The sequence below is a fragment of the Thalassolituus sp. genome (assembly GCF_984348125.1).
In genome coordinates this window covers 1-50,301 of record NZ_CFHJLR010000023.1, presented here as the reverse complement: position 1 = coordinate 50,301, position 50,301 = coordinate 1, and the positions used below count along the sequence as shown (strand labels likewise).

Annotated in this window: 40 protein-coding genes and 1 tRNA gene; 9 read left to right on the top strand and 32 right to left on the bottom strand. The window is 51.0% G+C overall.

Going from position 1 to position 50,301, the window contains the following annotated elements; translation table 11 throughout:
- Nucleotides 1-656: 656 nt before the first annotated feature.
- The 6 genes from AC5E51_RS14145 to AC5E51_RS14120 all read left to right on the top strand — a co-directional run bounded on the left by AC5E51_RS14145 (nucleotide 657) and on the right by AC5E51_RS14120 (nucleotide 7,248).
- A complete protein-coding gene (locus tag AC5E51_RS14145; protein ID WP_491778733.1) occupies nucleotides 657-1,808 on the top strand; it encodes an efflux RND transporter periplasmic adaptor subunit in 1,152 nt (383 codons plus the stop codon).
- Nucleotides 1,809-1,874: 66 nt separating this feature from the next.
- Nucleotides 1,875-2,528 carry an ABC transporter ATP-binding protein gene (locus tag AC5E51_RS14140; protein WP_491778732.1) on the top strand — a complete coding sequence of 218 codons (654 nt, stop codon included), beginning with the start codon at nucleotides 1,875-1,877 and terminating at the stop codon, nucleotides 2,526-2,528.
- A complete protein-coding gene (locus tag AC5E51_RS14135) occupies nucleotides 2,525-3,742 on the top strand; it encodes an ABC transporter permease (RefSeq protein ID WP_491778731.1) in 1,218 nt (405 codons plus the stop codon). The genes AC5E51_RS14140 and AC5E51_RS14135 overlap by 4 nt, the downstream gene beginning before the upstream one ends.
- Nucleotides 3,743-3,774: 32 nt before the next feature.
- Entirely contained in the window at nucleotides 3,775-4,974 is a 1,200-nt protein-coding gene (locus AC5E51_RS14130; protein ID WP_488046817.1) for an ABC transporter permease, read from the top strand.
- Nucleotides 4,975-5,227: 253 nt separating this feature from the next.
- Nucleotides 5,228-6,514, top strand: a complete 1,287-nt coding sequence (locus AC5E51_RS14125) for an ammonium transporter (RefSeq protein ID WP_491778730.1) — start codon at nucleotides 5,228-5,230, stop codon at nucleotides 6,512-6,514.
- Nucleotides 6,515-6,516: 2 nt separating this feature from the next.
- Nucleotides 6,517-7,248: a hypothetical protein gene (locus tag AC5E51_RS14120; protein WP_301387719.1), complete on the top strand. Its 732-nt coding sequence runs from the start codon at nucleotides 6,517-6,519 to the stop codon at nucleotides 7,246-7,248.
- Nucleotides 7,249-7,326: 78 nt separating this feature from the next.
- Here the strand turns inward: AC5E51_RS14120 and AC5E51_RS14115 are convergent, their stop codons facing one another.
- On the bottom strand, nucleotides 7,327-8,355 hold the full coding sequence (locus tag AC5E51_RS14115) for a metallophosphoesterase (protein ID WP_297534102.1): 1,029 nt from the start codon (nucleotides 8,353-8,355) through the stop codon (nucleotides 7,327-7,329).
- A 197-nt stretch (nucleotides 8,356-8,552) separates the two neighbouring features.
- Between AC5E51_RS14115 and AC5E51_RS14110 the strand changes: the two genes are divergently transcribed.
- Nucleotides 8,553-8,990 carry a CBS domain-containing protein gene (locus tag AC5E51_RS14110; RefSeq protein ID WP_297534104.1) on the top strand — a complete coding sequence of 146 codons (438 nt, stop codon included), beginning with the start codon at nucleotides 8,553-8,555 and terminating at the stop codon, nucleotides 8,988-8,990.
- A 17-nt stretch (nucleotides 8,991-9,007) separates the two neighbouring features.
- Here the strand turns inward: AC5E51_RS14110 and AC5E51_RS14105 are convergent, their stop codons facing one another.
- The 17 genes from AC5E51_RS14105 to AC5E51_RS14025 form a co-directional block, all read right to left on the bottom strand.
- Nucleotides 9,008-12,370 carry an Ig-like domain-containing domain gene (locus AC5E51_RS14105; protein ID WP_068441536.1) on the bottom strand — a complete coding sequence of 1,121 codons (3,363 nt, stop codon included), beginning with the start codon at nucleotides 12,368-12,370 and terminating at the stop codon, nucleotides 9,008-9,010.
- Between the two features lie 10 nt (nucleotides 12,371-12,380).
- On the bottom strand, nucleotides 12,381-13,700 hold the full coding sequence (locus tag AC5E51_RS14100) for an outer membrane protein transport protein (protein ID WP_068441534.1): 1,320 nt from the start codon (nucleotides 13,698-13,700) through the stop codon (nucleotides 12,381-12,383).
- Between the two features lie 440 nt (nucleotides 13,701-14,140).
- A complete protein-coding gene (locus AC5E51_RS14095; RefSeq protein WP_273090867.1) occupies nucleotides 14,141-14,515 on the bottom strand; it encodes a hypothetical protein in 375 nt (124 codons plus the stop codon).
- Nucleotides 14,516-14,648: 133 nt separating this feature from the next.
- Nucleotides 14,649-15,707 (bottom strand): YheT family hydrolase, encoded by a 1,059-nt coding sequence (locus AC5E51_RS14090; RefSeq protein WP_491778729.1) that lies wholly within the window; start codon nucleotides 15,705-15,707, stop codon nucleotides 14,649-14,651.
- A 257-nt stretch (nucleotides 15,708-15,964) separates the two neighbouring features.
- Nucleotides 15,965-16,041 (bottom strand) — tRNA-Pro (locus tag AC5E51_RS14085).
- An 82-nt stretch (nucleotides 16,042-16,123) separates the two neighbouring features.
- Entirely contained in the window at nucleotides 16,124-16,492 is a 369-nt protein-coding gene (locus AC5E51_RS14080; protein WP_068440582.1) for a MerR family transcriptional regulator, read from the bottom strand.
- Nucleotides 16,470-16,775, bottom strand: a complete 306-nt coding sequence (gene ihfA / locus AC5E51_RS14075) for an integration host factor subunit alpha (RefSeq protein WP_068440580.1) — start codon at nucleotides 16,773-16,775, stop codon at nucleotides 16,470-16,472. The genes AC5E51_RS14080 and ihfA overlap by 23 nt, the downstream gene beginning before the upstream one ends.
- A gap of 1 nt (nucleotide 16,776) precedes the next feature.
- On the bottom strand, nucleotides 16,777-19,164 hold the full coding sequence (gene pheT, locus AC5E51_RS14070; protein ID WP_491778728.1) for a phenylalanine--tRNA ligase subunit beta: 2,388 nt from the start codon (nucleotides 19,162-19,164) through the stop codon (nucleotides 16,777-16,779).
- Between the two features lie 18 nt (nucleotides 19,165-19,182).
- Nucleotides 19,183-20,187: a phenylalanine--tRNA ligase subunit alpha gene (pheS, locus tag AC5E51_RS14065; protein WP_068441522.1), complete on the bottom strand. Its 1,005-nt coding sequence runs from the start codon at nucleotides 20,185-20,187 to the stop codon at nucleotides 19,183-19,185.
- Nucleotides 20,188-20,395: 208 nt separating this feature from the next.
- The gene (gene rplT / locus AC5E51_RS14060) at nucleotides 20,396-20,749 is read right to left on the bottom strand and encodes a 50S ribosomal protein L20 (protein ID WP_068435564.1); all 354 of its coding nucleotides are present in this window, start codon (nucleotides 20,747-20,749) and stop codon (nucleotides 20,396-20,398) included.
- 21 nt (nucleotides 20,750-20,770) lie between these two features.
- Nucleotides 20,771-20,965, bottom strand: a complete 195-nt coding sequence (rpmI, locus tag AC5E51_RS14055) for a 50S ribosomal protein L35 (protein ID WP_068441519.1) — start codon at nucleotides 20,963-20,965, stop codon at nucleotides 20,771-20,773.
- Between the two features lie 155 nt (nucleotides 20,966-21,120).
- The gene (gene infC / locus AC5E51_RS14050; RefSeq protein ID WP_436286952.1) at nucleotides 21,121-21,615 is read right to left on the bottom strand and encodes a translation initiation factor IF-3; all 495 of its coding nucleotides are present in this window, start codon (nucleotides 21,613-21,615) and stop codon (nucleotides 21,121-21,123) included.
- Between the two features lie 47 nt (nucleotides 21,616-21,662).
- Nucleotides 21,663-23,594 (bottom strand): threonine--tRNA ligase, encoded by a 1,932-nt coding sequence (gene thrS, locus AC5E51_RS14045; RefSeq protein WP_491778727.1) that lies wholly within the window; start codon nucleotides 23,592-23,594, stop codon nucleotides 21,663-21,665.
- A gap of 108 nt (nucleotides 23,595-23,702) precedes the next feature.
- Nucleotides 23,703-24,479, bottom strand: a complete 777-nt coding sequence (locus tag AC5E51_RS14040; protein WP_491778726.1) for a hypothetical protein — start codon at nucleotides 24,477-24,479, stop codon at nucleotides 23,703-23,705.
- A gap of 367 nt (nucleotides 24,480-24,846) precedes the next feature.
- Nucleotides 24,847-25,926 carry a hypothetical protein gene (locus tag AC5E51_RS14035; RefSeq protein ID WP_491226910.1) on the bottom strand — a complete coding sequence of 360 codons (1,080 nt, stop codon included), beginning with the start codon at nucleotides 25,924-25,926 and terminating at the stop codon, nucleotides 24,847-24,849.
- A gap of 5 nt (nucleotides 25,927-25,931) precedes the next feature.
- Nucleotides 25,932-27,098 carry a hypothetical protein gene (locus tag AC5E51_RS14030; protein WP_139325761.1) on the bottom strand — a complete coding sequence of 389 codons (1,167 nt, stop codon included), beginning with the start codon at nucleotides 27,096-27,098 and terminating at the stop codon, nucleotides 25,932-25,934.
- Nucleotides 27,099-27,267: 169 nt separating this feature from the next.
- Nucleotides 27,268-28,275: an AraC family transcriptional regulator gene (locus AC5E51_RS14025; protein WP_301387357.1), complete on the bottom strand. Its 1,008-nt coding sequence runs from the start codon at nucleotides 28,273-28,275 to the stop codon at nucleotides 27,268-27,270.
- Nucleotides 28,276-28,438: 163 nt separating this feature from the next.
- On the opposite strand from AC5E51_RS14025, the gene AC5E51_RS14020 reads away from it, so the two are divergent.
- Together AC5E51_RS14020 and AC5E51_RS14015 are read left to right on the top strand one after the other, a co-directional pair.
- Nucleotides 28,439-29,311 (top strand): sterol desaturase family protein, encoded by an 873-nt coding sequence (locus AC5E51_RS14020; RefSeq protein ID WP_488045975.1) that lies wholly within the window; start codon nucleotides 28,439-28,441, stop codon nucleotides 29,309-29,311.
- Between the two features lie 155 nt (nucleotides 29,312-29,466).
- Entirely contained in the window at nucleotides 29,467-30,732 is a 1,266-nt protein-coding gene (locus AC5E51_RS14015) for a glycerophosphodiester phosphodiesterase family protein (RefSeq protein ID WP_491778725.1), read from the top strand.
- 62 nt (nucleotides 30,733-30,794) lie between these two features.
- Here the strand turns inward: AC5E51_RS14015 and AC5E51_RS14010 are convergent, their stop codons facing one another.
- From AC5E51_RS14010 to AC5E51_RS13945, 14 genes are all read right to left on the bottom strand, one after another.
- Nucleotides 30,795-31,352: a DJ-1 family glyoxalase III gene (locus AC5E51_RS14010; protein WP_076514714.1), complete on the bottom strand. Its 558-nt coding sequence runs from the start codon at nucleotides 31,350-31,352 to the stop codon at nucleotides 30,795-30,797.
- Nucleotide 31,353: 1 nt separating this feature from the next.
- The gene (locus AC5E51_RS14005; protein WP_301388746.1) at nucleotides 31,354-32,187 is read right to left on the bottom strand and encodes an EamA family transporter; all 834 of its coding nucleotides are present in this window, start codon (nucleotides 32,185-32,187) and stop codon (nucleotides 31,354-31,356) included.
- 1 nt (nucleotide 32,188) lies between these two features.
- Nucleotides 32,189-33,718: a PhnE/PtxC family ABC transporter permease gene (locus AC5E51_RS14000; protein WP_491778724.1), complete on the bottom strand. Its 1,530-nt coding sequence runs from the start codon at nucleotides 33,716-33,718 to the stop codon at nucleotides 32,189-32,191.
- Between the two features lies 1 nt (nucleotide 33,719).
- On the bottom strand, nucleotides 33,720-34,388 hold the full coding sequence (locus AC5E51_RS13995) for an ATP-binding cassette domain-containing protein (protein ID WP_491778723.1): 669 nt from the start codon (nucleotides 34,386-34,388) through the stop codon (nucleotides 33,720-33,722).
- 2 nt (nucleotides 34,389-34,390) lie between these two features.
- Nucleotides 34,391-35,248 (bottom strand): putative selenate ABC transporter substrate-binding protein, encoded by an 858-nt coding sequence (locus AC5E51_RS13990; RefSeq protein WP_491778722.1) that lies wholly within the window; start codon nucleotides 35,246-35,248, stop codon nucleotides 34,391-34,393.
- A gap of 3 nt (nucleotides 35,249-35,251) precedes the next feature.
- The gene (mnmH, locus tag AC5E51_RS13985) at nucleotides 35,252-36,364 is read right to left on the bottom strand and encodes a tRNA 2-selenouridine(34) synthase MnmH (RefSeq protein WP_491778721.1); all 1,113 of its coding nucleotides are present in this window, start codon (nucleotides 36,362-36,364) and stop codon (nucleotides 35,252-35,254) included.
- Nucleotides 36,365-36,366: 2 nt separating this feature from the next.
- Nucleotides 36,367-37,416 carry a selenide, water dikinase SelD gene (gene selD, locus AC5E51_RS13980; protein ID WP_491778734.1) on the bottom strand — a complete coding sequence of 350 codons (1,050 nt, stop codon included), beginning with the start codon at nucleotides 37,414-37,416 and terminating at the stop codon, nucleotides 36,367-36,369.
- Nucleotides 37,417-38,159: 743 nt separating this feature from the next.
- The gene (locus AC5E51_RS13975; RefSeq protein WP_301378538.1) at nucleotides 38,160-39,095 is read right to left on the bottom strand and encodes a hypothetical protein; all 936 of its coding nucleotides are present in this window, start codon (nucleotides 39,093-39,095) and stop codon (nucleotides 38,160-38,162) included.
- On the bottom strand, nucleotides 39,092-39,808 hold the full coding sequence (locus AC5E51_RS13970; RefSeq protein WP_491778720.1) for a M48 family metallopeptidase: 717 nt from the start codon (nucleotides 39,806-39,808) through the stop codon (nucleotides 39,092-39,094). The genes AC5E51_RS13975 and AC5E51_RS13970 overlap by 4 nt, the downstream gene beginning before the upstream one ends.
- Nucleotides 39,809-39,844: 36 nt before the next feature.
- A complete protein-coding gene (locus AC5E51_RS13965; RefSeq protein WP_491778719.1) occupies nucleotides 39,845-43,165 on the bottom strand; it encodes a type I restriction endonuclease subunit R in 3,321 nt (1,106 codons plus the stop codon).
- Nucleotides 43,166-43,666: 501 nt separating this feature from the next.
- On the bottom strand, nucleotides 43,667-45,040 hold the full coding sequence (locus tag AC5E51_RS13960) for a KAP family P-loop NTPase fold protein (protein WP_491778718.1): 1,374 nt from the start codon (nucleotides 45,038-45,040) through the stop codon (nucleotides 43,667-43,669).
- Nucleotides 45,040-46,275, bottom strand: a complete 1,236-nt coding sequence (locus AC5E51_RS13955) for a restriction endonuclease subunit S (RefSeq protein WP_491778717.1) — start codon at nucleotides 46,273-46,275, stop codon at nucleotides 45,040-45,042. Before AC5E51_RS13955 ends, AC5E51_RS13960 begins: the two co-directional genes overlap by 1 nt.
- Complete coding sequence (locus tag AC5E51_RS13950) at nucleotides 46,265-47,815, bottom strand: type I restriction-modification system subunit M (RefSeq protein ID WP_491778716.1); 1,551 nt, start codon at nucleotides 47,813-47,815, stop codon at nucleotides 46,265-46,267. Before AC5E51_RS13950 ends, AC5E51_RS13955 begins: the two co-directional genes overlap by 11 nt.
- A gap of 1,008 nt (nucleotides 47,816-48,823) precedes the next feature.
- Nucleotides 48,824-50,026 carry a bifunctional metallophosphatase/5'-nucleotidase gene (locus AC5E51_RS13945; protein ID WP_491778715.1) on the bottom strand — a complete coding sequence of 401 codons (1,203 nt, stop codon included), beginning with the start codon at nucleotides 50,024-50,026 and terminating at the stop codon, nucleotides 48,824-48,826.
- Between the last annotated feature and the right edge of the window lie 275 nt (nucleotides 50,027-50,301).

Here is a 50,301-nt window from a genome sequence, read left to right as displayed (position 1 = left end):
GCATTGGACACCTCGTCAGTTTGACTTTGGTGTCCGTTTTATCGGGGCAAGATCAGCAAAGTACTCAACAAGGAGGAAATTCAATCTATCTTCAAATACTGCACACAGACGAATAACTCTACCTGCAATTTCATCCGAATTAATTCTCTTCGCGAACTCTTTCCGTGACATCAATGAACCCTAACAGCTTGTTAGTGTGCATGCGCGTTTATCCTGAAACACTCTTTCGAGGTTTACAGGATAAGCTATTGATCGCATTGAAGAATCTTCCATACCTCCAATCTCCCTTACAGAAAAACGCGCACGCCTGTTATTTCGATAGTCCTACGCACATAAACTTGTAAACCAAGCAGGCAAGTCGTTGATTCGATTACGGTTTACGTTACCCCGCTCTGAGATAACGCGCAACCTCGAATGTAAAGCGTGCCAGACTTACTGGAAAAACGCAAAATATACTGTACATAAAAACAGTACCTCTTTACATTCTTAGATGGTCCATCAGCCTGGTATCAGGCGATGCCTTTTTTCTTTTACCGTAGCGCCAGGAATGCGCTGTATATCAACCAGACCTGACGCATGTCATTGCCCATCCCCCGCCCACTCTATATGTTATGGCGTATACGGAAATTCACGGTCACTGACCTACGAGGGCCATTATGAGTCTCCCCTCTCCTAAACTTCTGATTCCTATTGTGTTGATTGGCGCAGGTATAGCCGCTGTGCGCTTCTGGCCTGAGAGTCCGCTTGATGTCACGGTGTCGCAGGCCTCTGTCGGCTTGGTCGAAGCCAGTGTCGCCAATACCCGCTCAGGCACGGTTAAGGCTTGCCAGCGCTCGCGCTTATCGTTGCCCCTTGGTGGCCAGGTAAGTGTTCTTTATGTTGCTCAGGGCGATAAAGTTGAAGCTGGCGCGCCTTTGATGGAGCTCTGGAACGAAGACATTCGCGCCACTCTGGCGACTGCTGAGGCGCAGCTGGATACTGCTAAGCTTTCGCACGAGGCTACTTGTACACAGGCGCAATCGGACAAGCGTGAAGAACGCCGCATTCATGATCTTCATAAGCGCCAGATGGCATCGTCTGAGCAGTTAGACCGAGCAGAAACCGCGGCAACCATCAGCGAGCTTTCATGCAAACAACAAGAAACCCTGATTACTCAGGCGTCTGCCAGTCTGGATCTGCAGAAAGCTCGTTTTGCACAAACCCAGTTACGCGCTCCCTTCGCTGGCATTATTGCTGAGGTGAACGCCGAGATTGGTGAATACGCGACACCGTCGCCGCCGGGCGTAGCCACACCACCCGCCATTGATCTGATCAACCCTGATTGTTTTTACGTGCAGGCGCCGATTGATGAGGTAGATGCGGCTCAGGTAGCTCTGGATATGCCAGTGCGCGTTACGCTGGATGCCTTCGGCGACCGCACCTTTGATGGTCATGTCTCGCGTATATCGCCTTATATTCAGGATGAAGAGAAACAGGCCCGTACGGTGGATGTTGATGTGCGCCTCAACGAACTCCCTGACGGCACCCATCTGTTGATTGGTTACAGCGCCGATATCGAGGTTATTACAGCAACCTCTGACAACACCCTGCGGCTTCCTACCGAGCTGTTAATCGACACGGATCATGTGATGATCGCCAAAGACGGTCACGCCGTTAAGCAGCAGGTAGAACTGGGCCTGACTAACTGGACCTGGAGTGAAGTCATCGGTGGAGTGAATGAAGATGACCTGATCATCAACGAACCCGGCCAGAGCGACCTGACAGACGGCCGCACCGTGCGCGTGCTGGATACTATTGTTCATGACTGAGGCAATGAAGGCCGGGCCATTAAAGTTCGCGGAGTACATCGTCGCTTTCAGCTCGGTGACCAGACAGTGCATGCGCTTAATGATATCAGTCTGGATATTACGCAAGGCGAATATATTTCAGTGATGGGGCCGTCTGGTTCGGGCAAGTCGACACTGTTGAATATGCTGGGCCTGTTGGATGTGCCCGATGAGGGCGAGTACTGGCTCGCGGGCGAAGACACCGTACCCATGAGCGAGGAAGCGCGCGCGGGTTATCGCCGTGACCACATTGGTTTTGTGTTTCAGTCTTACCACTTAGTACCGCGCCTGAGTGCCCGTGAAAATATGGAGCTGCCTATGGTGCTGGCAGGTATTCCTCCAGCAGAACGCCGTAAACGCTTAGCACCTGTTATTCAACGCTTAGGGTTAACAGAGCGCGCCGATCATAAACCAGAGCAGTTGTCTGGCGGACAGCGCCAGCGCGTGGCGATAGGCCGCGCCATTATTATGCAGGCACCGCTGCTGCTCGCCGACGAACCTACCGGTAATCTTGATACTCATTCGGGCGCCGACGTAGTTGAGCTGCTGGAAGAATTAAATGCTCAGGGCGTTACCTTAATGGTGGTTACGCACGACATGGCACTCGGCCAGCGCGCAAAGCGACGTTTACGTATGGTGGACGGCGCCATCGTCAGCGACGATACATTCGCCATGAGCCCATCAGAAGAGCCCGCCCTATGATCCGCCTGCAGGATCACTTCACCTTTACCCTGCGCTCACTGACACGAACGCGTTTTCGTACCACCATGCAGTTAGTGGCTATGGCCATTGGTGTATTGGCAGTGGTGTTGCTGACCGGCATTGGCGAAGGCGGACGACGGTTCGTGATGGCCGAGTTCGCAAGCCTCGGCAACGATGTGTTAGTCATGCTGCCCGGCCGAAAAGAAACCACCGGCGGCCTACCGCCATTAACCGGCGAAGGCACCCGTGATATCACGCTTGAAGATGCCCAAAGCCTCATGCGAGTTTCCGGTGTCGAGCGTATTGCACCGATCGTTGTGGGCACCAGCCGCTTGAGCATTTCAGGGTTGAGCCGCGATAGTTTAGTTCTCGGGACAACTCAGGATTTCTTCAGTATTCGGGATCTCGCGTTCAACCAGGGGCAGGCGTTTACCACTCGCGAAGGTAGCCGTAGCCGCTCGGAATGTATTTTAGGGGCAACCCTGAGGGATGATTTATTCGGCCCGAAACGCGCGCTGGGGCAATGGATAAATGTCGCGGATTATCGCTGCCGCGTGACGGGCGTACTCACTGACTCGGGAACGGGTTTCGGCTTCGATATGAGCAACGCGCTGATCTTGCCCGTAGATAACGCTATGCAGATCTTTAATACCGAAGGTCTGTTCAGGGTAATGATTCAGATTGAGAACATTGATGCTGTACCAGCCATGACCACAGCCGTTGAGCAGCAAATGAAGCTACGCCACGACGGCCAGCTGGATATTACGATTGTTACGCCCGACAGCCTGCTCAGTGCCTTCAATAATGTACTGTTAATCATGACCTTTGCTGTCGCCGGTATTGCGGCCATCAGCCTGTTAGTTGCAGGAGTTTTAATTATGAATATGACACTCATCGGCGTAGCTCAGCGCCGGGCTGAAATTGGGTTGCTAAAAGCACTCGGGGCGTCATCAAAAGAAGTCCGCTTGTTGTTTATTACCGAAGCCACGTTACTCGCCACCAGTGGCGCTGTACTCGGCATGTTGATCGCAGAGTTTATTCTTTGGGGCCTTAGGTTTAAATTTCCGGAAGTGCCCTTCGCAACCCCGTTGTGGGCCAGCGTATCGGCGATTAGTGTGTCTGCCATTGCGGGTATTCTCTTCTCCTGGATACCGGCGCAGAAAGCCGCAAAGCTACCACCCGTGTTGGCACTGCAAGCTCAGGCAGGGAAATAACTGTGGTAGACGTTGCTGCGAGGGAAATATAAATGATCAGACCTGACGACTGGCTTCGCCTTGCTACCTCACCTGTCACCAGCCAGCCGGGCAAAAGCGTATTAACTGCGCTCGGCATCGCCATTGGTATTGCCGCAGTCACGCTGTTAACCACACTCGGGCACGGCGTTCGCCAATATGTTCTGGATAGCTTCTCACAATTTGGCACTCGTATTATTGCGATTACGCCGGGCCACAGCGAAACCGCCGGTATGGCCGGAGGGTTAATCAGCTCGGTGCGATTACTGACCCTCGATGACGCAGAAGCCTTAGCGAGAATTACCGGGAGCGAATGGGTGGTATCAAATGTTCAGGGCTCGGGGCCTGTACGTTATGGCGAGCGCGTTCGTAGTACAGAGATTCTCGGTACGACCTCTGATTTTAATCAGGCCTGGGATTTCCCTCTGGCGATGGGAAAGTTTCTGCCCGACACCGGCGGCAATAGCCCTGCTGTTACAGTGATAGGCAACACCTTATACCGAGAGCTGTTTCGCAGTGAAAACCCGCTCGGGAAGTTTATCCGCATTGGTGGCCAGCGTTATCGGGTCATTGGTGTGATGCAACCCAAAGGCTCAACACTGGGGGTTGATCTTGATGATATGGCGTACATTCCTGCGGATCGTGCTCTTACGCTTTTTAATCGCGAAGGCTTAATGGAAGTGGATGTCGTGTTCTCTGAGGGCACAACATCCAGCCAGATGCTTGAGCGCATAAAAGCGATGATGATAAAACGCCACGGCCAGGAAGACTTCACCCTGACCAGCCAGGATGAAATGCTCAGTAGCATGAACCGCATTCTCGGCATCCTGACCATAGGCGTCGCGGCTTTGGGTGGGATTTCTTTATTAGTCGGCGGCGTGGGTATCTTCACCATCATGACGACCAACCTGACCGAGCGCACCGCAGAGATCGGGTTACTGCGAGCCATTGGTTGTCCGCGACGGCAGCTGCTCAGTCTCTTTTTGGGCGAGGCCGTCATGCTCTCATTATTCGGTGCTTTTATCGGTATCGTTATCACAGCCGTTGTCGTTGCCCTGTTAAGCCTATTGGCCCCGGCCTTTCCGGTTCAGATTCAGTTTTCGACACTCGGACTGGCCATCGCTGTGGCCGTAATCACCGGGCTAATTTCAGGTATCTGGCCTGCGTATAAATCATCACGCCTGGGCCCGATTGAAGCGTTACGAGGTGAATAATAATCGTGCCCCACAGTGTTGTTTCCTTGCACTATTTTCGATCAGCCTGGCGCATCAATACTAAACACACACGCACCAATATCGTAAAAGCGGTTTAAATCCCCTTTCCATATAATTTCCATCCTGTCGCTGAAGGCCCATCGCTGCTGAGCTGCGACACATAACCTGCCGTTAATTACAAAGATATAAATAGATGGCACGACACTTGCCAATCAAGCAGGAGAAACTTTATAAGAAACATAGGCTTAGCTACATGTACATTCTCCCAGCGATACTCCTGTCGCTTACTCTGATCCCCGGTATCGCTCACGCCGATACCGGAATAACTAGCACGGATATCGTCTGGATACTGGTTTCCGCCACCCTTGTCTTTTTTATGCAGGCAGGCTTTGCCTTGCTTGAAAGCGGCATGTCGCGCGCGAAAAACGCGATTAACGTAATGATGAAAAACTACATCGATGTCTGTATCGGTAGTCTTTTGTTCTGGGCCGTTGGCTTCGGCATTATGTTTGGCTACAACCCCACAGGTTTCTTTGGTACCACGGCCTTCGGCTTATCCGAAGGCAGCAACTGGGACTTCACCTTCTTATTATTCCAGACCATGTTCGCTGCGACCGCTGTCACTATCTGCAGTGGTGCCATGGCCGAACGCACTCGCTATACCGCCTATTTATTATCTGCAGCGGCCATCGTCACCTTTATTTATCCTGTGTTCGGAAGCTGGGTCTGGGGCGGAAGTTACGGCGGTCAGGGCTGGCTTGCCGAACTGGGCTTTATTGATTTTGCAGGCTCTACCGTTGTGCACTCTTTGGGCGCATGGTGTGCACTTGCGGGGGTCATTGCGGTTGGCGCCCGTACCGGCCGTTTTGATAATTCGGGCAGAGTACGGAATATTCCGGGCCACAATTTATCTCTGGTTGCACTGGGTGGCTTCATCCTCTGGTTCGGCTGGTTTGGCTTTAATGGCGGCAGTGCATTATCTGCGTCAGAAAATATTGGCGGTATTATTCTTAACACTCACCTTTCCGCCGCGGCTGGAGCCGGCGGTGCGATTCTATTATCTGCTCTGTTGCAGCGTCCGATTCTTTTAACGACCACAGTTAATGGTAGCCTCGCAGGACTGGTCGGGATCACCGCGGGTTGCGCAACGATGGAACCGCCATTCGCCATCGTCACAGGCGCTGTCAGTGGTGTGATTGCAACTCTGGGTCAGGACCTGATGCTTCGTTGGAAACTCGACGATGTTGTTTCAGCAATTCCCGTGCATGGTTTCGCCGGTGCCTGGGGCACGATTGCCGCGGGGCTCTTTTTCGCTGGCGACATGTTCGATACTCAGCGTGTTGCGACTCAGGCCATTGGTGTCATCACTGCCTTCCTCTGGGCCTTCCCGCTGTCGCTGCTGGTGTTCACGCTGATTCGCTTTATGATCGGCCTACGTTCTTCGAAGGAACACGAGCAGATGGGCCTCGATTGTACCGAGCACAATGAAGTCGGTTATCCAGAGTTCCAGCAAAACATCACATTCCGTCAGGAGCCATAAGCATGAGCCCTGATATTAAACGTCGCATCGTGTTTACGATTTTGTCGGACTATATTGCTGGCGAAGAACTTCGCCAGGTTATGATCCTATGGCAAGCGGAATTTTCTGAACGCTCGCGTTATGAACTGAATCAGTTCCTGGGCGCGTGCCGGGATGTGCCTGGTATTCAGCAGAATCGCCTTGAGATTCTCAGTCGTCTGGTGCGCATGGTCATGGCTGCTAACGAATCTGATCTGAAGCCTGACCCCATCAACTGGATGAATTCAGCAGACGATGCAGAAACTTCGTTTACGCCTTCTGAGCCGGTGATCAAAGAAGAGACCCGTCGGCCTCAGCAAACTGCCTCCAGGCCTTCGCAATTCCAGAAGAACTCAGATACGGCACCGCAGAACAGTCTGGTCGCCGAAGTAGTTAATATGCTGTTTAGCCGCTTGCGCTCAGATCAGATACGCACCATTAAATCGTATGTGCTCAGCGCTGCTCAGAAGAAGAAATTGCAGCCAGCAGCTGTGGCTATGTTTGAACAACCGGATATTTCGGTCTCAGCCGTTCATACCCCACTCGAAATCAGGGATGCACGTAAGCTGATTAACTTCACCTACATCGGCTGCTGCGAGGCAATCGGCCCGGTAGATGCCGACTTGCTGCTTAGTAAAGCGGTACGCGAGGTCGGTGAGAAGTATCGAGGCACTGAGCCCTATGCGAACTGTCTGAACCAACTTCTGGGGCGGTAACGTTTGCAGCATGATTAAAAATTAAAAGCCACTGACAGGCTGCCAGTGGCTTTTTACATGTATCAGCAAGTGAGTAAATCAATCTCGCATCAGTTGATAGCTGTGCGCCAGCGTGTGTTCTCCAGTCACTTCATCAACTGTATACACGCGGACTATCAGTTCATTTCCTTCAATGTATAAATGCATAAAACCCAGAACATCACCCTGCTGAAACTCAGCTGGGTTACGATTAACATCGTCAAGTGGACGCTGCTTGGCACCAGCACCTGACACTATCTGAGTCATACCGTCACAGCGGTCAACCGGAGGCAGAATCTGAAGGTCATGATCATGACCAGAAATCATCAGATCAAAATCGCCGCATAAATTGTCGCCTACAAAGTCATAAAAAGCGTATCCGAAAGCAGGAACACCATCGTACCAGCCAGCGTTGCCGTGACGGCCATTTGAGATATACGGGTGATGGGAAAACGCAATTTTCCAGGGTGTCGTCGCAGATTTTTTTTCAGCTTCGATCCACTCTTCCTGAACCCGGTAGTACTTAAACTGACGATACTCTGGGTCAGGATCAGATACCGCTGCCAACGGATTTGAATCGAGTGAAAAGAAAGTCACTATTGGTGACTCTGATTCCAGCGGCGCCGTAAACGAGTAATAGCGTGCTGGCATGTTCCACTTTTCACTCATGCGCTCTTCGGCGTAGTGATAATCGACCTGAAACTCGCCTTTATCATTGTCGAGGCCATCGCCACTCAACCAGCCGTTATCGTGGTTACCAAGCGTCATATAGAACGGGAAATCAACGTCTGCATACGGCTTTTCGAATTTATCGATAAACTGAACATCATCGACTGAATCAACACCAGTTTCATAAATGTTGTCACCCAGCCCCAGTGCAAAATCACAGCCTAGTTCATCACAGACTGCCTTCATGGCTGCGGCAACCTTATACTGCTTTTCTTCGCCCGTACCGGTGTCACCGATGGCGATAAAAGAAACTGCGCCTTCTGGCACCTCAACGACCGGCTCTTCAGGTTCCTCTGGAAACCAGGACATGCCATAGGCGGGTAAATGTACGGCCAGCGCCATCAATGCGAGCTTTTTCATCTTCTGTCTCCAGACCAAGATTGCAATAAAACCACTGAGTGTAACGCCCCAGTGCTTCAGATTTGTGAAACATCCTACACAAGCTGCTAGAAACGTGCCGCCACCCAGCGGGCCAAGTAGATACGTCGGGTCATCAGTCACTTTCGCTGGTGAGTGCTAAACTCATCTGACAGAGGTTTGATAGGCAGGAGGTCCCTATGATTGTCGATTCTTTGATGACCACCAAAGTCGTTACCGTGCATCTTGATGACAAACTGACAAAGCTGCAGGAAATATTCATTAATACACGCTTTCATCACGTTCTGGTCGCTGAAAACGGTCGGTTAAGAGGGGTGATTACAGATCGCGACTTCTTTAAGGCTGTGAGCCCCTACATTGGTACGCCTGCAGAGACTTTGCACGATACGGCGACGATTAATAAGAGGGCTCATCAGATTATGAGTCGGAACCCGGTTACCATCAAAGCAGGCAGTAATATCCGGGAGGCGGTATCGCTGATATACCAACACGGCGTCACCTGTCTGCCGATACTCAACGATGAAGATAAGATTGCAGGTATTCTGACCTGGCGGGATGTATTTCGGGGGCTTGAGGCTCGGTATAACAAACCCGCAGCCCCCGAACAAAGGGATTAGATTAACCGGCGCAGACGTTACCGTCTGACCTCCGGCGCTTCTTTAATTGGCAGTGAGATAAAGTTCAGATAAAGATCTTCTTCCTGTATTTCCAGAGGGATAAGGAGAGAAGCAACTTCGTCTGACTCATTCTCTGTGCAGAGAACGTCTGCAAGGATGCCCAGCAGAGGAACATCGGTTGCGCCACAGGTGACAGGGTCAAGTGACTCAGTGAGATCTCCGGTAAAGATAGTGATCGCGTTTACCAGGTCACCCACGGTTGAACCGACTTCTCCAAGTGCCGACTCCAGATCAATGTTCACGAGTACGTTAATTGGTGGCACGTTCTGATTGCGCTGTTCAATCTGCATCCGGCCATCATCAAAGAATGTGATATCTCCCACCAGCGTCAAAGGCAGCGGATAGTTGTAAAGATTGTGGCTGAGTATTTCACCACCGTCAGGTAACGCCAGGTTAGGAGAATCCAGCGCCAGAGTAACCTCTGTTTTGAAGATTGGCTGACCGTTATCGCCAGTAACAATCATACCGGGCACCAACCCCATTGGGTTGTCTTCGGTCGGTGTGGTGTAGCGCATACGGAGGATTTGTGTGCCGGTGGTCTGCTCGCCCAGCACTGGGAGAAAAACACTGGTAGGTGTGGTCGCCAGAAGCATGGGATACAGGTGTACTTTCACGGCTTGCTGACCGGTTTCTGGATCGACCGTTGGCCCTATCACCTCTGTATTCAGGGCTAATGTCTGGAATACGGCCTTATTGTCGGGGCAATCGTCACCGAGCGGATCACACCCATTACGTGCTGGCAGTGAGAGTGTCTCGTTGAGAAGCGTTGCTTCTCCGTTAACTACCGTAAGGATTGCGGCATTCTCTGACGGCAAGACATCCCCTGACGCCGTTATCGGACTGGTTGATGGTTCCAGGCATGGCTCCCCGCAATCGACAACGTAATTGGCGTTAGCATCTCGCACAGGGTAATTACGCAGCGGCGTAAAAATAGATTCTTGAGGAGCGCTGCCACGGAAGTAAATCACCATATCCGGGCCGCCGAAATCTTCAGAGTCGACAAGAAGATCCGTCTGCAGTGGAAGACCGGCATCTGAGCAGATGATATCCAGCTCATCACATACGGTATCGTTTACCGAATCAGCATGTGCTGACGCCATTGTGTAACGATAGACCTGCCCTTCTTCCCAAGCATTTTCCGGGAAGAAACGAATACGTTGACGAGCCTTTTCAAGACGACCCGACACCGGGGTAATTTCTCCGTCTTCGTTAACTCGCTCAACTTTAAACGAGGTATTCAGATTGATTGAATCAATATCCATCACCTGCGAGAAAATAACCGCGATCGGCCGATCAGCTGGCATCGTAGTTAATGGCAATGTCTGATTTTCTACTTCAGCAGGCGTATTCTCAGAGACGACGCACTGGCCGTGATTTGGCTGCTCGGGTGGCAGCGGAAAAATATCACTCAGAGTGGCTGTTGATACACACGGGAAGCCGGGATACGTCGTCAGCGCCAGAGGCGAAACTTTAATTTCCTGATCTGTCTGCTGTGTTGCAGGCATACTGAACGTCAGTGTGTCAGCCAGTGCTGGCGACCCTTCAAGGTTCTGTAAGCGGCTGGTCGTAGTGACTACGTATTCCGCTGCAGGTTTAAGACCGCCACGAACCTGTACCGTCAGTACGGTTCCGTCAATGTCACTGGTCACGTTTTCAGCAGATAGCCGCACGCCATTCTCTTCAATAACGACGAGTTCTCCGGCCTGTCGGCGCAGCGGCTGATCGAAATTCAGAATAATAGGATCACCCGGGCGCTGCATCGACTGACGCGTCGCCGGAATGGCGGTCTCAAAGCCAGGCACCCAGCTTACGAGGCGTGGCGGAGTATTCGGCGCCTGATTCTGCTCCTGATCAAATAAGCGTTCGATCTGGTCGTTCGTTTCGGCAAGCAATTTAAACGCGATGGTGGCGTTACCAACGTCCTGACCGAGAATATTAGGTTCGACAATACCGATGGAATTGATTTCCAGTAAACCATTGCGTACCTGAGCCAACCCAACCAGTTCGACGCGCATTAAATCCTGCGAGAGCGACGCATTTGGCTGTGCTGCAGCGGTATTCATACTGACATCCATAAATAAGCGTATATGACGCTGAGCTTCCGGGTCATCGGTGTAAGGGTTCGGGTACAGGTACCCGTTAGCGTCAGAAATAAAGGTCACAATAACTGACCCGGTTTCCTGCGGAAGGCCTGTTTCAGCATCCAGAAGAGGAACATTGCCATTAATTTTTACATCAAGTGATGAACTCATGAGCGTACTGCCGCGAGCAATGCGCAGTGGTACGGGCTGATTGCCAGGGAAGTTAACCGCATAGGCCAGCTCTGCATTCAGAGTGCCGGTCTGCTGCGATAAATCAGTGACGCCCTGCAATACCGAATTAAGCACTACCCCATTGACCAGACCTTCGTTTAACGGCGATATTTCTGAGTTTTCTGAATCGACAATATCCTGAATCAGAATGGATGTTGGCGTGGTATCCCGTGGCACAAAATCAAGGGAGTAATTGATGCCCGTCGTACCATCATCATTCAGAGGCCGTACCCCTGTAAGCTCAAGGCGATAAGCCTCACCTGCAATCAGTCGATCTGATTCGCTGCCGCATTCTGCCACCAGTGCGACAGTACATGGATCAATCGTTAATGACTGGTGTTTAAGAATAACGTCAGCTGGCACAAGATTATTATTGGCATCAAGGAGTCGTACATTCACGCCGTATTCGATGGATTCAGGGTCAACAGGCTGCGTAAACAGAAAACGGAATGTGGAGAAATCCATCACTTCAAAATTACTGCCATCAGGCAATAATTCCAGAATACCGAAATCATCATCCACCGATGTCAGCGACAAAGGACCGGTTGCTTCCGGGCGTGTAGAAAACTGGATTCCCTCAGGGCCAGTTGCGTTCGGCGTTGCAATCGCATTGGTGCCCGAGCCAAGTACACCATCAAACGTCAGGCTGTAATCAGCGCCCGGAGAAAGCTCTTGTGTAGGAGTCGCGACAATACCGCGCCCGCCATCTACACTGCGCACAGACCTGATGGCGACATTATTACCATCGCCGTCCACCAGAACCAGTTTTTCAACTAATAATGGATCATCTACAGGGGTGGTAAAACGGAGCACAAGGTCGGTGACAGGTGGCACATTAATCTGACCGTCAGCCGGATACGAATACTCGACACTCGCACTTAAAAACGGCGCAAGAAAAGTACCGTCAGGCCCTTCGACCATGGTTCCGCCGAGCAGCGTCTGTGTGTCTTTATCACCACACGCCGCTAACGCGAGTGATGTACATGCAATAATTAATGACTTTTTCATGTCGACCTCCTCAGAACTTCAGGCTGATAGAGCCGCTGAATACATCCACGCTACCGCCGGTAGTCACTTCAATATTATTGGCTGTGCCAGGACGGGAATTCGCAATGGTAAAATCGCGGTCGACCAGCTCCTGACGCTGATAGCCGAGGTCAATCTGCAGTGGATGAGCAAGGAACATCTGCTTACCCACCTTGGCCGACAGCCCTACACCAACGATATAGCGATCTGTATCAAACAGGTTTACGTCTACGGTCTGAGTACTTTTCAGCGCAGTTGGTCGATAAGAAAAGCCGCCCAACAGTGAGAACGACTCACCCAAACGATACTCTGCGCCAAGCCGCGGAATCATGATGTCTTCAAATTCGGCACCGGCCTGATCTTTGATGGTGTCGCTTGAAAACTGGTCTTCGAGAGTCGACCACTCCTGATATTCGAGCGTCGCGCCAATGCGGATTGATCCCCGATCGAACTGCGTGCCTGCTGTAATGGTGGTTGGCTGAAAAGAGTCGTACGTCTGAATGGTGAAATTAAGGGGATCAGAGGCCGGAATAAGACCCGGAATGACCGTCGTTGCTTCTACTTTGGTGCGAGAGTAAGAACGCTGTTGGTATGCCACAGCAAACTCAAGCCCGGTGACGGCACAGTCGTAATACGGACAGAACATTTCACCCAGATCAAGCGTATTCGAGAGCGTAAATGATAAGGCTGGCTCAGCCTGCACATTCAAAGATTCGTATTGTGTGTTACCTGCGAGGTCAGTCGTGGTTGTCAGCGTCGCATTGTTATTTAACGTCGCCCGCGCAGACAGGCCGCCGCTAAAGCCACGGAACAGTTCGGTAGCACCACCAACACTGACAAACAGAGGCTGGCGGTCGTATTCCAGAAACTGCCCGCCTTCGCTGGTCTCAGACTGAAATTCAAGTAGAGAGAAGCCGTAATTCTCTACGCCGATAACAACACCTAAAAACATCGGGTGGTCAAAGGTCGTTAGCTTCGACAGGTCAGTTTTCAATCCCAGCAATACCGATGCCGTTGGCGTTCGCGACAGCAGATCACCTGAACGATCTGGTCCCGCAGCCTCTAGCTTGGCTTCAGCCTGCAGAAGCCCGGTAGAAAGCTCACCACGCTGATCTTTTACCAGTCTTGATGGGTTGTAATATGTCGCCGACACTTCCTGGTTGAACATAGAAAGCGCCTGCGTCGTTGCTACGTCCTGCGGAAACAGACCATAGGTATTGCCGATGGTGCCCATATTGGCGTGTACGCCTGTTGTCATCATCAGAGCAGAAAAAGCAGTTACACCCGCTAACGGGCGAATAGAGAAAGGCATTATGTTGTCTCCACTATTAATATTTTTAGATCAAGGAGTTACAACAAACTCTATCAGAGCACTTAAAATTACAGCTACTAAACAATTGTTACTCTTGGTTTCCTTATTTACACGATTTTTTTAACTATAAAAATCAATGACTTAGGATGGATATGTAATTATTAGTAACCCAAACTAAACGAATTTTTTAAAATCGTAAATTTCCAGTTTTGATGAGTAATTAATAAAAAGCACAATAGTCACAAAGACCAGTGTGACGCTTTTAAATTATCGATTTTCAAGGTGCAATTTCAGCTTCAGATAAGCGTTAAATATCAGAGGATAAACGGTATGATATTTTTATAGAAAAATAGAAAAAAGATGAAATACAGAAAATAGAAATGGGGGAAATCAGAAGGATATGGGGACACGCGTTTGTATCCCGTTCACATTAGGGTTGACTAGTGAGCTGCGATGCCCAGGCTGTCCGCAGCTTCATCCAGCATGTCACGTTGACCGCTAATACATTGATAATAGAGTTCAGATGAGAGTTTGCCGTCGTATGGAACATCCATATACAGATACTCTTCGTCATAGGCGGGTAACTCAAACAGCACCAGCATGGTATCGATTAAGTCGATACGAGCAGTATCGCCTTCTTCGTAACCACCCTGGTAGTAGACATCATCGATGCAACTGGCGATGGTCTGAATCTTGAGAATTTCTTTGTCTGTCGGCTGCTCATCGGCGACAGCATTGGCGGATAATGACAACAGGCCCACGAAGAGACTGGATAAGATCGAGCGATGCATGATTTTTTTATAGTGATTTTTCATGCGCCATATTAAGCCAATATGTATCTCTTCAGGCCACACCCTTTCTGTAAAAAGTTGTAACCTCAAGAAATAATAACCCGAAGAAAAAATGCAAATAGCAATCGATATTAATCACTAAGAGCTGCAATGGTCTCTACACAGACTTGAAATAGTCACTCATCAGGCGAGCCGACCATGAACGCGCGGACCAACCTTCATAATGCGCACAATGACTCCCCTTTCTCGTTGTCACCAGAATAACGTTGTCCATCGTTTTCATCCTGTCTCGCCAGGGCTCCAGGTTGTTGATGTGGCAGATTGGATCGTCCTCTGCGTTGAGCACCATCAAGGGGATCCGAATATCCTCGAAGACGTTCATGGGATTCGTATTCTGGTCATACGACGGATAGTCATCGTACCCCGCTAACTCGTACAGTTTTTGATAGAGATCGCCGAGATCAGTAGCCGTCAGCAGGCTGTCTGCTGTCCGCAGAGAAGACAGCACACTCTCATTAGGGCAGACAAACTGGCGAACCATCTTCTTTGCCATGATACGGCTATATCGCGGATGCACATTGTCGAAGCAGGTGCCTGTGTCGTATCCGGGGCAATAAGCAAAGGCCGCTTTGAAGGGAGCATCGCCCCCCTCTTCTCCCAGGTATCGCACTAACAAACCGGAACCAGCTGATGTGCCCACAGCGTAAAGTGGAGAATCAGGAAAGCGCTCTCTTATATGAGCAAGCTGCCCACGAAAATCTTCAGTACAGCCCACCATGTTAAACCGTGGCGTTAACAATGGCAGCTGACCATGCCCACGCCGCAAACACAGCACGATTCGCCACCCCGTTTTTAACCCGAGATCGCGCACGAGCTCTGCCATGCTATCCGGACTACCACTGATGGTGTGAATTAATACGATCGTTGGTGTTGTTTCAGGTAAATCGTAGCCACTCCAATATAAAGCTGTCAGACCACCGTCCTGCATTGTCAGCTGTTCATGGTAATCGTAGAGCGATGCGCTTTCGTTGCGCCGCTGAAAGCCATACTTGCGCAGGCTATAAAAGATTAACTGGGTATGTGCATTAAACAACCAGGGAGTAGCCCGGTATGGCTTACTCAGTATTCTGAGTGATTCGACCAGACGCTGGTTTGAAGCATTATTATCGTACGATACTGATGGATGATTTTCAGAAACTGGCTTCGTCGTCTGCATAATTCTCATTGCTTCTCTGATACAACTTTATCCAGCGGTGAGCGCAGCCACCGCTTACTGACAGCAACGATAGCATCTCATCCCCACACCACTCTGGTGTTAAATTGGGACAATTTACTAGCGCAAGGGGTCTGTTAGTGTCGACTGATCAGCCATGAAACAAAAAACTGGGCAAAAGCCCGGTTTTAAAGTGCGCTATTAAGAATCATCAGACTATCGAAGAGATGGAGTTTCATCAGAGTGACAGGATTTAAAATTGGTCGGGATGACAGGATTTGAACCTGCGACCACTCGCCCCCCAGGCGAGTGCGCTACCAGACTGCGCCACATCCCGACTTATGCTGCCACAAGCCTGTGAACAGAGCGCTTAAGTATACTTAAGTGCCTGAAAAGGTAAACTTTTTTTGGAATGCCCGTCAGAAGTCGGAGTCTGGGTTGAGCATATCTTCCAGCTCTTTCAACTCGCGTATCATGTTTTTGATCAGGGCTTTATCCATGGCCACCGCCTGCGACTCTCCGTTGTCTTCCAGCTTCTGTCTGGCGCCACCAATGGTGTAGCCATCCTGATACAGCAAAGCACGGATTTCACGGACGAGAATGACGTCCTGACGCTGATAATAACGACGATTACCGGCACGCTTGACCGGCTTGAGGGTTGGAAATTCCTGCTCCCAATATCTGAGAACATGAGGCTTCACATCGCAAAGCTCACTGACCTCACCAATAGTGAAGTAGCGTTTCGATGGAATGGGCGGTAGTTCGTTATTGTGGCTGGCTTCCAGCATAGGCTTCTACCCGGATTTTGAGCTTCTGCCCCGGTTTGAACGTCACGACCCGGCGAGCAGAAATAGGGATCTCCTCGCCTGTCTTCGGATTCCTTCCCGGACGCTGACGCTTATCACGCAGGTCAAAGTTACCAAATCCTGATAACTTCACCTGCTCATTACGGCTCAGGCTATCGCGGATTTCATCAAAAAAGATGTCCACCATATCCTTCGCTTCACGCTTATTAAGACCAAGATCTTCAAACAGTTTTTCTGCCAGTTCTGCTTTGGTCAGGGCGGTCATGTTAACCCCTTAACGTTGCTCCTATGCTTTCATAGAGGTGAGCCAAGACTGCTTCCACAGAGTTGTTCACTTCTTCATCAGTCAGAGTGCGTGAAGGATGCTGCCACGTCAAGCCCAAAGCGAGACTTTTTCTATCAGGATCAATACCTTTGCCGACATATACATCAAACAGGTTGAGCTTAGTGAGGTAATCCCCCGCTACGCTTCGGATTCCGTCGAATACCTGATCCACCTGAACTGAATGGTCTACAACCAACGCCAGGTCACGACGCATTTCAGGGAATTTCGAGATGTCACCATACGAAGGCACGGCAATATCACGAACGGCTTCAAGGTCGAGTTCGGCAACAAACAGTGTCTGCTTCACACCAACTTTTTTCTGAGTCGCCGGGTGCAGTGCACCTATCCAACCAATTGGTTCGCCGTTCTTCAGAACGCGCGCTGTCTGGCCAGGATGCAGTGCTGGATGCTGAGCAGACTCGAACCGATACGCGGAGGCATCGCCGCCACGAGCTAACAGAGACTCAACGTCACCTTTCAGATCAAAGAAATCTACCGGTGTTTCCTGCTCACTCCAGCCCTGAGCCAGACGATTACCGCACACCAGCATCGCCAGCGTAGGAGTCTGTTTGAGGCCATCAGCTTCAGGCACAAAACGCAGGCCAGTCTCGAACAGGCGAACGCGTGGCTGCTGACGCTTGAGGTTGTAGCTGGCGGCAGACACCAGTCCTGTCAGCAAAGTCGTACGCATCACGCCCATATCCGCTGAAATCGGGTTCAGCAGTGGCAGGGCTTCACGCTCAGGATCGAGGGCTTTCTGCAGCTCTGGTTCAACAAAGCTGTAGGTAATCGCTTCCTGATAACCGCGAGCAATGATCTGGCGACGCAGGTCGCGGATCGGCATACGGGATTCAGGGGCTTTTGCCAGAGGCGTCGCCGCCGCAGGAACACGGGTAGGCAGACGGTTATAGCCGTAGATGCGCGCCAGCTCTTCAATCAGGTCAGCTTCGATCGCCATATCAAAACGATACGACGGTGCTTTTACTGTCCAGCCTTCAGCAGTGGTTTCAGTGTCCATGCCGAGGCGAACCAGAATGTCGGTCACTTCGTCGTCAGCCATGGTCAGGCTCAGGACTTGCTCGATGCGCTTACGACGCAGAGTAATGGTGGCTGCTTCAGGCAGTTTGTCTTCGGCAGTTACTTCTGTCACAGGACCCGCCTGACCACCGCAGATATCAATAACGAGCTGAGTCGCACGTTCCATCGCAGTATTGGCCAGGTTGTAGTCAACGCCACGCTCAAAACGGTGCGAAGAATCGGTGTGCAGGCCGTAGTTACGGGCACGACCAGCGATCGCAATCGGGTTGAAGAACGCCGCTTCCAACAGCAGGTCCTGGGTGTCGCCGTTTACACCGGAGTGCTCGCCACCCATCACACCGGCCATAGCCAGCGGTTTGCTGTGGTCAGCAATCACCAGAGTGTCTGCGTTCAGTTCGACTTCCTGGCCGTCGAGCAGAGTTAGCTTTTCGCCCTCTTCTGCCATACGTACACGGATGCCACCTTCTACCTGTGCCAGGTCAAAAGCGTGCATCGGCTGACCCAGTTCCAGCAATACGTAGTTGGTAATATCCACGACAGGGTCAATCGAGCGGATACCGCCACGGCGCAGCTTCTCAACCATCCACAGTGGCGTTTCTGCTTTTACGTTCACACCTTTCACGATACGACCGAGATAGCGTGGGCAGGCATCTGCCGCAGTCACTTCGACAGACGCTTTATCATCAATTGATGCTGCAACGGCAGCCACGAGTGGCGGCTTCACTTCGGTACGCGTCAGCACGCCAGTTTCACGCGCTAGACCCGCAATGCTCAGGCAATCTGCACGGTTCGGTGTCAGGTCGACTTCAATGATGGTGTCATTGAGGTTCAGGTATTCGCGGAAATCTGCGCCAACAGGGGCAGAATCCGGCAGCTCCATCAGACCTTCAGAGCTTTCTGCCATGCCAAGCTCTGCTTCGGCACACAGCATGCCGAATGACTCAACGCCACGCAGCTTGGCTTTTTTGATTTTGAAGCCTTTGCCATCTTCGGTTGGCAGAACCGCACCGATTTTAGCGAAAGGAATTTTCAGGCCTTCGCGCACGTTCGCCGCACCACAAACGATCTGGAAATTTTCATTGCCATCAGTCACCTGACACAGGCTCAGTTTATCGGCATCCGGGTGCTGCTCACGGCTGACAACCTGTCCAACAACCACACCAGAAAAATCACCGGCAACCGGCTCTTCTCCGTCGACCTCAAGACCCGCAAGAGTCAGGTGATCGACCAGTTCCTGAGTCGTAATCTCAGGGTTAACCCATTCGCGTAACCACTGTTCGCTGAATTTCATTTCTTAATATCCCCTGAATTACTTGAACTGCTGCAGGAAGCGCAGGTCGTTTTCGAAGAACAGACGCAGGTCATTCACGCCGTAGCGGAGCATCGCCAGACGCTCAACGCCCATACCAAAGGCAAAACCTGTGTATTCTTCAGGGTCAATATTCACATGTTTGAAGACTTCCGGGTGGACCATGCCGCAACCGCCGACTTCGAGCCAGCGACGCTTGGTACCTTCTGGAGTTTCAATCACCCATTCAATGTCGATCTCAGCGGATGGCTCAGTGAACGGGAAGTAAGACGGACGCAGGCGGATCACCAGATCACGCTCAAAGAAGACGCTCAGAAATTCCTGAATCGTGCCCTTCAGATCCGCAAAGCTGATGCCCTTATCCACCAGCAGACCTTCGACCTGATGGAACATGGGCGAGTGAGTCTGATCGTAGTCGCAACGGTATACACGACCCGGGCAGATAATGCGGATCGGTGGCTCCTGAGACTCCATTGTACGTACCTGAACCGGCGAGGTGTGGGTACGCAGCAGAGTGCCTGCATCAAAATAGAAAGTGTCGTGCATGGCACGCGCCGGGTGATGCGAAGGAATATTCAGCGCTTCGAAGTTGTGAAAGTCGTCTTCGATTTCAGGGCCTTCAGCGACCTGATAACCGGCATTAGCAAAGAAGCCTTCAATACGCTCCAGAGTTCGGGTTACCGGGTGCAGGCTGCCTTCCTGAACGGCACGGCCGGGTAGCGTCACGTCGACTGTTTCAGACGCCAGCTTAGCGTTGAGCGCTTCACTCTCGAGTGATTCTTTACGCGCATTCAGGGCATCCTGAACTTTGCCACGCGCCTCGTTGATCACCGCACCGACTTTCGGGCGATCTTCTGGAGCAACATTGCCCAGGTTTTTCATCAGGGCAGAGATTTCGCCCTTCTTACCCAGATACTGAACACGTACCTGATCGAGTGCAGCCATGTCGCTCGAGGCAGCGACCGCATCCAACGCCTGTTGCGTCAGAGCCTCTAAGTTTTCCATCGTGATGATCCTGAAAGGTCATTTTTTGATTAAGTGCTTACCGGAATTCCCTCAGGGCATCCTATAGAAGAAGTTCTGGTAAGCACTGAATGTGTTTAATAACGCAAAAAAATAGGGGAGGTCTTTCAAAGAAAGCCACTCCCCTATCCTTTGGCCAGTCAAGTTAATGGCTGGCCCGGTTCCGCGTGCTCAGAAGAGCGCGGTGAAATTACAGGCTGGACTTGGCTTTTTCAACCAGAGCCGCAAACGCTGCTTTTTCATTCACAGCCAGATCAGCCAGAACCTTACGGTCAATTTCAACAGTGGCTTTTTTCAGGCCATTGATGAACTTGCTGTAAGACAGACCGTTCTGACGTGCACCAGCGTTGATACGCGCAATCCACAGCTGACGGAACTGACGCTTACGCTGACGACGGTCACGGTAAGCGTACTGACCTGCTTTGATTACCGCTTGCTTAGCAACGCGGAACACGCGACTGCGGGCACCGTAGTAACCTTTAGCCTGCTTCAGAATTTTCTTGTGACGACGACGAGCGACAACACCACGTTTTACACGAGCCATAATTTATCTCCTGACAGTCGATTAAAGATTAGGAAGCATACGAATAACAAGCTTCTTGTCTGCAGCGTGCAGCTGAGACATACCACGCAGGTGGCGCTTACGCTTCGTGCTCTTCTTAGTCAGGATGTGGCTGCGGAAAGCATTACGGTGCTTGAAACCGTTCGCAGTCTTTTTGAAGCGCTTCGCAGCGCCGCTCTTAGTTTTGATCTTAGGCATTTTCATACTCCTGAAAGTTATGAGACGTACAGAAACTAAGACCCTGTACAATCTCTGCCGTAATAACGCCTGCCCAAATCAGGCCGACGCAGCGTCTGGCAGAACGCACAAACCCCGGCAAGCGCCGGGGTCTGCGTATTCATTTGAAAACCAGACTACTTCTTTTTGGATGGGCCGATGACCATGATCATCTGGCGACCTTCCATCTTAGGACGCTGTTCTACGCTGCCAAGTTCTTCGAGATCTTTCTCGACACGCATCATCAGTTCCATACCCAGGTTCTGGTGCGCCATCTCACGACCGCGGAAACGCAGCGATACTTTCGCTTTGTTACCCGCTTCGAGGAAGCGCTTCAGGTTACGCAGTTTGATCTGGTAGTCGCCTTCTTCCGTACCCGGACGGAATTTGACTTCCTTAATCTGCACCTGGTGCTGTTTCTTTTTGGCTTCGGCTTTCTGCTTCTTCTCTTCGTAGAGCTTCTTGCCGAAGTCCATGATCTTACAGACGATCGGATCGCCATCTGAAATCTGAACCAGATCCAGTTCGGCTTCTTGTGCGGCCTCGAGGGCTTCGCGTAAAGAAACGACGCCAACCTGCTCGCCGTCTGCTCCGATTAACCGGACTTCGTTTGCACGAATCTGGTCGTTAATGGGTGCACGGTTATCACGTGCTCCTCTTCTATTATCGCGTCTGATGATCAGTTCTCCATTCCAAACCGGCCGCGCTCTGCAATCGCCTTCTCAAGGATGGCAATAAACTCGTCGACACTCATTGTACCGAGGTCTTCACCCTTACGGGTGCGCACTGCGACAGTGTTTGTTTCTTTTTCTTTATCCCCCACCACGAGCTGGAAAGGGACCTTGTGTAAAGTATGCTCGCGGATTTTAAAGCCGATCTTCTCATTTCTCAAGTCCGCATCTGCCCGGAAGCCCGCAGCTTTGAGTTTTTCGGCAATTTCCGTGCAATATTCGGCCTGACTGTCTGTGATATTCAGGATTGAGACCTGCTTCGGAGATAACCATGGCGGCATCGCACCTGCGTAGTGTTCAATCAGAATACCAACGAAGCGTTCGAACGAGCCAAGAATAGCACGGTGTAGCATGACCGGCGTCTTACGCTCGCCATCTTCATCAACAAACTGTGCACCAAGGCGCTCAGGCAGCATGAAGTCGAGCTGAATCGTACCGCACTGCCATACACGGCCGATGCAGTCGCGCAGAGAGAATTCGATCTTAGGACCGTAGAAGGCACCTTCGCCCGGCTGGAGTTCCCAGTCGAGGCCGGCGTCGTTGAGAGCATCTTCCAGTGCCGCTTCAGCTTCATCCCAAAGCGACTCTTCACCAATACGACCTTCCGGGCGCGTTGAAAGTTTCATTTCAACCGCGTCGAATCCGAAGTCTTTGTAGACGTCCAGAGTCAGCTTGATGAAATCAGAAGCTTCCTGACGGATCTGGCTGTTCGAGCAGAAGATGTGTGCATCATCCTGAGTGAAGCCACGCACACGCATAATGCCGTGCAGTGCACCGGATGGCTCATTACGGTGGCAGCAACCAAACTCAGCCAGACGCAGCGGCAGTTCACGATAAGACTTCAGACCCTGATTGAACACCTGAATATGGCATGGGCAGTTCATCGGCTTCACCGCGTAGCTGCGCTTCTCAGATTCCGTAGTGAACATGGCATCTGAGTAGTGTTCCCAGTGGCCAGACTTCTCCCACAAGGTACGGTCAACAACCTGCGGGGTCTTGATCTCCTGATAACCAGCATCGTTCTGAACTTTACGCATGTACTGCTCGAGTACCTGATAAATGGTCCAGCCGTTCGGATGCCAGAACACCATACCCGGCGCCTCTTCCTGCAGGTGGAACAGATCCAGCTGCTTCGCCAGTTTACGGTGGTCGCGCTTCTCAGCCTCTTCAAGACGCTGGAGATACGCTTTCATGTCTTTTTTATCGTTCCACGCGGTACCGTAGATACGTTGCAGCTGAGCGTTCTGAGAGTCACCACGCCAGTAGGCGCCGGACACACGCTGCAGCTTGAAGATACGCATAACACGAGTATTCGGTACGTGCGGGCCGCGGCACATATCTGTGTATTCTTCATGGTGATACAGGCCAACCGCCTCTTCACCTTTTTCGATCAGATCGTCGATCAACTCAACTTTGTAGTCTTCACCACGATCAACAAACACGCGGCGTGCGTCTTTGATCGGCGTCATCTTCTTGATGACTTCGTAATCCTTCTTGATCAGCTCTTTAACACGCTTCTCGATGGCTTCGAGGTCTTCGGGTGTAAATGGACGCTCGTAATCAATATCGTAATAGAAGCCGTTTTCGATCACCGGACCAATGGCCATCTTAGCCGTTGGGTACAGCTGCTTAACGGCATGACCAACGAGGTGAGCGAATGAGTGACGGATAACTTCCAGACCTTCTTCATCGCGACCTGTGATCAGGGTGACATCGGCGTCCTCAGAGATCAGCTCACAGGCATCGACCAGTTCACCGTTAATACGACCACATACGGTCGCTTTGGCAAGACCAGGGCCAATATCTTCGGCAACTTGCATCAGGGTAACGGGTTGATCGAACTCGCGTTTGGAGCCATCTGGAAGGGTAATAACAGGCATAGTAAATCCTTGTCAGTGGTGGCCCCCACGACAGGCCACATGAATGTAAAGACCGAGTACTCTACAGGTCGGAAAAATCCCTGTAAACAGTTGATGCCTGCGGCTTACTCACTCTGGAATAGCCTTTCGTGCAATAGCCCCCTGAGGAAGTGAATCAACCAGCTTTGTTATTGGCTGAACCGGTACGCGGTTATAGATAATACCCCCACGCGGATAGCTTCCCGGCAATGGCTTAAACTTCACTCGCTCATCCAGAAAGGCCTCGACCTCTTCGCGGGGGGCGAGACGCTCCATTCCAGAACTCCACCTGTCATCGCCATCCTCTGGTTTCCTGAAACTACTCATGTAGAGTACATGTTTAGCAACCTTCAGCTGCTCCGGAGTAAACTCAATTACCGGACGCCTCTCCGACGGTTCTATTGTTCGAATGCGGTCCCGTTCAACTTTCATCTCTTCACAAAGTTCAAGCTTTACGGAGTCCATGATCTGGTGCATCAGATCAAGAAAGGTGTCGGGGCGAACCCGCTCTTCCATTCGATAGGCGTTAGGGCCATGCCAAGAAGAGCGTTCAATTAGAAATAAACAACTTAGATACCGATCATGAGAAATAGGGGTAGCCCATGTAACAGCATTAGCTGTATCTGAAAGCTGCTGTTCCTCTGTGTACAGCCAGTCAGTACCATTTCTATTCACCCACTGACTATTGATAGGACCTAAAACTTCCGGCCAGCGATCAGGATTCGAATCCAACGGTGCGGCGGTATACCCCTCTGACGTTGCGGCGTAAGTACAGAGCTCTTCGTTTCTTAGTAGCTCTCTGGCAAGAACCCAGTTATCGAAGAGACTTTCGTTCGCTGGCAGGTCACCTACCCGTCTAATATCCACAATGCAATTGAGGAACCCGCAATACCCCTCTATCACTGGGATACCTCGAAACTCCCAGCTGCTTGAATATACCCTCAGGCGACTCAAAGACTCTATCTCACACTGATTCCAAGTCAATTCCCGTTCGAACCCTGCATCACTAGCTGCATTGAAGTGATTTGGTTCTTTATTCCATGAGCCCCCGTGCGCTGGTTTAGGGTTTGGAGCCATAAAGGAAAGGCTAGCAAGGCCAAGGTCTTTGCTAACATGTTTTGCCGTTCTAAAAGAAGGACCTTTAGGGTATTTCTCCGTACCAAATAGTCTCATCGAATCAAGAAACCTTGTTCTGCAATTTAGTCACCAGTTGCTCGAGGAGACAGTATCCGGTTCAGAAATTCACCTTCTCTTCAAGGGACGACTGCGGCTGCGAATCTAAAAGCCTGGTAATCGGTAACACAGGCACACGGTTATAAATAATCTCACCGCGCGGATAGCTTCCCGGTAATGGCTTAAACTTCACACGCTCATCCAGAAAGGCCTCGACCTCTTCGCGGGGGGCGAGACGCTCCATTCCAGAACTCCACCTGTCATCGCCATCCTCTGGTTTCCTGAAACTACTCATGTAGAGTACATGTTTAGCAACCTTCAGCTGCTCCGGAGTAAACTCAATTACCGGACGCCTCTCCGACGGTTCTATTGTTCGAATGCGGTCCCGTTCAACTTTCATCTCTTCACAAAGTTCAAGCTTTACGGAGTCCATGATCTGGTGCATCAGATCAAGGAAGGTGTCGGGGCGAACCCGCTCTTCGATTCGATAAGCGTTAGGGCCTTCAATAGAATAACGTCTGATTACAAACCGAAAACACACATAATGCTGATGAGTAATTGGCGAGATCCAATTGATAGCATAAGCGGTATCAGTCAGCTGCTGTTCTTCAATGTACAGCCAGTCATTACCATGCTTATTCAACCACTGACTATTAACAGGCCCTAAAACATCCGGCCATAGATCAGGGTTTACGTCGAGAGCGGCCTCTGTATAGCCCTCTTCAGTTCTTGCATAAATACACAACTCCCTATTAGTTAACACCTGATTTGCCAATACGCTAAAATCAAACAAACTCTCATTAATCGGGAGGCCATCTACCGCATGGACATCAACAAAACAACTGAGATATCCGACGCGAGGCTGGATAATTGGAAAGCCATTAAAACGCCAGTTATTCGAGTAAAGCCGCTGCCAGCGCATACCTTCGATAACTTTCTTATCCCAAGTTTCTGCCAACTCAAAGCGCGCTGGAGAATTTAGATCAACTGAGCCTGGCTCCTCCTCCCAGCGCCCTCCAAAAGCCGGCCGAGGGGCTGGTGCCTTGAATTCCAGTGAGCTACATCCCAAGTCTTTACAGATAAGCCTTGCGGAGCGAAAACTAGGCCCCTTGGGGAGTTTCTCAGTACCAAATAATCGCATAATCCTCAGAAGACCTTATTCTGAACTTTCTTCGCTAATGTTTTGAGTGGCTCAACAGGGCTTCTATGGTAGCCCTCGGTCAACGTAGGTGCACTGGCCAGAATAGCGCCCAACACTACAAGGGCAAATCCTGGTGTCGTGCCTAAGGCCCCCACTAATCCCCCGACTGCCATAGTATTCTTGCTTTGTGCGACGACATCATAGGCCGTACCAACGAATTCACTTGCTATTTGGTCCCTCGGAGTATGATTGACAAGCTTATTAAGAGAGCACGCTACCGTCGCACCACCGAACCTCTGGCCACCAATAACCTGGGCTAGTCCCGGAGAAGAATTGAACCACTTAGAATCACGCACATCCATACCAATAGCCCGCCGAGCGATATCTGCTTCATAGTGGCTGCTAGTGTGATCGCTAAGAAAAATGCGCTGCGTTCCTTTCAAGTCAACATTGGCTTGCTTCAAACATCTCATTGCCTCGGTCAAAACAGCCGAACCACCACGATGACTCGTCCACTCGACGCGCAACCCTCGCTGGTGTGCATCTTTCATATAACTAGCTAACACCCGCCCCGCCTTAACAACATCTTCTGAGGGAGTCCTCTTCCCGAGACGCCTTACAAATTCCCAGCCAGCCTTACCCGCTTTGTGTTGCGGTGTATAAAATAACTCGAAACCAGACGCTTTAAGCTTATCTATTACAGCAGGGTCACCTTTTGATATGTGATCAGGAAGTATTTCAGCAGCTTCTCTAATGCCGCCACAATAGCCGTTAATACCTATTTGTAAGGGCTTCTCTATAGTTCCGCCTCTCTGGCTTGCAGCCTGGAGGTTATATGAAGGAGTAGAGGCAACCTTCCATGACCCATTCTCAGCGTCCGCCTCAACATTCCATAGACCGGGCTCAGTTACCTTACGAGCGCTTTGCCTCACAACCCGAATATCTGTGATCGTAATATCGGTCTGCGAGAGCCCCATATTCAGCTCATATTCAATTTCGAAACCTGGGCCCGAAATGCAACGGGTCGATGGGGAGCCGTTACGAACATAAGAATTCACTGGAACGGCACTACTACGAAGGCTGTTAACTGCACTTATTACTGCCAGAGCATGATACCCAGTACTGCTTTGCTCTTGCGAGCTCGCCTGAAAGTTCTGAAGCAACTTTTGCATTTGCTCGTCAGCGAGGATCTGACGACCAGAGGCTTGAGGCCCGAATGGAGATAGCTGGAACTGGGAAAGATTGGAAATGACCGGTGAACTCACGTTACACATCCTTATGCTCTAAGTTAGGGCATTGATACTATCAGGCCAACTATTTCTTGCCTATAGTTTTGCTGGGCTAAACTGTTTTGAACTCAGCCCGCCACTTGCCCGGTGTTTTGCCCGTTGCTTTACGAAAAGCCCGGTTGAAAGGCGCCTGCTCTGAGTAGCCAAGCAGCAGAGCGATTTCACTGAGGGTCAGGTGCTTATCCCGCAGATATACCTGCGCCAACTCTACCCTGACCTGCCCCAGCAGATCTCTGAAGCCAATACCTGACTGACGTAACCTGCGCAGCAATGTGCGCTCTGACATTGCCAGTCGAGAAGCAATTGCGCTCTGGTCGGCGCCCCCCAAGGGTAAGCGCTCAATGATGAGTTGCCGTACGGTATCCGCAAACCGCCCAAGGTCGGGCATGTTTGCCAGTGCTGCGGTTGCCTTATCATTCAATGCCCTGAAGGCGACATCATCATGGCTGACCAGTGGCAGTGTCAGCACATTGGCATCGAACCAGAGTGCATTAGCGCTGGCGCCGCATACCAGACCTCCACCTAAGTGGCGCTCGAACAGATCGCTGGCGGGCACGTCGTCCCACCAGGTTTCCGCACGCTCTATTGTAAGTTCGCTCTGCCCCGTCATTCTTCGCAAGAAAGTCACAAATCCGCCGAGGATCACCTGATCCGATACACGCGTCGAGCCGCCAAAACTGGTATCCCACACCAACCCAGCAAGGCCGTCTCTCAGTTCGAGCCGGGCCTTGGGGCCTTCGTAGAGCAAGGTCTGGAAGCGCTCAAAGTACTGAAAAGCCTCCAGAACCGTCTGACATGACAAGGTCAGGTAACCAATGACGCCAACATGCTCAGGGCCGACTCGGCGAGCCAGATCAATCCCAATCGAGGATGAGCCTAAACCGTCACGGACACTGTCCAGCAACGACCACCACTCATCGAAGGTCAGCCGCCGGGCGCCACCCTCACGGCTCATTACCGCTGGCACAGAGCGTCGCTGCTCGGAGACGTACGACGACACCAGAGACATTAAGTCCCCGGTGACAGACAGCCCGGCTAAACGAGAATCCCGCTCTTTCATACGTCGCGCTCTTTTATAAGTACCCGTGCCCAATTGTCATAAGTCGTTGATCCTCGCTGAGCAAGTATGTCTGGAAATATCAATTAAGAGTCTGAAAATATCAATATAGCCCACAACGACTGCGCTAATCTATCAGCATCAAATAAGAAAGCTGGAGACACTGATGGAAGACTTACTGCGCGCACTGCTATTTATTGGGCTGTTTGCCGGTGTGTTCATCGGAACCATGGTCATTGAAAACCTCTGGGCCAAGCGTCGTGGGGTTACTAAGCTCTATCACTTCCCTGAAACCTTCACCAATCTGATGACAGGTGCGTCGTATAAAATCGTCGACGGCATCGCCATCGCACTGTTTATTCAGCTGTTTTACGACTGGGTGTATCAATTTGGCTTTCAATGGAACCCAGAGGTCGGCGTTGTCAGCATCATCGCACTGATTCTGTTTATCGACCTGTGTATGTATGCCGCGCATTATCTGATGCATAAAATTCGCTGGTTCTGGAATGCGCACGTAACGCATCACAGTTCTGAGCACATGAATTTCTCGACGGCGCTGCGGCAGAACTTCACCTATGCATTTTCAGGTACCTGGATTCTCTGGTGGATCCCTGCCGCGTTCGTCGGTTTCGATAAAACCTGGACCTTAATCGCGATCGAAGCCAATCTGGTGTACCAGTTTTTTCTTCATACAGAACAAGTCCGCTCATTGGGCTGGGCAGAGAAAATCTTTAATACTCCGTCACATCACAGAGTGCACCACGGCAGCAACCCGGAACAGATTGATAAGAATTTCGGCGGTGTGCTCATTATCTGGGACAAACTCTTCGGTACGTTTCAGGCTGAAGAAACGGCGGGCGAAATTGTCTACGGCGTAAAACGCATGCCAACAAAGCCAAATAACCCATGGCATGCGCAAGTGTATGATTGGCAGAATATGTTTCGGGATCTGAAAAAATACAAAGACCCGAGAATTATGTGGAAGCATCCGGATTGGGTAACGGAAAAATACGGCGACCATCAGGCTGCCGACCAATAACGAACCCTCCCTTCCTGATGATAGGATATCGACAAGGTACGCCACGTCATCAGGAAGACCAAATGAAACAAGACCGTCACCCAGTAGTTTTAAAACTGACATGCTTGACGTCTAGCCTGAACCTCCCTGTTTTCCAACTGATATGGAGGTTAATAATGAAATCCCTTCTGACCTACGCTCTGGCATCTCTGATGCTGGTTGCCGGCTGTGCCACCCAAGCTGGCCCTGATCACCGCAACAGCCATTTTGGCAAATGGTTCTTCGGTAAGTTTTCTGAAACCCAGATCGGCCCACGCCCTTTCTACCTTATCGAAGACATGGACGAAGGCGAACTCAAAGATAAGCTGAAAAGCTGTGACACTGGTCCTTTCTTCCAGAGTCGCTTCTCAATCGGCCACCGTGGTGCACCTCTGCAATTTCCAGAGCACACGAAAGAATCCTACGAAGCGGCGGCAAAAATGGGCGCAGGCATTCTTGAATGCGACGTAACCTTTACGAAAGATCGCGAGCTGGTGTGCCGCCATTCACAATGCGACCTGCACACCACAACGAATATTCTGGCAACGCCACTGGCTGAAAAATGTTCAGTACCGCCTGAATTCGACAGCAATGGCATGCTCACCAATGCAGCAGATATCACCTGCTGCACCAGCGACATTACCCTCGCTGAATTCAAAAGCCTGCAAGGCAAAATGGACGCGGCAGACCGCACGGCAACCACCATTGAAGGCTACATGAATGCCACAGCAGACTACCGCACAGACCTCTACGCATCGAAAGGTACCCTGCTGACCCACGCAGAAAGCATCCAACTGTTCAAAGAACTGGGCGCCCACTACACACCTGAACTGAAATCCCCTTCGGTAGAGATGCCGTTTGAAGGCGACTACACCCAGGAAATGTACGCTCAGCAAATGATCGACGAATACCGCGACGCCGGTATCCACCCACGCAAAGTCTGGCCACAGTCGTTCAATTACGAAGACGTAAAATACTGGATTAATAACACCTGGTATGGTCGCCAGGCGGTTTATCTCGATGGCGTTTACGATACCAGCGTGACACAGGCACAGATGGAAGAATGGGTTGATGAAGGCCTACGCGTTCTGGCGCCACCTATGTGGATGCTGCTGAACGTGAACAGCGACGGCGAGATCGTCCCTTCACAGTACGCGATCAATGCCAAAGCAGCGGGCCTGAAGCTGATTGCCTGGACACTTGAACGCTCTGGTCGCCTGACGGACAACGGTGGCTGGTACTTCCAGTCGGTGAATGGCGATGATGGCGGTATGGATGTGATCGATAACGACGGTGACGTTATGACAGTGCTCGATGTTCTGGCTCAGGATGTTGGCGTTATCGGCGTTTTTTCTGACTGGCCAGCGACCACGACTTACTATGCAAACTGCATGAACCTCTGAGGCTCACGCGTATACCACGCGTAAACACTAATGCGCTCCTGAGAGAATTGTTCAGGGGCGCATTAAACTAATAAACCGTCCGCGACCTGGTGAGACACCTCTTCCCCGCACAGCTTTGTCACCAGAGCTAAAGCAAACTGCATTGCACTACCGGGCCCCTGGCTGGTCATTATATTGCCATCGATAACAACCACCTCATCACTCGGCATGACTCCGACCGTTGTCAGATCTTCTCTGAACCCGGGATAAGCCGTCGCTGATTTGCCTTCGAGTAAACCATGACACGCCAGAACAACGTATGGCGCAGCACAGATGGCTGCAATCAGTTTACCGCTACTGTGTTGTTGTTTGAGGAGGGAGACGAAGGCTTCGTTATCCGAGAGATTCTGCGCGCCCGGCATACCGCCCGGCACCATAATCGCATCCCAGTCTTCTGCGACACACTCACCAATGAGCTTGTCTGCAACCAGACGGACACCTCTCGAGCACTCCACTTCATGGCCTGGCGCCACCGAAGCCACCGTGACGTCGACCTCCGCTCGGCGCAGCACGTCGATGATAGTGACGGCTTCCAACTCTTCGGTACCGTCTGCGATACCGATCAGAACCTTCTTGTTCATTTCACACCTCGGGCTGAAGAATTACCGGAATGCAGGCCAGAATCACAATGCACCAGAATACCTGCGCTTTTGTTATGGCCTCTCTGAACAATAACAAACCACCTAATAAAGCTCCAACAATGCCGACACTGCGTTTGACGGTCTCAACAATCCCCGCATCCAGACCGTCGAGCGCAAGCCACTGAAAGACAACGGCACCAACAAAGATCAAGAGAGCAGGTATCAGCCTTAACGCCTGCCCCTGTAACCTTGCCGGGGTTTTCGTTGTAAAGGCGTAAGTCGCAATCAATAGCGCCCCTAACGTTGTTTGCACGACACCATGAAAGAAAGGCCCACTGTGCTCCAGCGCCTGCTTATCAAAGACAATACCAACGCCCCAGCCAAAGCAGACCAGCAACATCAGAAGAAAAGGCTTTCCCTTAACATGGTGCAAACCGCCCTGCGCACCACCGATCGCCACCACGGTAACTAGCATGGCGAGCCACTGGTACACGCTCAATGATTCATCCAACAGCCACCCTGCAGCCAATGTCGAAATCACCGGCGTCAGTGCCAGTACTGGAATAACCTTAGCCACATCCCCCAGCTTGAGCGCCGTAATAAAACCAACTGCCGCCATTGCCGCAAGTGCAGCCGCTACCAAAGACGGAAGCCAGTATCCAGCCGACACGGTGGAATCAGAGGCTATAAAATATGCCGCAAGATATAGAGGGATCGCCCCGACATTGAATGCCAGAGTCAGCGCCAGAGGCGTCTCGTTGGCGACCAGTTTTTTACGTGAGAGATCAAACAGCGTCCAACAGATGGCTGAAATAAAAAGAAAGGCAATCGACATACTACATCCGCGGTGTTTTTAAACCGGCCGCTTTACGCAAGCGGCGAGACAGGCTATCCACGATAACATTCAATGCTGCGGCGACAAGGATCAGGAAAAACGCTTTATCGAAGCGGATCTCCTCAAACGCAGAGTCAACATAAAAGCCCAGCGTCGCAATACCCAACACGCCCATCATGGCACTCTCACGCATGATCACTTCCCAACGGTAAAACAGCAGAGCCAGAAACGCCGGGTAACGCTGAGGCAAGTCCTGATAGAAATAGCGCGCTAACCCAGAGGGAGAATCCTGCCTCTGCTGAGCAGCCGCATCCTGACTGTGATTAGCAAGAAGAAACGCAATCAGGCCGCCATTATGCAACGCAAGCGCAAAAATCGCTGGCAAGGCCGAAGGGCCAAACAGCAACATAAATAGGTACGCCAACATCAGCTCAGGGACAGACCTCAATACCAGAAGTTTAAACCGCCCTACCCAGTAATACCGCCCGACAAGCCAACGACTGGCGAACGGATACCAGGCCAGCGCCATTACCCCACTGAGAACCAGCGCCGCTTGTGTAATAGCAATCGTCTGTATCAGTGCAGGACCAACTTCATCAGCCAATACATTGCCGTACCAACTCATCGCGCCCGGAAGGTCGCCGTTCAGTAATGGGCTGGGCCATAAATCCTGAGTAAAAAACTGCCACACGAAACTCGCATTCACGGGCGGCATTTCTGGCAGCATAAACACAGCGCCCAGCAGATAGGCTGGCAAGAGCTTTTTGTAAAACCAGAACCTGACGGTGCCTATCAATAACAGAAACACCCAGAATACCGCCGCTGCTTCGCTGTAGTCTCCCTGACGGAAAGCGGTCTCCAGATGAAACCCTAATGTTGGCAGGCCAATAAAGCCCAGAATCGCACTCGACCGCAGTGCGCACTCAAAGCGGTAACGAATATATGAGCGCATGGCTGGCCAGGCCTGTGGTATCCATCCATAAAAGAAACGGCTTAAACGACTGGAGCCTGCAAGTGTATCGACCGTCGCAGAAGACTGCTGATGAAAGATATCTGAAAAGACTTTCGCAAAAATGCCTGCGAAAGGAATAATAATCGCCAACAAGCCCGTTAATGCACTGAGACCAAATACCTGCATAAACAGCAGGCCCCAGAAAATTTCATGCACCGAGCGGATAACGGCAGAAAATACTCTGACCACACGCCAGTGAAACCAGATGGCCAGTAACACGCCTAAGGCTGCCGACACTGCCACAGCGAGCAAGGCAAAACTGACGGTATGCAGTGCAGACATCAGAAGCTCATTCGCGTCCGGCCAGAACGGCGTCACCATTCCCCAGCCTATGCGGGTAAACTCTTCCCAGGGGTCAGGCTGATACAGAAAAATATCGGCGAAGAACAAAGAAACAATGGCAACAAGCACAAACCACAGACTCAGGTCCCGAAAGCGTGCGCCGGTAGATTTTTTGCCTTTAGGCTTTTCAGCTTTAGACTTTTCACCTTTAGCTAGGGAAACACTCTTACCGCCCATGTCAGGCATCCTGATAAACGGTTTCGAGGGTACTGAGATCCAACTCTGCCGCTTGCCAGTCGCCGAAAATGCGACCGTCTTTTAAGGCAATAATGCGATCAAAATGCTTAGCCGCTAATTCCGGGCTGTGAATGGCAACGATCGCCGTCGTATGTTGCTGAAGCACGTGCATCAATAATTGTTCGCCCTGCTCGGGGTCAAGCGAAGACACGGGCTCATCACCCATAAATACAGACTTATTGCGATACAGAGCACGCCCGAGCGCAACACGCTGGCGTTGCCCGCCAGACAACTGATCCGGCGAGTTCCAGAGTTTATCTTCGATACCTAAGGTACGCGCAACGCGAGCGACTTCTTCACGACGAGCGGCCCAAGGGCGAATGAGGTTGATGAGATTATAAAGCGTCGAAAAGCGGGATAACCCGCCCATATAAATATTCTGATAGGTGGAAAACAGATCCACCAAGCCACTTTCCTGCGGGCACAAAGCAACGGCGTCAGGCTGCTGCTTCCATAGAAGCGAAAGTAGCGTTGACTTACCCGCACCCGATGGGCCCACAAGAGCGACTTTTTCACCGTCACGAATTTCCAGACTAATGTCGTGCAGCACAAGCTGATCATCGTGCGCAAAAGACGCTCCGGTAAGCTGGAACATGGCCTGACCCGGCATGATTAATCCAGCAGGCCGATGGCTTTGCCTGTACGTTCAATCGGGGCATAGTCATCGTTGCTCGCAGGAACAAACGACTTACGCGGGAAGCTCGCGAGCAGATCTTCGTCTTTCATATCCAGCAGCGCGGTTCTGACTTTTTCTTTAAAGCCCTCGCCATAGCGGGCGTCGACATCACCACGAATCGTCCACTGATAATCCGGATAGGTAGGCGTCGTCCAGATAACTTTAACTTTATCTGTGTCGACCTTGCCTTCTTCCACTTCGGTATCCCAAACGCTGTAGTTCACCGCACCGACCTGGTACACACCACTCTGTACCTGCGCAATAGTACGGCTATGATCACCCGAGAAACCAACGCGGCTGAACAGTTCATCAGGGGATGCATTAAAGGCTTCACGGATAAAGAATTCAGGCATGAGGCGGCCAGAGGTAGACCCCTTTGAACCAAAGGTAAACGTCTTGCCTTTAATATCCTCTGGCAGTTCATCAGATGCGTCGATCTCAGTGCTGGTGTTAGCAATGATGTAAGTTTTAAAGAACTGATCTTCATAGCCTTGAGCAATAGCTTCAGACCCCTCAACCAGTGCGCGCGCCTGTACACCAGACAAACCACCGAACCAGGCCAGCTGTACCTGATCATTGCGGAATGCCGTAATCGCCGCAGGATAGGATTTTACCGGGATGTATTTTACATCCACGCCCAGCTGCTCTGACAGGTAGTCTGCCACTTTACCGAAGCGTGCATTCAGACGGCTTTCATCGGCGTCAGGAATGGCCGTAAAGGTAAAGGTTTCGGCGACGGCCGCAGCACTCATCAGTAAGCCTGCTGCGGCTGCAAATACAGAACGGAACATCATTATTTATCCTTTTAGATCAGATACAGAAAGAGAATTCAGATAATCACGCACTTCATCGAAGGAGCCGCGCATGGCCAGGCGCCCCTTTTTACGGGACAGCTGGTATTGATACATAGGGTCGTAATATTGCTCAAGCAGATGCCCAATCCATTCACGATGTAATTCAGGGTTACCCTGCTCGTGTTGATGAATAGCACGTTCTAGCAATTCGGTAATCGCGCGGTGACGAACTCCGCCAAGACGCCGCTCCACTTTACTCATGCTCTGACGCAGGTCATCAGCGAACGCCGCAAAACCCTCGTCGGTGCCAAGCGCCTGCTGCCACTCGGTTAGTTTATTCAGAATGTAATTGTTATAGCTGTGCTCAACGCGGGACTCAAAGCTCGCTTCAACGATCACAAGCGACGCCTCCACCATTTGATTGCGTAAGGTTTCGGGCAGTGCACAACGCCCGATTAACAAGCTCTCGTCTTCGAGAATAACCGGCATATCCGCTTTAAATTCTTCGTGACGCAGCAAATCAACCGCGAGAGCATTCTCAAATCCGATCTGCGCAGGCTGGCCACCCGGGCGTTTACCGAACGTACTGCCTCTGTGATGCGCCAGCCCCTCGAGATCAATACTTGCCGGAACCTGCTTCAGTAATTCAGTTTTTGCACACCCCGTCTGCCCTGCAACCACGACCAGGGGTTTCTCAACCACAACGCGTTCGAGAGTATCGATCAGAAAGCGTCGCATGGCTTTGTAGCCACCGGTAATGCGTGGGTATTCGCAACCCGCCTCTTTCAGCCATTGCTGCGTAATCTGACTGCGCAGACCGCCACGAAAACAATACAGATAGCCTTCCGGGTTAGACTGAGCAAACTCAAGCCAACGCTGGATCCGCTGCTCTTTGATGTCACCCGATACCAACTGATGGCCGAGTTTAATGGCTTCATCCTGGCCTTTCTTTTTATAGCAGGTACCGACTTTCGCACGCTCCTGATCCGTCATTAACGGCAAGCTGACCGTGTGGGGAAAAGCGCCCTTTTTAAACTCCAGCGGCGCACGGGTATCCATCATCGGAGTGTCCGATAAAAACAGCGTTCTGAAATCAGCAGTATCCGGGCGGCTCATTATTAACTTCCTGTTTTAATCGTCACACGCACGGCTGAGCCAGAACCAGGCGCAGAGCCACTGACAAGCTCACCAATGCAGTCACTCTGCAAACCCTCAGCGGACAGAATCGCCTCGACTTCGGCTGCCTGCTCAGGGCGCACGGCGATCAACAAACCGCCACTGGTTTGAGGGTCGCAAATGATGGCGCGCTGTTCGTCTGTCATTTCTGAAAGCTTCTCGCCGTAACTCTCGAAGTTACGCTCAGTACCGCCGGGCATGGAGCCCTGTGCGATGTAGTCTTTCACCGGCGCCATCACAGGCAGCGCATCATAGTTAATCTCAGCGTCTACGCCACTGCCCTCACAAATCTCCAGCAGGTGCCCGCCAAGGCCAAAGCCGGTGACATCCGTCAGTGCTTCAACACCATCAACGGCAGAAATTTTCTCACCGACCTTATTGAGAATGCACATGGTGTCACGTGCCAGAAACTCGTGCTCTGGCTTTAAAATTTTCTTCTTCTGAGCGGTGGTCAACACACCGACACCCAAAGGCTTCGACAGATACAACTTACAGCCAGCCGTCGCCTGATCGTTCTGCTTCAGCTTATCGATATCAACGATGCCCGTAACCGCCAGACCAAAGATCGGCTCTGGCGCATCAATGCTGTGACCGCCAGCAAGCGGGATACCGGCATCGGCACAGGCCTGACGGCCACCATCGACAACGCGCTGTGCTACTTCTGGCGCCAGCACATTCACCGGCCAGCCGAGAATCGCAATCGCCATCAACGGCTTACCGCCCATGGCATAGATATCCGAAATCGCGTTGGTCGCGGCAATACGACCAAAATCGAACGGATCATCCGCGATCGGCATAAAGAAATCCGTGGTACTCAGTACCGCCTGGCCGTTGCCTATGTCATACGCCGCTGCATCGTCTTTCGAGCTGTTACCCACCAGCAGATTCGGACTATCAGGCAGCGTCAGCTGAGACGCCAGAATCGTATCCAGCACCTTAGGCGAGATCTTGCAGCCACAACCCGCGCCGTGGCTGTACTCAGTGAGACGGATAACAGATGAATCAGACAAGACAGAACCCCAGTTCATACAGACGAAGGCCGCATGATACCTGAGGGCCGTGAAAGGTTGTAGGCGCGAATCAGCCGAAGGCTACTCGCGATTACGCCGTGACCACACCTTGTAAGAGCGCTTCAGCCAGCTTGCCTGGCTATGCGCGAAAAACTGACAACGCCATGAACCCTGTAGGAGGGAAGCTTCTTCCCGACAACCTCACCACCCAAGCAAACGTTGTGCGATACCCACTGTACTCTCGACACTTCACATTCATTGTGGAAGCGAATCAGCCGAAGGCTATTCGCGATTACGCTGTGACCATCGCCCCCGTAGAAGCGCGTCAGCCAGCCTGCCTGGCTATACGCGAAAACCTGGAAGGGCTACCCCTTGTAAGAGGGAAGCTTCTTCCCGACACCTTCCCCACGAGAATCGATAACACAGACTAATTCACCAAACTCCTTGTGAGTCACATTCCTTGTGGGAGCGAATCAGCCGGAGGCTATTCGCGATTACGCCGTGAACATCGCCCCCTGTAGGAGCGCTTCAGCCAGCTTGCCTGGCTATGCGCGAGAACCGAATAAACCCTATTATATCCAGCTGCGTGGCCTATCCGTTTCAGTTGCAGGTTTATTGGGATAGGCTTTGCAACATCACAGCCTTACCAGACCAATTGGAAAGCTCTGCTGTTCTAAGCCCATTCGGTCTTCCATGAACCAAAAAGAGTTTGATTGTTGCTGCTCTCATTCCGTTCTCCTTAAGCAGAACCAGTAGCGTTTCCTTGGGGGAATTTGAGCACCAAGACTTAGCGCTCTCTCGAATTTATCAATGGTTGCTGGAACATATCCGTCCATCCAACCATCATTCGCTAACTTCAACCACAACTCCAATCCTAGCTGTTTTGAATTTTCATACCCTGCCAATTCAAGGTCTTTAAGAAAGACGTCTGGGTCATAGGCCATATCTTCTGGCTCCCAACTTCGGCCACAACGACGTAGTGCCTGAGGGTCAATAAACTCTAGCCCCTGAGTAACATTCTTAAGATACTTTCGGTCTACAACTGATCCATTGACGTGGCATCCATTCCGGCATGCTATTGACACACACGCAGCAAGGTAGGCCCGGCACTTCCAGTAATCGTACGACCACGTTCCGGTCAGGTGAAAACGCCTAATAGGTTCATTACCCAAATAACCTATCCTTTCTTCGATAAAGAACAGTGCGTCAGAGCGCGGGCTCTTCGACGATGGAATAATAACTTTCCCCCAGAGTCGGCCGGCCTCGTCTGACTCACGAGCCAACCTCTGAATAAATTGCTCGAAATCTGCAGGGTATTTGTAGAAATGATGAACTTCATAAATCTCGTCAGAAACGCCATCCAGCCACTCACGCCGCACAGCGAATAGATCACAAGCATCTTGTAAAATCTGCTCAGTAAGTTTTTCAGTTAGAGCTTCATCGCTGCTTACGTCCTTTACCGTCAAACCATGATCAAAGAAACGTGGAATCTGATTTCGGTGTACACCGTGATGCTCAAATAGCGCTATAAAGCGCGTTGGTAGCGTCGTTTCAGCTGCCCAGCGACCATACTTTTCGATAGTCTTTTCACGCTCTTCTCGTTCACGTTTCCACTTCAGAAAACGCAGAAAATATTCCCAAGCCTTGAATAACGTACTCACAAAAACAACTTCCCTGCCATTTGATCTAATCGCTCTTTCGTGCTTTCCCAGTTCGGCATGACCTGCCCCATCAGACGATAAAACCGCTCACTGTGATTGTGTTCAGCGATATGGCACAACTCGTGGAGAATCACATAGTCGATGCATTCCCGTGGGGCTTTTACCAGATACGGATTCAATGTAATCCTGCCATTAGGCGAACAGCTCCCCCATTGAGTCTGCATAGTGAGCACTCTCATCGGTGGTCGTTCTTCAACCCAAAGCGCTTGCTCCAATACGGCATCCAGACGCTTGGAGAAGGTTTCTTTTGCCCGCAGCCGATACCAGTCTTTTAAAAGTCCAGAGACTTTGTCCTGTGACTTACTTCTGACCGTCACTTCTATCGAACCGCGCAGCAGTTTTACTGACTGCTTCGCCTCAGAATCTTCAATCACTTTGAGCAGGTATTGCTTACCCAGATAGTAGTGGCTCTCGCCGCTCACAAACTGACGTGGCTGATAGTCTGCTAACTGAGTTCTGAACTCAGAGAGCTGCTGATAAATCCACCGGCCACGCTTTTTCACGGCTGCAAGAACCGAATCCCGGCTGGCGGCTTCTGGTGCCAACACAATAACCCGGCAATCCGGATACACCTTAATCAATACTTTTGAACTTTCGGATGGCCGGGCCAAGCGGGTAAACGAGATTTTTTCGTCACCGTAATAAAAGCTCATTAACTCGCCCTTGGGGCGAACTGGCACGTTCATAGGTTACTTATTGCTCAGGCCAACACGAGTAATCTGCACGATCAGCTCAACCATCTTTTTCACTTTATCCAGCCCTGCGCCAACGTCTTTGCAATACTTAAACAACATCGGCAGCAACTTAGTACGGATGTCAGCCTCAATATTCTGAGGGTTAATTGAGTTCTCTGCGACGGCAGTTTCTACCTGACGGTCTACCTCAAACGCCAGTTCTACCCAGTGGTTCTGAACCTGCTCATCCATCACTGCCAATGCCTCTGGCAGTACCTTCTTGAAGATACCAAAGTACGCCTGTGCGTGACGGTTGCCCGAGAAAGAATCAGGCAGATCATCCAGGCGCCGTTCCTGCACCTGCTCTTCAAAGTCACGGAACAACATGTACTGCTTCAACGGATGATCAAACAGCGCCTCGGCCTCTTCAATCGCCTGACGCAAAAGCTTGGAGAACTCCTCCTGCGCGTAAGGGTCATCCTGAAGATCCTGCTCAATCATCTTCGTAACACGGGTTTTGATGATGTCGGTTTCGTTGCGGGTCTTATTGTCAGTCCAGTTTTCTGGTTCCTGGCTTTTACCCATATTACCGACGTCATACTGGCCACCGGGCTCGCGTACTTCAACACCCACCACATGTTTGTCGATGAGTTGTTTTACTTTTTCTGCATATTCATCGTAATCAATCCGCTCGCCCGTATCGCGCTGAATGGTCTGACGAAGAGACGTCATGGCTTTCAGGGTTTCTTTGTAATGGTGGCGATCTTCATCGGTGAAGCTCTTGTCTTCAAAAAAGGTTACGGACTGCAACGCGACCTTGAGGCAACTGGCGAAGGCCGTCAGCGCCTGATAGAAGTCTTCACGTTTTTTCAGGTTTACATCGACCAGTTCGCTTTGTTCGCCGGGCACTGACGATTCTCTTTCTTCTATCTTGGGCACCAATGCCTGGCGCATAGATTCAGTATCAGCTTTGTTCTTCACCCCATCGAAGATCGCCCATAGCAGCTTATACAACTGCGGTAAGCGTTTGTATTCCGTGCTCATCTGGTTGTAGAGGCCAGCAATATCGTCGATGTCGTAGCCGCCTTGAGTGCGCGAAGCCAGATCCTGATATTTCTGTATCGTGGTATCCAGCTCAGAGAGAATCCCGCGATAATCGATCAAATAACCAAACTCTTTCTTCGGGTGCAGGCGGTTAACACGTGCAATGGCCTGAATCAGGTTGTGCTCTTTTAACGGCTTGTCGATGTACAAAACAGCGTTCTTTGGCTCATCAAAGCCCGTGAGCAGCTTATCCACCACGATCAGCAGCTTAAGCGAATCATCCTTATCAAAGCGTTCGATCAGATGCTTAGTGTACGTCTGCTCATCTTGTGAACCAACGTGCTCTTTCCACCACTGCGTCACTTCTGGTGTACCAGATTCATCCACCGCCGTATTACCCTCGCGGGTATCCGGTGAACTCATCACGACTGCCGATTCAAATAAGCCTGCTTCATCAAGGTATTTCTTATAGCGAATCGCCGATGCTTTGCTGTCGCAGGCGAGCTGAGCTTTCAAGCCATCGGGAACGTTCTTCACAAAATGGTTAGCGATATCCAGCGCGATCAGATGAATACGCTCATCGGCACCGTATACCTGCCCTTTCTTTGAGAACTTACGTTTAAGGTCTGCCTTCTGCTGATCTGTCAGGCCTTCAGTAATGCGCTCAAACCAACGGTCAATCGCCCGGTCGTTTACATCAATATCGGGAATGCGCTCTTCGTATAACAAGGGCGTCACGGTTTTATCTTCTACCGCGCGCTGCATGGTGTAGGCATGCACAATCGGGCCGAACTTATTAGTGGTTTTATCGTCTTTTAATAGTGGCGTACCGGTAAAGGCCACGAAAGATGCGTTGGGCAGCGCCAGCTTCATACGAATATGGTTTTCACCGCCCTGGCTGCGATGGCCCTCATCAATCAATACGATCAGATCAGCACTGTCGTTATGGCACTCAGGCAACTTGGTGGCTGAGTTAAACTTCTGGATCAGCGAGAACATGATGCGCTCGTTGCCTTTGCCGATCTGCTCTGCAAGGCGAGCACCCGACGTTGCCATCGCCGCGTCTTTGTCTTTCGACGTTGCCAGCTCACCACCGCTGGCGAATGTTTTGCTGAGCTGAGTTTCAAGGTCGACACGGTCAGTAACAACCAGAATCCGGCACTGTTTCAGGCTATCGTGAAGAATCAGCGCCTTACTCAAAAACACCATAGTGAACGACTTACCCGACCCCGTGGTATGCCAGATGACACCGCCCTCGCGGCCGTTTGTTGAATTACGAGTATTGATCCGGTCAATTAAGCGTTTGATGCCAAACACTTGCTGATAACGGGCAACAATTTTGCCGACCTTCTTGTCATACAAAGTGAAATAGCGGGTCATCTCAAGCAGTCGCTCTGGGCTGAGCAGACTGATCAGAATCTTATCCTGCTCAGATACCGCAAGCTCACCACTACTGATCAAATGCTCGTACCAGTCCAGATCGTCCGGGTTACGATGGCCAAACAGCCCTGCTTTTGTGGTGTCATCCAAACGACGATTCTTGATAGCGAACATCTCAGCATCCGAGATGTCTTCTTCACGCCAGGCTGCCCAGAACTTCAGAGGCGTGCCACAAGTGCCATAGCGGCCATCAATACCGTTAATCGAGAACAGTAGCTGGCTATATGCAAACAACTGTGGGATTTCATCATGGCGCTGATTCCGCAACGACTGCGAAATACCGGCTTCAATCGTTGGGCCTTTGCGGCTGCTGCCATCCGGGCGCTTGGCCTCGATAACAACTAAAGGAATGCCATTTACAAAGCAGACGATATCCGGGCGGCGGGTATCCTGCGCCGACGAACCCGCACCGCCCGAGCAGGTGACAATAAACTCTTCGGTAAAGGTAAAGCTGTTATTAGCGAGATTCTGCCAGTCGATAATGGATATGGTCGGGTTGGCTTTACGGCCATCGACAAACTCAGTGACAGATATGCCGTACAGCAGGTGGTTATACAGCCGCTCGTTGGCGCGTAGCAGACCTTCGTTCAGGGCTGGGCTGCAGATCTCCGCAATCAGGTTATCAATGGCTTTTGCCGACAACGAATGTGTCTGCCCAGCGAAATTAAAGGTACGCTTTTCGAGTTCGGCCCGCAGAACATCCCGCAACACCACCTGATCGTACTTGCCACCACGCTTGGCCAGAGCCTCAGCAGGAGAGAGGAACGACCACCCAAGACTGGTCAATAGCGTCAGTGCGGGTAACTTGGCACTGTATTCTTCCTGAAATTTGGGGGCCTGCTGAACAGCCATTACCAGTACTCCGGTTTGGTGATGGGTTACTTCCTTTACGCCACTTTATCACTGATGCCGGTGGCTTTCCTTATAGCAGAAATGAAAAAACCGCCCGAAGGCGGTTTCTTCGCCCCAAGCAGTAGCCAACTGAAGACACTGCAAGGGGTGAGTCGTGAAAAAATTATTGCCCAACACATACCTGGAGTCAAATCGTTGTGCCATAAAGCACTAGCGGCCTCCCTCCCCCTCCATTTGAACTTGTAAGCAATCTTTACAGGTTGAGTTCTGATCAAGTTCGCCTTCGTCATAAACAGCGCGTATATGCTGCATCATCTCTTGCGGAGTCACTTGATAAAGATCAGCCATGGCGGCTTGAGGCAACCACAAGGTATCCGACTCAAACCGACATTCGACCCAAGAATGGCTGTGATCTGTTCTAAACACCAAAACTCAGCGGCCGGTGGTGTCGATGGTTGATTGGTCATTTGAAGGCTCCCCTATAGGTTGGTAACGATTATGTTACCGACGCTGGCCAGAAAGACTTAAAACTGAGAAAACGTCTTTAATGGGCTCCCAAGGGTCAAAGGGCGCTCCCATTCCATCAAAGAAACGACTAAAGTCGTTCCTCCAACATTCCCGAAAAACATCTTCCTCAGGTGTGAACATCTCTGATGAATACGTAGCGTTCTGACCCAAAATCACACCTAGTGTCAATGCATGTTCTCGCATAAATCTAGACACGTCATACTCAGGTAAAGTGGTAACACCAAAACATTCAGCTACCACCTCTGCCTTTGTTCGTCCCGATTGTATGTCTCCATAGATATCTTGTCTGAAACAAAATACGAGTACAGCGAAGACTCTTAACAGGCAATATCCGTAAGGTCTATTCGAGTCCAAACCTTGTGAAAGAGAATGATAGATCGCTAAGTGTCTAGCTAACGTTTCCACCTCTCTAAGAGATAGTTCGTTGACTTGAATCAAATGACTAACATATCTAAACAGAGCTTTGTTAGGGTCATTTAAATCTGTATCAGATAAAACTGTGCTTGAGGACATTAGTTTCAGAAAATGTTCGACTGATGCGAGTAGTTCGTCCTCGTAATAACCTGATCGACCATAGACCTCCGCTGGTAGCTTAATACTGAACTTCAGAAACTTATCTAAGTATCGCTGAGCATCTACAGTAGAACCGTAACTGTGGTTAATGGCGGCACGGAGTTGTCTGGTATTAGTGACCAAAACGAACTTTACGTTTTCAACGTCGAAGGTATGTTTAATTACTTCGAGCATATGTACAGCAAAGTCTGGGCGGCAGCGGTCAAGCTCATCAATAAAGATCACAATAGGTGATTCGTTTGCTAGCTCAGCCAATGTGGTTTGCAGTGCTATAAGATTTTGCTTAGCTTTTTCGTGATCTTTCAGAACCGCAGCAACTGAAGCGTTAATGGCTTTATTGGCCGCATCCTGAAGATGTTCTTCAACACCGTCGGCAATTTCACCTGCTTCCTGTTTCAGAACATGGCTTACTACAGCCTTTAAAGCAGTTTTTAAACCATAGCGAGCCACCGGAATGGCTTTCTGCATAAAGCCTTCCTTTTTCTCTCCTTCAGGAATCAGAGCTGCGACTTCAGCCAATATGGTCATCAGCGGATCATCGGCATGATCCGCCTGGAATGCATCAACATACACCAACTGATAGTTTTCATGCTCTGCTGTGAACTTGTTCATCAGCTTCTGGCAGAACTCGGTTTTACCCGTCCCCCAATCGCCGTCAATGACCATAGGCGAAATATCAACTGGGGATGTCAGCAACTTGATCAGATTATCGGCAATACCGACCCGATTAAAGTCATCCCTGGTTTGAAACGTCAGTGCTTCCTGCTCGCTCATCAGGCTATTTCCTCTTCTGCGGTATTAACCCGACGCTTACCCGTCAATAACTGCTGCATCAGGGCTTTCTTCTCTTGCTTCAAGGCATCCAGCTTTTGTTGCAAAGCAGTGATTTCCTGATCGGCGGTGGATAGGACTGCTGAAATTTTTTGTTGTTCTTCTAATGAAGGAATCGCAACCAAACAGTTGCTGATTTCACCAAGATTGATTTTCTTGGGGAAGGCCACATGAATCGTTCTTTTCCATAACTCTGACCGGAATATGTTTGAGTTGATGTACTGGGTCATATATTCAGAGTCAAAACTCTCAGAAGCCTTTACAAGGGCCAAGCTAACGTAAAAAGATGCCCTCACATCCCAATCAAGGTGCTTGGCTGTACCTATGTCTCCAATACGAGTCATCAAAATATCGCCCCGTTCTAGCTTTACCCTTTTATTCTCCTTATCGAAAACCTCTTCAGAAATGAATTTTGTTTTTGAAAAATCATTTGCGGTCAAATGCTCAACGCTATAGAACGGAACGCCATCTTCGACGTATTTGGGAGTTGAGTGCGTACCATCAAAAATATTGGTTAACTGGCCCAACGGCAGCACTTGCCACTCCCCACTAAACCTAACTCCATTCTCATCCAGCAGGCGCTTCTTGCCGGTGAGCAATTGTTGCATCAGGGCTTTTTTCTGCTGCTGGCTGTTGACGAGTAGTTGTTCGGTGGTGGTGATGGCCTTATCCCAAGTGGAGAGGATTTGGGCGATTTTCTTTTGCGTCGGGAGCTCAGGGAACCAAGCTTTCGCATCTAGTATTTTTGAAGGAGATGTGTGCCTGACAGTAGTTCCTGATGCAGACGACTTAATAGTATTTCTTACTAAATCAGAGTTCAGAATGTAACAGAGGTACTGTTTGTCTATCTGATCATCTTGGATCGTTACTAATCCTATCCGTTGATTGTGTAGAACTGCCTTTTGTGATTCCAATATTACTGCGTTGCCAAGGATAGCCATATTCTTTGTTAAATCTGTCATGACTACCAATAGGTCGCCATTCTGCAGAACGTAATCTGTAGGAATGGGGCCTTGGTAGTACTTGGTATTCTTACCAAAGTACAATTTCTGATCTATGTGGAAGTTTCCTGGGGTTAATAGGATGTGCTCTCCCTCCATTTCAGAAAAATACCGACCTTCGAAAGCGTAACCATGCTTGATAGTGGCAAATTCAGCAATCTTACGCTTACTTTGCATAACCAAGCTCCTCCAGATACTTGGCCATCTCAGTTTCCAGCTCGGTCAGTTGTGCTTTCAGCTGCTCACGCTCTGCACGCACGGCCATCAGGTCAATTTCTTCCTCTTCTTCAAAGGTATCGACGTAGCGCGGGATGTTGAGGTTGTAGTCGTTCTCTTTGATTTCTTCAAGGCTGGCGACGTAGGCGTATTTATCAACGTCGGTGCCTGCGTGGTACGTCTCGACGATTTTGGCGATGTTCTCTTGAGTGAGCAGGTTTTGATTTTTACCGGCTTTGAATTCGCGGCTAGCGTCGATGAAGGTGACGGCTTCTTCGGTTTTGTTGGTTTTGAAGATCAGTATCGCGGCTGGTATGCCGGTGCCGTAAAACAGCTTTTCTGGCAGGCCGATCACGGCGTCAAGCATATTTTCGTCGATCAGTTGTTTGCGGATTTTTCCTTCGCTGGAACCACGGAACAGTACGCCGTGTGGCACGACCACACCCATACGTCCGCCCTTCTTACCTTTGGATGCGGGTTTGAGGGTTTCGATCATGTGCAGAATAAAGGCGTAGTCGCCCTTGGTTTTTGGCGGCACGCCACGGCGGAAGCGGCTGAACTTGTCGTGCTCGGCTTCGTCGTGACCCCACTTATCGAGGCTGAACGGCGGGTTAGCAGTCACGATATCAAACAGTATAAGGTCGCCGTTTTTATCGAGCAGTTTGGGGTTACGGATGGTATCGCCCCACTCGATTTTGTGGTTGTCTTCACCGTGCAGGAACATATTCATTTTCGCCAGCGACCAGGTCGAGCCGATGGCTTCTTGCCCGTAGAGGGCGTATTCCTTACTGCCGTGGTTGGCGACGACTTTGCGGCCGCATTTCATTAACAGCGAACCAGAACCACAGGCCGGGTCGCAGATGCTGTCGCCGGGTTGTGGGTTGAGCAGTTCGGCCATCAGGTCTGAGACTTCGGGTGGTGTATAAAACTCACCGGCTTTCTGGCCACCGCTGGCGGCGAAGTTTTTAATCAGGTATTCGTAGGCATTACCGATGACATCGAGTGTGCCGACGCGACTGGGCTTGAGGTTGAGGTCGTCTTTGGCGAAGTCTTCCATCAGGTGGCGCAGGATGGTGTTCTTCTGTTTTTCTTCACCGAGGCGGTCGGTGTTGAAGGAGATGTCCTGGAACACGCTTTTACCGGCGTCTTTGAGCTTGGTGCCGTTGGCTTCTTCGATGGCGTGCAGTGCCTGATCAATGCGCTCGCCGTTGCCGGGCTCGTGGCGGCGTTCATGCAACGCATAGAAGCTGGCGGACTTAGGCAGTACGAAGCGCTCGTTTTTCATCATCTCGTCGATGAGTTCTGGCTCGTCGCCGTATTCTGCCTTGTAGCCGTCGTAGTGATCCTGCCATACGTCTGAGATGTACTTGAGGAACAGCATGGTCAGGATGAAGTCTTTGTAGGTGTCGGCGCTGATGGTGCCGCGGAAGGTATCGCAGGCGTTCCAGAGGGCTTTGTTGATCTGATCCTGATTGATGAGTTCTTGCTGGGTTAGGCTCATGTGTACTGCTTCGTTTTTTGTTAGGGATGGCTGAGGGCTTGTTGCGGTGTAGATGGCTTCCTCTGCCTTGATAGACCGAGTATACCGGGTGTGGAGGTGAGGTGCATGTGTGGGATTGGGTCGGGGAGAAGCTCCCCTCCTACAGGGGGTAATTAGCGTCGGTCGTGCAATACCGGGGATTTCGTAATCGCGAATAGCCTTCGGCTGATTCGCTCCGACAGAGAGAAGAGGTAATTCGCTCACTCAAGGTGATTCCAATCCAGATATCAAAAAGCGGGGCTTTGAAGGTTTCGCGCATAGCCAGGCAAGCTGGCTGAAGCGCTCCTACATAGGAAGAGGAGTCGTAGCGTGTGCGTAGCTCCCCTCCTACAGGCGGTGAATAGCGTAGGTTGAGTCATACCGGGGGATTCGTAATCGCGAATAGCCTTCGGCTGATTTGCTCCCACAGAGAGAAGAGATAACTTGCTCACTCAGGGCAATTCCAATCCAGATATCAAAAGGCGCGGCTCTGAAGATTTCGCGCATAGCCAGACAAGCTGGCTGAAGCGCTCCTACATGGAGGGAGGAGTCGTAACGGGAAGAGCGTGCGTGTCGGGGAGAAGCTCCCCTCCTACAGGCGGTGATTAGCGTAGGTCGTGCAATACCGGGGATTTCGTAATCGTGAATAGCCTTCGGCTGATTCTCTCCCACAGAGAGAAGAGGTAATTTGCTCACTCAAGGTGATTCCAATCCAGATATCAGAAGGCGCGGCTCTGAAGATTTCGCGCATAGCCAGACAAGCTGGCTGAAGCGCTCCTACATGGAGGGAGGAGTCGTAACGGGAAGAGCGTGCGTGTCGGGGAGAAGCTCCCCTCCTACAGGGGGTGATTATCGTAGGTTGTGTAATACCGAGGATTTCGTAATCGCGAATAGCCTTCGGCTGATTCGCTCCCACAAAGAGAAGCGGTAATTCGCTTCCACAAACGGGAGCCGAGGCTCCCGTCTGTTGCTACTGGTGTGAATCAGCGCTTAACGCGGTACACAGCCAGCGCCGATGCTGTGGTTGCAGCCATCGGCATCAATAAAGAGCTGGGTTGAATACTCTTCAATCGGCAGCTTCTGAACCTGCTGGCCGTCTTCAGTCAGTGCCTCAACATAGTTGATAAAGCCCTGCGCGTATTCGGTGTAGGTATCTTCATAATTACCTGCATCAAACGGTACGCTGAAGGTGGTGTAGCCATCCTGCCCTGACGCGATGAAGTCGTTGGTGACTACGCGATAGGTTGCTGCTGGGTTAATGGCAGCCCAGGTGCCTGCAACCTGCGAGTTCACCTCGACATTGCTGACACGGCTGCCTTTTGCCTGTGATGCATCAATGTCATAACGCAGGCCTGATGCGTATGGATACGAGCCACTTGAACCTTCATTATCAAGGAAGTTAGCCAACGCATCTTCGAGGACGTCGATGATCTGCTGGCCTGTCATATCCAGAATCACGAGTGTGTTCGAGAAAGGCAGCAGCGTGAAGGCGTCGGCAATAGTAACGTCACCTGCTGGCAGATCAACACGCACACCACCACCGTTCTGGATGGCGATATCCGCAGTCGGCGTTACCGTCAGGAAGGCTTTTGCAACGACGTTTGAGATATCAGAACCGTTCTCATAAGTTGCCGAAGTATCACAGATAGTTGAACGACCCTGACCCGGGATACGCTCAAGGCAGAGGTCTTCGGCGTTGGTGCCGATCACGGTCTGTTTGAGTACATCAACGTCTTCGTCGTAAACATCCAGAATGGCCTGAGTCGTCGCATCTGGCTGGATAGCGACGATCTCGTCTTCTTTGGTCAGAGCGCTGGTCACACGAGTAACGTCTGCGCCAGTAAGAACACGCGTTTCATCGTCGTTGTATTCGTATTCGTAAGTTGTGCTGATTGGCATATACGGCTGACCAGAACACGCTGTGACGTTACCGTCAGTATCGAAGTCGACATCCAGTTTGCCCATCAGGTGGGCGTATTCCCACGCCTGTACCACACAAACGGTATTACCACCCGCGTCGGTGACAACCGTTGGGTATTCGCCCTGTGTATTAAAGCCCAGCTGTGAGAAGGTCTCATCGCCCAGCAGGGTGTGAGAGTCACCGCCAACAATGACGTCGACGCCATTCAGCGCCGCGGCCAGCTCGAGGTCATTGGCGTATTGATAGTGGGTCATCAGGATGATTTTGCTCACACCCATGCCAGTCAGTTCATCGATGTACTGCTGAGCCGTTGTTGTTTCGTCAGAGAAGGTCGTGCCGTCATCCGGGCTCGATGAGTTCTTCGTTTTACCCGCAATGTCGATGCCGATGATGCCGATCTTCTGACCTTCGCGCTCAACGATGGTGTAAGGCTCAATGTAGCCTTCAGCGATGGCTGAGCCTTCTGCCGGGTTAACGTTCGCTGCCAGTGTTGTGATCTGCTACCACTTTCGTGGACACTTCAGGCACACGCCCTTGAATAATTTTC

Excerpts from the sequence above, each read along its gene's own strand:
- AC5E51_RS14145 (WP_491778733.1), top strand. The coding sequence starts at position 657 with ATGAGTCTCCCCTCTCCTAAACTTCTGATTCCTATTGTGTTGATTGGC.
- AC5E51_RS14005 (WP_301388746.1), bottom strand. The coding sequence starts at position 32,187 with ATGTCGATTGCCTTTCTTTTTATTTCAGCCATCTGTTGGACGCTGTTT.
- AC5E51_RS13965 (WP_491778719.1), bottom strand. The coding sequence starts at position 43,165 with ATGGCTGTTCAGCAGGCCCCCAAATTTCAGGAAGAATACAGTGCCAAG.
- pheS (WP_068441522.1), bottom strand. The coding sequence starts at position 20,187 with ATGGAAAACTTAGAGGCTCTGACGCAACAGGCGTTGGATGCGGTCGCT.
- AC5E51_RS13990 (WP_491778722.1), bottom strand. The coding sequence starts at position 35,248 with ATGATGTTCCGTTCTGTATTTGCAGCCGCAGCAGGCTTACTGATGAGT.
- AC5E51_RS13960 (WP_491778718.1), bottom strand. The coding sequence starts at position 45,040 with ATGAGCGAGCAGGAAGCACTGACGTTTCAAACCAGGGATGACTTTAAT.
- AC5E51_RS14090 (WP_491778729.1), bottom strand. The coding sequence starts at position 15,707 with ATGCAGACGACGAAGCCAGTTTCTGAAAATCATCCATCAGTATCGTAC.
- AC5E51_RS14125 (WP_491778730.1), top strand. The coding sequence starts at position 5,228 with ATGTACATTCTCCCAGCGATACTCCTGTCGCTTACTCTGATCCCCGGT.
- AC5E51_RS14030 (WP_139325761.1), bottom strand. The coding sequence starts at position 27,098 with ATGCAAAAGTTGCTTCAGAACTTTCAGGCGAGCTCGCAAGAGCAAAGC.
- pheT (WP_491778728.1), bottom strand. The coding sequence starts at position 19,164 with ATGAAATTCAGCGAACAGTGGTTACGCGAATGGGTTAACCCTGAGATT.
- AC5E51_RS14035 (WP_491226910.1), bottom strand. The coding sequence starts at position 25,926 with ATGCGATTATTTGGTACTGAGAAACTCCCCAAGGGGCCTAGTTTTCGC.
- AC5E51_RS14080 (WP_068440582.1), bottom strand. The coding sequence starts at position 16,492 with ATGCTGGAAGCCAGCCACAATAACGAACTACCGCCCATTCCATCGAAA.
- rpmI (WP_068441519.1), bottom strand. The coding sequence starts at position 20,965 with ATGCCTAAGATCAAAACTAAGAGCGGCGCTGCGAAGCGCTTCAAAAAG.
- AC5E51_RS14025 (WP_301387357.1), bottom strand. The coding sequence starts at position 28,275 with ATGAAAGAGCGGGATTCTCGTTTAGCCGGGCTGTCTGTCACCGGGGAC.
- thrS (WP_491778727.1), bottom strand. The coding sequence starts at position 23,594 with ATGCCTGTTATTACCCTTCCAGATGGCTCCAAACGCGAGTTCGATCAA.
- AC5E51_RS14010 (WP_076514714.1), bottom strand. The coding sequence starts at position 31,352 with ATGAACAAGAAGGTTCTGATCGGTATCGCAGACGGTACCGAAGAGTTG.
- AC5E51_RS14120 (WP_301387719.1), top strand. The coding sequence starts at position 6,517 with ATGAGCCCTGATATTAAACGTCGCATCGTGTTTACGATTTTGTCGGAC.
- AC5E51_RS13950 (WP_491778716.1), bottom strand. The coding sequence starts at position 47,815 with ATGAGCCTAACCCAGCAAGAACTCATCAATCAGGATCAGATCAACAAA.
- ihfA (WP_068440580.1), bottom strand. The coding sequence starts at position 16,775 with ATGACCGCCCTGACCAAAGCAGAACTGGCAGAAAAACTGTTTGAAGAT.
- AC5E51_RS13970 (WP_491778720.1), bottom strand. The coding sequence starts at position 39,808 with ATGAGCTTTTATTACGGTGACGAAAAAATCTCGTTTACCCGCTTGGCC.
- AC5E51_RS14110 (WP_297534104.1), top strand. The coding sequence starts at position 8,553 with ATGATTGTCGATTCTTTGATGACCACCAAAGTCGTTACCGTGCATCTT.
- AC5E51_RS14015 (WP_491778725.1), top strand. The coding sequence starts at position 29,467 with ATGAAATCCCTTCTGACCTACGCTCTGGCATCTCTGATGCTGGTTGCC.
- AC5E51_RS14130 (WP_488046817.1), top strand. The coding sequence starts at position 3,775 with ATGATCAGACCTGACGACTGGCTTCGCCTTGCTACCTCACCTGTCACC.
- AC5E51_RS13995 (WP_491778723.1), bottom strand. The coding sequence starts at position 34,388 with ATGCCGGGTCAGGCCATGTTCCAGCTTACCGGAGCGTCTTTTGCGCAC.
- AC5E51_RS14000 (WP_491778724.1), bottom strand. The coding sequence starts at position 33,718 with ATGGGCGGTAAGAGTGTTTCCCTAGCTAAAGGTGAAAAGTCTAAAGCT.
- AC5E51_RS14020 (WP_488045975.1), top strand. The coding sequence starts at position 28,439 with ATGGAAGACTTACTGCGCGCACTGCTATTTATTGGGCTGTTTGCCGGT.
- AC5E51_RS13955 (WP_491778717.1), bottom strand. The coding sequence starts at position 46,275 with ATGCAAAGTAAGCGTAAGATTGCTGAATTTGCCACTATCAAGCATGGT.
- AC5E51_RS14095 (WP_273090867.1), bottom strand. The coding sequence starts at position 14,515 with ATGAAAAATCACTATAAAAAAATCATGCATCGCTCGATCTTATCCAGT.
- AC5E51_RS14105 (WP_068441536.1), bottom strand. The coding sequence starts at position 12,370 with ATGAAAAAGTCATTAATTATTGCATGTACATCACTCGCGTTAGCGGCG.
- AC5E51_RS14115 (WP_297534102.1), bottom strand. The coding sequence starts at position 8,355 with ATGAAAAAGCTCGCATTGATGGCGCTGGCCGTACATTTACCCGCCTAT.
- rplT (WP_068435564.1), bottom strand. The coding sequence starts at position 20,749 with ATGGCTCGTGTAAAACGTGGTGTTGTCGCTCGTCGTCGTCACAAGAAA.
- mnmH (WP_491778721.1), bottom strand. The coding sequence starts at position 36,364 with ATGAGCCGCCCGGATACTGCTGATTTCAGAACGCTGTTTTTATCGGAC.
- AC5E51_RS14100 (WP_068441534.1), bottom strand. The coding sequence starts at position 13,700 with ATGCCTTTCTCTATTCGCCCGTTAGCGGGTGTAACTGCTTTTTCTGCT.
- AC5E51_RS14135 (WP_491778731.1), top strand. The coding sequence starts at position 2,525 with ATGATCCGCCTGCAGGATCACTTCACCTTTACCCTGCGCTCACTGACA.